The organism is Xanthobacter tagetidis (assembly GCF_003667445.1).
GTDB classification, from domain to species: Bacteria; Pseudomonadota; Alphaproteobacteria; order Rhizobiales; family Xanthobacteraceae; genus Xanthobacter; species Xanthobacter tagetidis.
The window spans coordinates 1-56,778 of sequence record NZ_RCTF01000003.1; the positions used below are offsets into that span (position 1 = coordinate 1).

Annotated in this window: 49 protein-coding genes, 3 tRNA genes, 1 pseudogene and 1 riboswitch (1 of these 54 only partly in view); of the genes and pseudogenes, 15 read left to right on the top strand and 38 right to left on the bottom strand. The window is 69.8% G+C overall.

Translation table 11 applies throughout. From position 1 onward, the window contains the following. Positions 1–199, top strand: a pseudogene (locus D9R14_RS04420) (IS110 family transposase); the annotation flags it as partial. A gap of 125 nt (positions 200–324) precedes the next feature. Here D9R14_RS04420 and eutC read toward each other — a convergent pair. Next, complete coding sequence (eutC, locus tag D9R14_RS04425) at positions 325–1,101, bottom strand: ethanolamine ammonia-lyase subunit EutC (RefSeq protein WP_121622120.1); 777 nt, start codon at positions 1,099–1,101, stop codon at positions 325–327. Beyond that, positions 1,098–2,486 carry an ethanolamine ammonia-lyase subunit EutB gene (locus D9R14_RS04430; RefSeq protein WP_121622121.1) on the bottom strand — a complete coding sequence of 463 codons (1,389 nt, stop codon included), beginning with the start codon at positions 2,484–2,486 and terminating at the stop codon, positions 1,098–1,100. Before D9R14_RS04430 ends, eutC begins: the two co-directional genes overlap by 4 nt. Before the next feature lie 446 nt (positions 2,487–2,932). Between D9R14_RS04430 and D9R14_RS04435 the strand changes: the two genes are divergently transcribed. After that, on the top strand, positions 2,933–3,463 hold the full coding sequence (locus D9R14_RS04435) for a c-type cytochrome (protein ID WP_210210810.1): 531 nt from the start codon (positions 2,933–2,935) through the stop codon (positions 3,461–3,463). A gap of 203 nt (positions 3,464–3,666) precedes the next feature. On the opposite strand, the gene D9R14_RS04440 is transcribed toward D9R14_RS04435, so the two are convergent. Together D9R14_RS04440 and D9R14_RS04445 are read right to left on the bottom strand one after the other, a co-directional pair. Then, positions 3,667–4,845 carry an NAD(P)/FAD-dependent oxidoreductase gene (locus D9R14_RS04440; protein ID WP_121622122.1) on the bottom strand — a complete coding sequence of 393 codons (1,179 nt, stop codon included), beginning with the start codon at positions 4,843–4,845 and terminating at the stop codon, positions 3,667–3,669. A gap of 14 nt (positions 4,846–4,859) precedes the next feature. Beyond that, positions 4,860–6,035 carry a CaiB/BaiF CoA transferase family protein gene (locus D9R14_RS04445; RefSeq protein WP_121622123.1) on the bottom strand — a complete coding sequence of 392 codons (1,176 nt, stop codon included), beginning with the start codon at positions 6,033–6,035 and terminating at the stop codon, positions 4,860–4,862. Between the two features lie 183 nt (positions 6,036–6,218). On the opposite strand from D9R14_RS04445, the gene D9R14_RS04450 reads away from it, so the two are divergent. The 4 genes from D9R14_RS04450 (at position 6,219) to accC (ending at position 9,483) form a co-directional block, all read left to right on the top strand. Next, on the top strand, positions 6,219–6,995 hold the full coding sequence (locus D9R14_RS04450) for an SDR family NAD(P)-dependent oxidoreductase (RefSeq protein ID WP_121622124.1): 777 nt from the start codon (positions 6,219–6,221) through the stop codon (positions 6,993–6,995). A gap of 129 nt (positions 6,996–7,124) precedes the next feature. Beyond that, positions 7,125–7,565, top strand: coding sequence for a type II 3-dehydroquinate dehydratase (gene aroQ, locus D9R14_RS04455; protein ID WP_121622125.1), 441 nt, complete (start codon positions 7,125–7,127; stop codon positions 7,563–7,565). 60 nt (positions 7,566–7,625) lie between these two features. Then, on the top strand, positions 7,626–8,096 hold the full coding sequence (gene accB, locus D9R14_RS04460) for an acetyl-CoA carboxylase biotin carboxyl carrier protein (protein ID WP_394010513.1): 471 nt from the start codon (positions 7,626–7,628) through the stop codon (positions 8,094–8,096). A gap of 25 nt (positions 8,097–8,121) precedes the next feature. Then, positions 8,122–9,483, top strand: a complete 1,362-nt coding sequence (gene accC / locus D9R14_RS04465) for an acetyl-CoA carboxylase biotin carboxylase subunit (protein WP_121622127.1) — start codon at positions 8,122–8,124, stop codon at positions 9,481–9,483. A gap of 71 nt (positions 9,484–9,554) precedes the next feature. Here accC and D9R14_RS04470 read toward each other — a convergent pair whose 3' ends face one another. The 8 genes from D9R14_RS04470 to D9R14_RS04505 form a co-directional block, all read right to left on the bottom strand. Further along, positions 9,555–9,794 (bottom strand): hypothetical protein, encoded by a 240-nt coding sequence (locus D9R14_RS04470; protein ID WP_121622128.1) that lies wholly within the window; start codon positions 9,792–9,794, stop codon positions 9,555–9,557. 118 nt (positions 9,795–9,912) lie between these two features. Further along, a tRNA-Asn gene (locus D9R14_RS04475) sits at positions 9,913–9,988 on the bottom strand. 223 nt (positions 9,989–10,211) lie between these two features. After that, positions 10,212–12,059 (bottom strand): ABC transporter ATP-binding protein, encoded by a 1,848-nt coding sequence (locus tag D9R14_RS04480; protein WP_121622129.1) that lies wholly within the window; start codon positions 12,057–12,059, stop codon positions 10,212–10,214. A 241-nt stretch (positions 12,060–12,300) separates the two neighbouring features. Further along, positions 12,301–12,374, bottom strand: a tRNA-Cys gene (locus tag D9R14_RS04485). Between the two features lie 71 nt (positions 12,375–12,445). Further along, positions 12,446–13,414, bottom strand: coding sequence for a glycosyltransferase family 2 protein (locus D9R14_RS04490; RefSeq protein WP_170168490.1), 969 nt, complete (start codon positions 13,412–13,414; stop codon positions 12,446–12,448). Positions 13,415–13,622: 208 nt separating this feature from the next. Next, positions 13,623–14,534, bottom strand: coding sequence for a protein-methionine-sulfoxide reductase heme-binding subunit MsrQ (gene msrQ, locus D9R14_RS04495; protein ID WP_121622131.1), 912 nt, complete (start codon positions 14,532–14,534; stop codon positions 13,623–13,625). Positions 14,535–14,613: 79 nt separating this feature from the next. Beyond that, on the bottom strand, positions 14,614–15,732 hold the full coding sequence (locus D9R14_RS23475) for a tellurite resistance TerB family protein (protein ID WP_147452943.1): 1,119 nt from the start codon (positions 15,730–15,732) through the stop codon (positions 14,614–14,616). A gap of 128 nt (positions 15,733–15,860) precedes the next feature. Then, entirely contained in the window at positions 15,861–16,655 is a 795-nt protein-coding gene (locus D9R14_RS04505; RefSeq protein WP_121622133.1) for a thymidylate synthase, read from the bottom strand. Positions 16,656–16,835: 180 nt separating this feature from the next. Beyond that, a riboswitch (TPP riboswitch) is annotated at positions 16,836–16,966 on the top strand. An 84-nt stretch (positions 16,967–17,050) separates the two neighbouring features. On the opposite strand from D9R14_RS04505, the gene thiC reads away from it, so the two are divergent. Then, a complete protein-coding gene (gene thiC / locus D9R14_RS04510; protein WP_121622134.1) occupies positions 17,051–18,919 on the top strand; it encodes a phosphomethylpyrimidine synthase ThiC in 1,869 nt (622 codons plus the stop codon). Positions 18,920–18,999: 80 nt separating this feature from the next. On the opposite strand, the gene D9R14_RS04515 is transcribed toward thiC, so the two are convergent. Beyond that, positions 19,000–19,485: a cupin domain-containing protein gene (locus tag D9R14_RS04515; RefSeq protein ID WP_121622135.1), complete on the bottom strand. Its 486-nt coding sequence runs from the start codon at positions 19,483–19,485 to the stop codon at positions 19,000–19,002. A 274-nt stretch (positions 19,486–19,759) separates the two neighbouring features. Here D9R14_RS04515 and D9R14_RS04520 point away from each other — a divergent pair. Continuing rightward, positions 19,760–19,836 (top strand) — tRNA-His (locus D9R14_RS04520). Positions 19,837–19,995: 159 nt separating this feature from the next. Here D9R14_RS04520 and D9R14_RS04525 read toward each other — a convergent pair. The 9 genes from D9R14_RS04525 to D9R14_RS04565 form a co-directional block, all read right to left on the bottom strand. After that, positions 19,996–21,180, bottom strand: a complete 1,185-nt coding sequence (locus D9R14_RS04525; RefSeq protein ID WP_121622136.1) for an EAL domain-containing response regulator — start codon at positions 21,178–21,180, stop codon at positions 19,996–19,998. A 9-nt stretch (positions 21,181–21,189) separates the two neighbouring features. Then, entirely contained in the window at positions 21,190–23,751 is a 2,562-nt protein-coding gene (locus D9R14_RS04530) for a response regulator (RefSeq protein ID WP_121622137.1), read from the bottom strand. Beyond that, positions 23,748–24,779, bottom strand: coding sequence for a chemotaxis protein CheB (locus D9R14_RS04535; RefSeq protein ID WP_147452944.1), 1,032 nt, complete (start codon positions 24,777–24,779; stop codon positions 23,748–23,750). The genes D9R14_RS04530 and D9R14_RS04535 overlap by 4 nt, the downstream gene beginning before the upstream one ends. A 20-nt stretch (positions 24,780–24,799) precedes the next feature. After that, the gene (locus D9R14_RS04540; RefSeq protein ID WP_121622139.1) at positions 24,800–26,977 is read right to left on the bottom strand and encodes a hybrid sensor histidine kinase/response regulator; all 2,178 of its coding nucleotides are present in this window, start codon (positions 26,975–26,977) and stop codon (positions 24,800–24,802) included. Beyond that, complete coding sequence (locus tag D9R14_RS04545; protein WP_170168491.1) at positions 26,974–29,106, bottom strand: methyl-accepting chemotaxis protein; 2,133 nt, start codon at positions 29,104–29,106, stop codon at positions 26,974–26,976. The genes D9R14_RS04540 and D9R14_RS04545 overlap by 4 nt, the downstream gene beginning before the upstream one ends. 13 nt (positions 29,107–29,119) lie before the next feature. Next, complete coding sequence (locus D9R14_RS04550) at positions 29,120–29,734, bottom strand: chemotaxis protein CheW (RefSeq protein ID WP_170168492.1); 615 nt, start codon at positions 29,732–29,734, stop codon at positions 29,120–29,122. Further along, positions 29,718–31,124: a CheR family methyltransferase gene (locus D9R14_RS04555; protein WP_170168493.1), complete on the bottom strand. Its 1,407-nt coding sequence runs from the start codon at positions 31,122–31,124 to the stop codon at positions 29,718–29,720. Before D9R14_RS04555 ends, D9R14_RS04550 begins: the two co-directional genes overlap by 17 nt. Before the next feature lie 8 nt (positions 31,125–31,132). Then, positions 31,133–31,618 carry a chemotaxis protein CheW gene (locus D9R14_RS04560; RefSeq protein ID WP_121622143.1) on the bottom strand — a complete coding sequence of 162 codons (486 nt, stop codon included), beginning with the start codon at positions 31,616–31,618 and terminating at the stop codon, positions 31,133–31,135. A 355-nt stretch (positions 31,619–31,973) separates the two neighbouring features. Further along, positions 31,974–32,912: a hydrogen peroxide-inducible genes activator gene (locus D9R14_RS04565; protein ID WP_245420556.1), complete on the bottom strand. Its 939-nt coding sequence runs from the start codon at positions 32,910–32,912 to the stop codon at positions 31,974–31,976. A gap of 77 nt (positions 32,913–32,989) precedes the next feature. Here D9R14_RS04565 and D9R14_RS04570 point away from each other — a divergent pair, with 77 nt between their 5' ends. The 3 genes from D9R14_RS04570 (at position 32,990) to D9R14_RS04580 (ending at position 35,521) form a co-directional block, all read left to right on the top strand. Then, positions 32,990–33,226: a hypothetical protein gene (locus D9R14_RS04570; protein WP_121622145.1), complete on the top strand. Its 237-nt coding sequence runs from the start codon at positions 32,990–32,992 to the stop codon at positions 33,224–33,226. 184 nt (positions 33,227–33,410) lie between these two features. Then, entirely contained in the window at positions 33,411–34,397 is a 987-nt protein-coding gene (locus D9R14_RS04575) for a TerC family protein (RefSeq protein WP_121622146.1), read from the top strand. 152 nt (positions 34,398–34,549) lie between these two features. Beyond that, positions 34,550–35,521 carry a sodium-dependent bicarbonate transport family permease gene (locus tag D9R14_RS04580; RefSeq protein ID WP_121622147.1) on the top strand — a complete coding sequence of 324 codons (972 nt, stop codon included), beginning with the start codon at positions 34,550–34,552 and terminating at the stop codon, positions 35,519–35,521. A 27-nt stretch (positions 35,522–35,548) separates the two neighbouring features. On the opposite strand, the gene D9R14_RS04585 is transcribed toward D9R14_RS04580, so the two are convergent. From D9R14_RS04585 to D9R14_RS04645, 13 genes are all read right to left on the bottom strand, one after another. Next, the gene (locus tag D9R14_RS04585) at positions 35,549–36,391 is read right to left on the bottom strand and encodes an ABC transporter ATP-binding protein (RefSeq protein WP_121622148.1); all 843 of its coding nucleotides are present in this window, start codon (positions 36,389–36,391) and stop codon (positions 35,549–35,551) included. A 3-nt stretch (positions 36,392–36,394) separates the two neighbouring features. Further along, positions 36,395–37,357, bottom strand: coding sequence for an ABC transporter substrate-binding protein (locus D9R14_RS04590; protein ID WP_121622149.1), 963 nt, complete (start codon positions 37,355–37,357; stop codon positions 36,395–36,397). A 101-nt stretch (positions 37,358–37,458) separates the two neighbouring features. Then, positions 37,459–38,250 carry an ABC transporter permease gene (locus D9R14_RS04595; RefSeq protein ID WP_121622150.1) on the bottom strand — a complete coding sequence of 264 codons (792 nt, stop codon included), beginning with the start codon at positions 38,248–38,250 and terminating at the stop codon, positions 37,459–37,461. 40 nt (positions 38,251–38,290) lie between these two features. After that, positions 38,291–41,935 (bottom strand): hydantoinase B/oxoprolinase family protein, encoded by a 3,645-nt coding sequence (locus D9R14_RS04600; protein ID WP_121622151.1) that lies wholly within the window; start codon positions 41,933–41,935, stop codon positions 38,291–38,293. 94 nt (positions 41,936–42,029) lie between these two features. After that, the gene (locus D9R14_RS04605; RefSeq protein ID WP_210210811.1) at positions 42,030–42,938 is read right to left on the bottom strand and encodes an ABC transporter substrate-binding protein; all 909 of its coding nucleotides are present in this window, start codon (positions 42,936–42,938) and stop codon (positions 42,030–42,032) included. Between the two features lie 22 nt (positions 42,939–42,960). Then, a complete protein-coding gene (locus D9R14_RS04610) occupies positions 42,961–43,458 on the bottom strand; it encodes a (2Fe-2S)-binding protein (RefSeq protein WP_121622152.1) in 498 nt (165 codons plus the stop codon). After that, the gene (locus tag D9R14_RS04615; RefSeq protein WP_121622153.1) at positions 43,455–44,327 is read right to left on the bottom strand and encodes an FAD binding domain-containing protein; all 873 of its coding nucleotides are present in this window, start codon (positions 44,325–44,327) and stop codon (positions 43,455–43,457) included. The genes D9R14_RS04610 and D9R14_RS04615 overlap by 4 nt, the downstream gene beginning before the upstream one ends. After that, positions 44,324–46,687: a xanthine dehydrogenase family protein molybdopterin-binding subunit gene (locus tag D9R14_RS04620; protein ID WP_121622154.1), complete on the bottom strand. Its 2,364-nt coding sequence runs from the start codon at positions 46,685–46,687 to the stop codon at positions 44,324–44,326. Before D9R14_RS04620 ends, D9R14_RS04615 begins: the two co-directional genes overlap by 4 nt. A gap of 7 nt (positions 46,688–46,694) precedes the next feature. After that, complete coding sequence (locus D9R14_RS04625) at positions 46,695–47,069, bottom strand: 2Fe-2S iron-sulfur cluster-binding protein (protein ID WP_121622155.1); 375 nt, start codon at positions 47,067–47,069, stop codon at positions 46,695–46,697. After that, positions 47,069–48,757 (bottom strand): FAD-binding protein, encoded by a 1,689-nt coding sequence (locus D9R14_RS04630; protein WP_210210812.1) that lies wholly within the window; start codon positions 48,755–48,757, stop codon positions 47,069–47,071. The genes D9R14_RS04625 and D9R14_RS04630 overlap by 1 nt, the downstream gene beginning before the upstream one ends. 50 nt (positions 48,758–48,807) lie before the next feature. Next, on the bottom strand, positions 48,808–49,347 hold the full coding sequence (locus D9R14_RS04635) for a winged helix DNA-binding protein (RefSeq protein ID WP_121622408.1): 540 nt from the start codon (positions 49,345–49,347) through the stop codon (positions 48,808–48,810). Between the two features lie 234 nt (positions 49,348–49,581). After that, entirely contained in the window at positions 49,582–50,355 is a 774-nt protein-coding gene (locus tag D9R14_RS04640; RefSeq protein ID WP_121622157.1) for a ferredoxin--NADP reductase, read from the bottom strand. 81 nt (positions 50,356–50,436) lie between these two features. Then, positions 50,437–50,955, bottom strand: coding sequence for a cysteine dioxygenase (locus D9R14_RS04645; protein ID WP_121622158.1), 519 nt, complete (start codon positions 50,953–50,955; stop codon positions 50,437–50,439). 158 nt (positions 50,956–51,113) lie between these two features. On the opposite strand from D9R14_RS04645, the gene D9R14_RS04650 reads away from it, so the two are divergent. Continuing rightward, positions 51,114–51,602: an Lrp/AsnC family transcriptional regulator gene (locus D9R14_RS04650; RefSeq protein WP_210313898.1), complete on the top strand. Its 489-nt coding sequence runs from the start codon at positions 51,114–51,116 to the stop codon at positions 51,600–51,602. A 4-nt stretch (positions 51,603–51,606) separates the two neighbouring features. Here the strand turns inward: D9R14_RS04650 and D9R14_RS04655 are convergent, their stop codons facing one another. Further along, positions 51,607–53,082, bottom strand: coding sequence for a DHA2 family efflux MFS transporter permease subunit (locus D9R14_RS04655; RefSeq protein ID WP_170168494.1), 1,476 nt, complete (start codon positions 53,080–53,082; stop codon positions 51,607–51,609). A 409-nt stretch (positions 53,083–53,491) separates the two neighbouring features. On the opposite strand from D9R14_RS04655, the gene D9R14_RS23030 reads away from it, so the two are divergent. Further along, complete coding sequence (locus D9R14_RS23030; protein ID WP_170168495.1) at positions 53,492–53,776, top strand: hypothetical protein; 285 nt, start codon at positions 53,492–53,494, stop codon at positions 53,774–53,776. Between the two features lie 4 nt (positions 53,777–53,780). Here the strand turns inward: D9R14_RS23030 and miaA are convergent, their stop codons facing one another. Next, the gene (gene miaA, locus D9R14_RS04665; protein ID WP_121622161.1) at positions 53,781–54,743 is read right to left on the bottom strand and encodes a tRNA (adenosine(37)-N6)-dimethylallyltransferase MiaA; all 963 of its coding nucleotides are present in this window, start codon (positions 54,741–54,743) and stop codon (positions 53,781–53,783) included. On the opposite strand from miaA, the gene serB reads away from it, so the two are divergent. Further along, positions 54,742–55,641, top strand: coding sequence for a phosphoserine phosphatase SerB (serB, locus tag D9R14_RS04670; RefSeq protein ID WP_121622162.1), 900 nt, complete (start codon positions 54,742–54,744; stop codon positions 55,639–55,641). The two genes, miaA and serB, sit on opposite strands and share 2 nt — an antisense overlap. Positions 55,642–55,644: 3 nt before the next feature. Here the strand turns inward: serB and erpA are convergent, their stop codons facing one another. After that, entirely contained in the window at positions 55,645–55,995 is a 351-nt protein-coding gene (gene erpA, locus D9R14_RS04675) for an iron-sulfur cluster insertion protein ErpA (RefSeq protein WP_121622163.1), read from the bottom strand. 78 nt (positions 55,996–56,073) lie between these two features. On the opposite strand from erpA, the gene D9R14_RS04680 reads away from it, so the two are divergent. After that, positions 56,074–56,778 carry the 5' portion of a deoxyguanosinetriphosphate triphosphohydrolase gene (locus D9R14_RS04680; RefSeq protein WP_121622164.1) on the top strand. The gene runs 501 nt beyond the window's last position, so the window shows 705 of its 1,206 coding nt (coding positions 1–705); it begins with the start codon at positions 56,074–56,076; the stop codon falls past the right edge of the window.

Sequence of the window (56,778 nt, forward strand, 5' to 3'; positions counted from 1 at the left end):
CGGGCGACGGCAGGTGCGCAACGTCCTCTACATGGGCGTCCTCGCCGCCATCCGCGCCCGAAAGAGCCCCTTCCAAACCACCTATGCCCGCCTCGTCGCCGCCGGAAAGCCACCCAAGCTCGCAATCGCCGCCGTCATGCGGAAGATGATCGTCATCCTCAACGCCATGGTCCGAGACGACGCGCCATTCAACGCCTGAAACACAGTTGCTTGACCGGAGGGCCCTTGGAGCGGCTGCATCTCCAGCGGCGGGAATGTTGCTCCGGCCAAGCCGGAGCATGACGAGGCGGTGGGCATGGCGAAGCGGAACGGAGTCCGCGCCTCTCAGCCGGGCAGCGCCGCTGCCGGCGGCCGGCCGTCCACCAGGAGCAGGTCGCTCTCGTCCTTCAGCTCGACCCCCGTCAGCGAGCGGGCCAGCGCCTCCTTCAGGTGCCAGGCGAGCTTGAAGGCGGCGAGGTCGTAGGACAGCCCCTCGGGCCGCACGTTGGAGATGCAGTTCCGCTCGGCGTCCGAGCGGCCCGTCTTGGGCGCGAAGGTGAGGTAGAGGCCGAGGCTGTCGGGCGAGGACAGGCCGGGCCGCTCGCCCACCAGCAGCAGGCAGGCGCGCGCATGGAGCAGCTCGCCCACCGCGTCGCCCAGCGCGACGCGCGCCTGCGCGGCGATGGCGACCGGCGCAAGGCTCCAGCCCTGCCGCGCGATCCAGGGTTTCAGCGCGGAAAGGAACGGCACGGCGTGGGCATGGATCGCGGCGGAGGAGAGTCCGTCCGCCACCACGATGGCGAGGTCGCTCGCCGGCGCCTTTAGGGCGCCAAGGCGCGCCCGGCTTTCGGCCGAGAGCGTGCGGCCGAGGTCCGGCCGCCGCAGATAGGCGTCGCGGCCTGGGGCGGCGCTTTCAACCCGCACCGTGCCGAAGCCGAGCTCGCGCACGTCGCGCTCCACGGTGTCCCCATCGAAGGGCGTGTGCACGGCATCGCGCGCCTGCGCGTGGGCGAGCGCGAAGCGCAGCACCTCGGCGGTGGGCAGGCTCGCGCCGGTGCGGCCGAGCGCGATGCGCGCCGGGGTGTGGCGGGCAAAGCTGAGCCAGGGGTCGCGCGCGGTCATGCCGCCTGGTCCGCAACGAAGCCGAGCAGCGGGTGGTGCGCGTCGGCCGGAAGGAGGCGCCCGTCCGCCCCGGCGATGCCCATCTTCTCCAGCCACGCCTCGAACTCGGGCGCGCGCTTGAGGCCGAGAACCTCGCGCACATAAAGCGCGTCGTGGAACGAGGTGGACTGGTAGTTCAGCATCACGTCGTCGGAGCCGGGAATGCCCATCACATAGGTCACGCCCGCCGCGCCCAGCAGGGTCAAGAGGGTGTCCATGTCGTCCTGGTCGGCCTCCGCGTGGTTGGTGTAGCAGACGTCCACCCCGAGCGGCACGCCGAGCAGCTTGCCGCAGAAGTGGTCCTCCAGCCCGGCGCGGATGATCTGCTTGCCGTCATAGAGATATTCCGGGCCGATGAAGCCCACCACCGTGTTCACCAGGAGCGGCTCGAACACCCGCGCCACCCCATAGGCCCGCGCCTCCAGGGTCTGCTGGTCGACCCCGTGATGGGCGCCGGCGGAAAGCGCCGAGCCCTGGCCGGTCTCGAAATACATGGCGTTCTGGCCCACCGTGCCGCGCTTGAGCGCCCGCGCCGCGTCGGTGCCTTCCTTCAGCACCGAAAGGTCGACGCCGAACGAGCGATTGGCGCCCTCCGTGCCGGCGATGGACTGGAACACGAGGTCCACCGGCGCGCCGCGGTTCATCAGCGCGATGGAGCTGGTCACATGGGTGAGCACGCAGCTCTGGGTGGGGATGTCGAAGCGCCGGATCACCTCGTCCATGAGCTTCAGCAGCCGGTCGATCACCGGCAGGCTGTCGGAGGCGGGGTTGATGCCGATCACCGCGTCGCCGCAGCCATAGAGCAGGCCGTCGAGGATCACGGCGGAGACGCCGGCCGCGTCGTCGGTGGGATGGTTCGGCTGGAGCCGCACCGCCATGGTGCCCGGCAGGCCGATCGTGTTGCGAAAGCGCGTGACCACCCGGCACTTGCGGGCGGCGAGGATCAGGTCCTGGTTGCGCATGATCTTCGAGACCGCCGCCGCCATCTCGGGCGTCAGCCCCGGCGCGAGGGCGGCGAGCGCCTGCGGGGTTGCCGCATCGGACAGCAGGAAGTCGCGAAAATCGCCTACCGTAAGGGCACTTACGGGAGCGAAGGCGGCGCGGTCGTGGCCGTCGAGGATGAGCCGGGTCACCTCGTCCGCCTCGTACGGCACCAGAGCCTCGGAGAGGAAAGCCTTCAGCGGCACCTCGGCGAGGCACATCTTGGCGGCGACGTTCTCCTCCGCGCTGGCGGCGGCGATGCCGGCCAGCATGTCGCCCGAGCGTGGCGGCGTCGCCTTGGCCATCAGCTCCTTCAAATCGGCGAACGCATAGGACTTCGCGCCGACCCGGTGGATGAAGGCCATGACACATCTCCTCTCGCCTGGAATGCGATCGCCTGGGCGGCGGCCACATTGATCCTGCGCCACGATCCGGCGATCCGCGCCCCGATGCAACAAGCGTGCCCCGACTGGCGCGCTCAGGCCAGCGGCGGTTTGGACGCAGGACGGCGGCGGGCGGCTCGGGAAGCGGCCGGCGCACCGTTCATTTCCGGTTCAGGCGCGGGCCCCTAACCACCCGCGCCACGGTGCAGACCCTCCTGTCCGCGCGGGGCGTCACGGCCCGCGGCGGACGGGAGCGACGGCGCAGCCGGCCACGCGGGGTGGCCGCGCGCCCGCAGGCCGCGCCGTGCCGGACCTTGCGCAGGATGCGCAGGCCGGGTCCCGATCGCGACCGGTCTTCCTCCCCTGGCCCGGCGGGCGCATGCTCGGCGGCGGATCGGCGCGCCTCGTCTCAACGGAGTGACTTCGACATGGCCCTCAAGCCTGAACGCCGCCGGTCCCGCGCCGGCCTCCTGCCTTGCGCCTTCGCCGGCGCCGTCGCGCTCGCGGCGCTGTCGGCCGCGCCGGCGGCGGCCGAAACCCAGCTGGAGCGCGGCAAGTATCTCGTGACCATCATGGACTGCACCGGCTGCCACACGCCCGGCGCGCTCATCGGCAAGCCAGACATGGCGCGCTATCTCGGCGGCGCGGACGTGGGCTTCCAGATCCCCACCGTCGGCATCTTCTATCCGCCGAATCTGACCCCGGACCGCGAAACCGGCCTCGGCGCCTGGAGCGCGGCGGAGATCGTCGATGCGGTGCGCAAGGGCGTGCGGCCGGACGGGCGCATGCTCGTCCCGGTGATGCCTTTTCCCTCCTACAGCGCCCTGTCGGACGCCGATGCGATGGCGCTCGCGGTCTATCTGAAGAGCCTGCCGCCGGTGAAGCACACGGTGCTCGGACCCATCGGCCCGGCCGAGAAGGCGCCCGCGCCCTACCTCACGGTGGTGATGCCGAAGTGAGCCGAGGGGGCCGCGTTCGCGCGCCCCGGCCGGAAGGTCGCTCCCGCGCCCCCGGCGATGCTCCCGCCGTCGCCCTCCGGCTTGACCGGAGGGCCCATATTGCGGCCGGGCGCGCGGCGGGGAGGGCGCGTGGATGCTCCGGTCAAGCCGGAGCATGACGGCGGCGAGAGTATGCCATGGCGGCTTGGGGCGGCCGCCGCGCCTCACACCACCTTCAGTTCGCGCAGCGGCGCATTGCGGGCGAGGCGGTCGAAGCCGAGGGGGGAGAGATCGAGCTTCGCGTAGCGCCCGTGGACGATCAGCTCGGCCAGCCCGCGGCCGATGGCCGGCGACTGCTGCAGGCCGTGGCCCGAGAATCCGTTGGCGAGAAGAAAGCCGTCCAGCCCCGCCACCGGACCGACGAAGGCGTTCTGGTCGAAGGCGTTCATGTCGTAGTGCCCGGCCCAGGCGCGGCCCTGTCGGATGCGCTCGAAGGCCGGGATGCGGGCGGCGAGACGCGGCCAGACCACGTCCTCGAAGAAGGCGTGGTCGACCTCGAAATCGTCGCTTTCGGGATCGTCCTGCGGCGCCGGTGCCGAGCCGCCGAGGAAGCCGCGCCCCTCCGGGCGCACATAGACGCCGCTTGGGTCGATCACGAGAGGCAGGCCCTCCGGCGGGTCTTCCGCGGTGAAGGTGAAGATCATCCGCTTCTTCATATGGACCGGAATGTCGATGCCCGCCGAGGCCGCGAGCGCCCGCCCGCCCGCGCCGGCCGCATTTACGACGATGCCGGTAGCGATACGCGTCCCGTCCTCCAGGCGCACGCCGGTGACCCTGCCGCCGGAGGTCTCGACCGCCGCGGCCCGCGCGGCGCGGTAGTCGACACCCAGGCTGCGGGCCTTGCGGCGCAGCGCCATGAACAGGCTCCAGCCGTCGAACCAGCCTTCCCCGGAGAGCCCCAGGCAGCCGGCGGCAATGCCCGTGCCGTCGAGCCAGGGGAACCGCGCCGCGAGCGCATCCCGTTCCAGGAGGGCGATGTCGGCGCCGTGCGCCTGCTGCACAAGGTGTCCCGCTGCGAGCGCCGCGCGGCCCTCGGCGCTGGCGAGGAAGAGGTAGCCGCCCTCATGGAGCGAGAGCGCCGGCCGGTCGCCATCCACCTCCAGCACGTCCGGTGCGGCGCGCAGGAACGCGATGCCGAACAACGAGATCTGGACATTGATGGCGGTCGAGTATTGCTGGCGGATGGAGGCCGCCGACAGCGCCGAGGGGGCGCGGGCATAGGTCGGGTCCTGCTCCAGCACCAGCACGCGGCCGGTGAAGGCGGGATCGGCGGCGAGATGATAGGCGACCGAGGAGCCGGTCGCCGCCCCGCCGACGATCACCACGTCATATGACGGCTCCATGGGGCCTCCCTGCGTCAGTCGGTGGCCAGCGTCTTCAGCAGCGCCAGCACGGTGTCGGTATCGCCGCCGAGGCGGGGGCTCGCGCGTCCCGCCACCTGCCGCACGCCGTCGATGACGATCGGGCTTGCCAGCGAGGGCAGGGTGCCGCCGCCCGCCTCGGGCAGCGCCACATTGAGGCCGCGGTGGATCACCTGCGGGTCCGCGAACACCTGGGGGATGGTGTTGATAGGACCGGCCGGCACGCCTTCCTTCTCCAGCGCCGCAAGCAGCGGGTCGCGCTCGCGGCGGATCACGAGGCCGGCGAGCAGCGGCACCAACTCGGCCCGGTTGGCGACACGCCCGGCATTGCCGGAGAAGCGCGCATCCTGCGCCAGGTCCGGCACGCCGAGCACGGCGCAGAAGCGCGCGAACTGCCCGTCATTGCCCACCGCGACGATGAGGTGGCCGTCGGCGCAGGCGAACACCTGGTAGGGTACGATGTTGGGATGGGCGTTGCCCATGCGCGTCGGCGCCTTGCCGGAGGCGAGATAGTTCATGGCCTGGTTGGCCAGCACGCTCACCTGGGTGTCCAGCAGCGCCATGTCCACATGGCCGCCGGCGCCGGTCTCCTCGCGCCGGCGCAGGGCGGCGAGGATGCCGACGGTGGCATAGAGGCCGGTGAAGATGTCGGCGAAGGCGACGCCCACCTTTTCCGGCTCGCCGTCGGGCTCCCCGGTCAGCTCCATGATGCCGCCCATGCCCTGCACCAGGAAGTCGTAGCCCGCGCGCGGCGCGTAGGGACCGTCCTGGCCGAAGCCGGTGACGGAGCAATAGACGAGGCGGGGATTCTCGGCCTTCAGGCTCTCATAATCGAGCCCGTACTTCTTCAGGCCGCCGACCTTGAAGTTCTCGATCAGGACGTCGCATTCCCGCGCCAGAGCGCGGATGGTGGCCTGGCCCTCGGCGGTCTCGAAATCCACCGCCACCGACTTCTTGCCCCGGTTGGTGGCGTGGAAATAGGCCGCGCCCAAAGGCGCGCCATCGGCGCCGGTGAAGAAAGGCGGCCCCCAGGTGCGGGTGTCGTCGCCGCCCGCCGGCCGCTCGACCTTGATGACCTCCGCCCCGAGATCGGCCAGCAATTGTCCGGACCACGGCCCGGCGAGGATGCGCGCGAGTTCGAGGACCCGAAGGCCGGCCAGGGGAGGGGACATGAGCGGGTCCTTGCGGCGCGCCGGCGGCGCGGGTGAAGGGGGGCAGGCAGACCTAAGCAATTGTGCGGCCGGACGGAAGGCAAAAATCATCGCATGCCGCCAGGCACGCGGCCGCGCGGCGCCGCCCTTTCCTGTTCCGGCGGGCGGCCTTATGGAAAGCCGTCGCCGCCAGGAGCCCCGCTGATGACCTCATCTGCCACCGACCTCGACTTCTCGCAGTCGCGCGTGCTGGTCACCGGCGCGGCAGGCGGCATCGGCCTCGCCATCGCCGCGGCCTTCGCGGCGCAAGGCGCGCATGTGATCCTTGCCGACCTCTCGGCCGAGGCCGCCGCTGGAGCGCTCGCCGCCCTCGCATTGCCGCCCGGCCGCGCCACGCCGCTCGCCCTCGACGTGACCGACGAGGCCGCGGTGGCGGCGGGCTTCTCCGGTCTTGCCGCCGAGGGGCGGGCGCCGGACGTGCTGGTGAACAATGCCGGCCTATCGATCCGCAAGGGGGTGGAGGACCTCAGTCTCGGGGAATGGGAGAAGGTGTTCGCGGTAAACGTCACCGGCGCCTTCCTGTGCGCCCGCGCGGCGGTGCCGCACATGCGCGCGCAGGGCGGCGGGGCGATCGTCAACATCGCCTCCATCATGGGCCTGTCCGGCGGCGGGCCCTATCCCAACCCGGCCTACCAGGCGAGCAAGGGGGCGCTGGTCAATTTCACCCGCGCCTTGGCGGTGGAACTGGCGCCGGCCGGCATCCGGGTGAATGCGGTGGCGCCCACCTGGGTGCGCACGCCCTTCATCGCCGCTCTGCTGGCCGACGACGCCACGCGGTCAAAGCTCGAAGGGCTGATGCCCATGGGCCGGCTCGCCGAGCCGGAGGACGTGGCGGCCGCCACCCTGTTCCTGGCGAGCGGCATGGCCGGCATGATAACGGGCCACACCTTGCCCGTGGACGGCGGCTTCCTCGCCCAATAAGGCGCAGGCCGCCGCGCCTCCTCCACGCCTCGCCGTCCGTCACGGAAACAGGCACTCTTTCCACGGGGCGCGTGCACCCCTATAACGCGCCAGCCGGCCACTCGGAGCCGGCGCCAGAACCTTGCGCGGATGTCCAGCACAGTCCACGTCCTCAACGGGCCCAATCTGAACCTCCTCGGCACGCGGGAGCCGGGCATCTATGGCGCAGCGACGCTCGCGGACATAGAAGCCTTGTGCCTGGAGGAGGGCCGCCGCCACGGCTTCGACATCGTCTTCCGCCAGACCAATTCGGAAGGCGGCCTCGTGGACCTCATTCAGGCCGCCAGAGGCGCGCGCGGCATCGTCCTGAATGCCGCGGCGTATACACATACCTCCGTTGCGCTGCGAGACGCGGTCGCGGCGGTGGGTGTACCCATGATCGAGGTGCACCTGTCGAACGTGTTCGCCCGCGAGGACTTCCGCCACCACTCGTTCCTGTCGCCGGTGGCGCGGGGCGTGATCTGCGGCTTCGGCCCGCAGAGCTACGCGCTCGCCATCGCGGCGTTCGCCCGGTTGCCCGCTGCCCCTTGAGGGGCGCCAACTCCAACAGCCCTCGTGCGGCCCGACGCGGCCGGCCAGAGCAGGACCATGATGAAACCCTCGAAGACCACCATCGACACCGCGCTCATCAAGGAACTCGCCGAGCTCCTGTCCGAGACCGACCTCACCGAGATCGAGGTCCAGCACGACCATCTGCGCATTCGTGTCGCCCGCACGCCGGCGGCGGTGAACATCTCCCAAGGACCCGCGGTCGCTCCCGCGGCCCTGGCGCCGGCCGTGGCCGTCGCCGCCCCGGCCGCCGCCGAGGGCGCGGACCTCTCGAAGCACCCTGGCGTCGTCGCCTCGCCGATGGTGGGCACCGCCTACCTCGCGGCAGAGCCCGGCGCCACGCCCTTCGTGGACGTGGGCTCGGTCGTCAAGGAAGGCCAGACGGTGCTCATCGTCGAGGCCATGAAGACCATGAACGCCATTCCGGCCCCGCGTTCCGGCACCGTGACGCGCGTGCTGGTGGGCAATGGCCAGCCGGTCGAGTACGGCGAGCCGCTGCTCATCATCGAATGATCGCGCCGGAAGGCGGGGAGAGCTGATGTTCAAGAAGATCCTGATCGCCAACCGGGGCGAGATCGCGCTGCGCATCCTGCGCGCCTGCAAGGAGCTGGGCATCGCGACGGTGGCGGTCCATTCCACGGCGGACGCGGATGCCATGCACGTTCGCCTCGCGGACGAGAGCGTGTGCATCGGCCCGCCCCCGGCGCGCGAGAGCTACCTCAACATCCCCTCGCTGCTCGCCGCCTGCGAGATCACCGGGGCGGACGCGGTGCATCCCGGCTACGGCTTCCTGGCGGAGAATGCCCGCTTCGCCGAGATCCTGGCCGACCACAACATCCACTTCATCGGCCCAAAGGCGGAGCACATCCGCATCATGGGCGACAAGATCGAGGCGAAGAAGACCGCCCAGTCCCTGGGCATCCCGGTGGTGCCCGGCTCGGACGGCGGCATCACCTCCGACGACGAGGCCCATCGCGTGGCCGAAGAGATCGGCTTCCCGGTGCTGGTGAAGGCTGCGGCCGGCGGTGGCGGGCGCGGCATGAAGGTGGCGATGACGCGGGAGGACCTCTCCCATGCGCTCTCCACCGCCCGTACCGAGGCGCTGGCGGCCTTTGGCGACGACGCGGTCTATCTGGAGAAGTATCTCAGCACGCCGCGCCACATCGAGGTGCAGGTGCTGGGCGACGGGCGCGGCCACGCGATCCATCTCGGCGAGCGCGACTGCTCGCTGCAGCGCCGCCACCAGAAGGTGTGGGAGGAGGCGCCGTCGCCCGTCATCACCCCCGAGCAGCGCACGCAGATCGGCGAGACCTGCGCCAAGGCCATGCAGGACCTCCAGTATCTCGGCGTCGGGACGATCGAGTTTCTGTACGAGAACGGCCGCTTCTACTTCATCGAGATGAACACCCGCATCCAGGTGGAGCATCCGGTGACGGAAATGGTCACCGGCATCGACCTCATCAACGAGCAGATCCGGGTAGCGGCGGGCGAGGCGCTGACGCTCCAGCAGTCCGACGTGGTGATCGAAGGCCACGCCATCGAGTGCCGCGTGAACGCCGAGCACCCGGCCACCTTCCGGCCCTCGCCTGGCAGGATCACCCACTATCACGTGCCTGGCGGCCTCGGCATCCGGGTCGATTCCAATGCCTATCAGGGCTACGTCATCCCGCCCACCTATGACAGCCTGGTGGGCAAGCTGATCGTCCACGGCAAGACCCGCGACGAGTGCCTGCGCCGCCTGCGCCGGGCGCTGGACGAATTCGTGGTGGACGGCATCGACACCACGCTGCCTTTGTTCCGCACGCTGGTGCGCACCCGCGACATCGCCGAGGGGCGCTACGACATCCACTGGCTGGAGCACTTCCTCAACGAGGGCGAGGGCAAGGGCAAGGTGGGCTGAACCTCCGCCCGGTCCGGCAGGCGCCAAGAAGGCGTATCAAGGCGCCGCCCGCCAGCTCCATGACGTGTCGATCAGCTCGCGCCGCAAGCTGATCGGCGCGTGATCGCTGCCAATTTCGTGCTGATTCCGAAAGCAAGACGGCGCGTCTCGCGGTCGACGGTCGCGATCAACGCGTCCAGCTCCACGGCGATGGACGGCGTCAGGCCGGATGTGACGGGCGTCTGGGCGACGATATCGCGCGGGCATTGATCGGCGCCTGCCGTCATCGGCTGGACGCGCGCCTGCAGGTTCGCCGGCACCGGAATGGGCATCCCTCTCCGCCGCGCTCCCGCCGCTCCGCCAGGAACGCACGCGCCGCCGCGCGTCAGGCCGCGCGCACGGCAAATCCGAGCGCACCAGCGCGCCTCAAGATCGGGATGGCAGTGAAAGTGGCTCCCCGAGCAGGACTCGAACCTGCGACCATTCGATTAACAGTCGAACGCTCTACCAACTGAGCTATCGGGGATCAGGCCGCTACGGGCCGAGGCGCGCCATATAGCAACGGCGCGGGAGAAAGTGAAGCGCCAAGACGATCTTTTTCCCGTCAGCGACACGGCGCCGGTGGACAAGCTTGCGCCGGAACGCGATGGCGCAACGCTTGCGCCGGGGTCGCTGCGGCCGGCTGCCTCATGCGCCGGCCCTTTCGTGTCGGCGCTGGCGCGGGGGTTCCAGGCGCTGGCGCGGGGGTTCTAGGCGCTGGCGCGGGCCTGCGTCGCGTCGGCCGCCGCCTCTCCCGTCTCTGCGGCCTGCGCGTCCAGCTCGTGCGCGAACTGGGCGTAATAGAGCCCGTAATAGCGGCCGCGCTTCTCCAGCAGTTCCTCGTGTCGGCCGCTCTCCACCACGCGGCCCGCCTCCACCACGCAGATCCGGTCGGCACGGACCACGGTCTGGAGCCGGTGGGCGATGACGATGGTGGTGCGCGCGTGCTGCAATTCTTGCAGCGCCTTCTGCACCTCCGCCTCCGATTCGCTGTCGAGCGCGGCGGTGGCCTCGTCGAGCAGCAGGATGGGGGCGTTCTTCAGGAACGCGCGGGCGATGGCGACGCGCTGGCGCTGCCCGCCGGAGAGCTGGGCGCCGTGCTCGCCCACCGCGGTGTCGTACCCGTGCTCGAACGACATGATGAAGCTGTGGGCGTGGGCGGCCTTGGCGGCGGCGACGATCTCCTCCTCGCTCGCGCCCGGGCGGCCGAAGCCGATATTGTCGCGGATCGTGCCGGAGAACAGGTACACGTCCTGGCTCACCAGCGCGCTCGACGCGCGCACCGAGGTGCGCGTCACCGCCTTGAGGTCGATGCCGTCGAGGGTGATGACGCCCTCGTGCGGATCGTAGAAGCGCTCGATGAGGTTGATGATGGTGCTCTTGCCACCCCCGGACTGGCCCACCAGCGCCGTGGTCTGGCCCGGCTCGGCGACGAGCGACAGGCCGCGCAGCACCGGCTCGCCCTTGCGATAGCCGAACACGACGTCCTTGAACTCGACGCGGCCGCGCGGGCGCTCCAGCGCCGGGGTGCCGGGCGCGTCGAGGTCCACGGCCGGGGTGTCGAGCAACTCGAACAGCATGCGCGCGCCCATGATGTGAGGCACGATGTCCACGTGCAGCCGGGCGAGGCGCTTGGCCGGCTCGTAGGCCAGAAGCAGGGCGGTCAGCACCGAGAAGAACTGGCCCGGCGAGCGGTCTGCCACGATCACGTTGTAGCCCGCATAGAGGATCACGCCGCCGATCGCGAGGCCGCCCAGCGTCTCCATCAGCGGGCTGGACTTCGCCTGGGTGCGGACCAGCCGGTTGCTGGCCTGCTCCACCTGGTCGATGAAGGCGTGGGTGCGATCGCGCATCTGGTCTTCGAGGGTGTAGGCCTTCACCGTGCGGATGCCCTGGAACACCTCGAGCGCGATGGACGACAGCTTCACGCCGGAGGTGAAGCCGGTGGCGAAGATATGCTTCGACTTGCGGATCAGAACGCGGGTGCCGAGCACCGCCACCGGCATCACCACCAGGGCGACCACGGCCAGGAACGGGTCCTGGGCGATGGCGACGCCCGCCAGCATCACCAGGGAGAGCGCATCGCGCCCCATGGAGGAGATGACCATCTCCAGGCTGCCGCGCGCGCCGTTGGCGCCGGCATTGAAGCGCATGCTGGTCTCGGCCGTGTGGCGCTGGGCGTAGTAGGAGACGTCCTGGTGCAGGAGCTGCTCGAAGGCGCGCTTCTGGTTGTCGGCGACGATGCGGTTGCCGACGCGCGCCATGGTGATGACCTGGCCGTAGGCGGACGCGCCCTTGACGATGGACAGCGCCATGACCGCCAGCGCCACGCCCCACACCGCCTCCGGGGTGGGTGTGACGAAGATCGCGTCCACCGCGTCCTTCATGATATAGGCGAGACCGGCGGTGCACGCGCCCATGGTGCCCATCATGAGGAAGGCGAGCGCATAGCCCTTCCAGTGGCGGCGCCCGTCCTGCAGCAGCAGGCGGCGGAGCACCGTCACGGTCTCATCACGATCAAGCTTGGGCTTTTGCCCGGCGGGCTGTTTCGGGTTCATTCCCATCTCCGGCGGCGCGCGCACGCGGGCCGCTCCGCGGCCGTTTGAAGACCTCCGCACGCGCCAAGTCAATGTCGGCCGCGGGTGCCGGCCTGCGCGCGCCGGCCCGCGCAAGGCAAAAGCGCTGGCGCCGAAACGGGTTGGCGTCGGCGGCGAGGGTGCGTTGCAGCAATCGCCGCAAGGCGCCGCGGGCGGGGGCGTCACGCGCGATGCGGTGCTCTTGCTGGGGAAGGTGAAGGGGTGGAGGCCACGCCCGGAATCGAACCGGGGTGCACGGATTTGCAGTCCGCTGCGTAACCACTCCGCCACGTGGCCTCACGGAAAGGCGTTCTTAAGGGGTTCGCCACACCGGCGCAAGCGCCTGCTCGCGCTTGTCCCTGGCCGGGTCAGCGGCAGGCGCGGCGCACCAGCGTCCGGGCGATGCCTGTCAGCGGACGGCGGCAGGTCGCCTCGATCAGGGGCCCCAACAGCCACAACCGGGCCCGCGCCTTCCAGCGCAGGACTTGGGCGAACTTCCGCATGTCCCGCCAGTTCTGGCGCATGAGGGTCGTGTTGCCGATCTTCGCGTTACGCAGGAAATCGCTCCGCCCCAGCGCCATGAAGCGCGGCCCGATCACGTGCCGTGCCCAGTGCAGATCGAGCGAAAGATCGTCGGGAAACATCTCGACGAGCTTGTCGAAATAGATCATCCGCGACTTCGCCATGCGATGGCTGAAGGAGGTGGAGCCGCCATAGACGCGCCAGCGCGTCACCGATACCGGCAGGTACACGCTGCCGAACCCGGCGCAGAACAGGCGCAGGAACAGGTCGTCGTCCTCGTAGCCGGAGAGGCGCTCGTCGAACAGCCCGACATCGATCATCGCCTGGCGCGCTACCAGCGACGCGCCGGGCAGGATGAACATGTCGTGCCGCAGGCAGTCGGTCAGGGAACGCTTGGGGTGCGGCGAGGGACCGCGCTCGATGCATCCCAAACTCATCTGCCGTCCGCTGCGGTCGACCTGATCGAGATCGCCATAGACCAGAGCGAGCCGGCGCACTTTGCCATCGAGGAACGGGCGGCGCAGGCGCTCCAAATGGTCCTCGTACCAGGCGTCGTCCTGGTCCAGGAGCGCGACATGGGTGCAGGTGGTGTGCCGGATCGCCATGTTGCGCGCCGAAGACTGCCCGCCATTGGGCTTGCGCAGCATCGTGATGGGATGGAGCTTGGCCATCTCGGCGACGATCGCCGGCCCGTCGTCGGTGGATCCGTCGTCGACCACGATGATCTCATCTGCGGGGACGGTCTGGGCAATCACGCTTTCGAGCGCCTCCCGGATGAAGGGCGCTCCGTTGTAGAGCGGGATTACGGCCGCCACCGAAATGTTAGGCAATATAATACCTCCGACTGAGCGGTCCGCTGTAGCGGAGAAACGCGTGCCTTCTCTCCTCGGCCCGCCGGAGGTATAAACGAGGGCGGGGAGATTGGAAACTGCCGACGTGCAGCGCGCGGCCTCGCCGAGGGTCGGGCCGGCAACAGGATCGGTGCGGGGATGTTCTATCCGGGCAATTCCGGGAGCGGCGCCGTCAGCGGGCGCGGCTGCCGCTCGGATCGGCGCGACCGGTGCTGCAGTTGCGGGGGCGTCGGCGCTGCTCCGCGGCCGTCAGAGCGGCCACCGCAAGCCCGCCGGCCAGAACCCACCAGAGCGGGCGCGGGCCGAGGTCGAAGGAGAAATTCACCTCCAGGACGAGCCAGGGATCGACCCGGGTCGCAACGCCGTACCACGCCGCTTCCATCCCAGCCGTAGCGAGGGCGCTCAGCACTGCGAGCAGCGCCAGGCGGGCGAGCGTCGCCGCATCGCCGCCACGCACCAGCAGGCGGAAGCCGAAGAGATAGGCGAGGGCGCCCGCCATCAGCGCCGGCTCGGTCACGTCCAGCTTCGACTGGAAGAAGAAATGCACCGTGCCGAGCACTGCCGCGCCATAGGCGAGCCGGTGCAGGCGCTGCCAGTTCTGCGCGCCCATGCGGCGGATCACGGCGTTGGTGGAGGTGAGGCCGAGCGCCAGCAGGATCGCGAGCGCCACTGCGCCGATCACGAGATAGACCCGCAGAACGATCTCCTGCACCGCCCGCGCCGCGCCCTGGTCCACGAAGAACAGGCAGATATGCAGCAGCGCGTAGCCGAGCGCCGCGAGGCCGAGCGTGCGGCGGGCGAGGATCAGCTTGTTCCAGGAGAAGGCCCGGCGCAGCGGCGTCACCGCGAGGCTGATGACGAGGAAGCGCAGCGCCCAGAGCCCGGTGAAGTGGATCGCGGCCGAAACCGGACGCGCGCCCAGGCCCCCGGACGCCGCGATCCAGGAGAGATAGGCGAGCGGCGCGAAGGCGAGCGCCAGCGCGACCGCCTTCTCGGTGCTCAGGGCGCCGGAGCGCTCGAACAGGAGGGGGCGCACGAGGCGCGCGAACGCAGACGGGGCAGGGGAGGGAGAGGCGGCAGGCATTGCGCCTTCTACGGCGCCGGAGGGGACAGCGTTACGGCGCGCCCGCGCACGATGGCGTGAGCGCGCCGTTCCCTTGGGTTCAGGCCGTCAGGTCGCGGTCGAGCTGGGCCTTGAGCGCCGGATCGATGGCGAGCGCCTGCGCGAGGTTCGCGAGGTAGCGCTGCTCGGCCGCGCTGTCGGGCCGGATGGCCATGACGGAGGCGGCATAGATCTGCATCGCCGCTTCCGGCGAAGTGGCGGCGTTCACGAGGTCCTGCGGATTGACGGGGGTTGAGAGGATCTCCACCAGCACCGCCTGGTCCGGCGCATTGCCGCCCATGCGCGTCACGCCCGCGCCGATGCGGTTGAGCTCGTCCGGGTCGAGGCTGCCGTCCGCCTGGGCGGCGGCGGCCATGGCGGCCACCAGCACCTGCGAGAAGTGCTCCGGCCCGCCGGGCGCCTCGGCCGGGCTGAATGCCTGCGCGTTGTCCGCCATCAGGCGCGAACCGCCCGACTGCGCCTGCCACTTGCGAAAGGCGTTGAAGGCCAGCATGCCGATGACGGCGAGTCCGCCATATTTCACGAGGTCGCTGCCGCCGCTCGGCTGGGTGCCGCCCCTGGGGGCAGGAGCCGGGGCGGGAGAGGGCGCGGGCATGGGCGCGCTCTGGCCGCCGCCGAGCGCATCCTGCGCCAGATCGCCGAGCCCGCCGGTGCCGATGCCGCCACCGGCGCGGCCGGCCGCGCCACCCGCGGCGCCGCCGCCGAGCACCTGGCCGAGAATGTCGCCGAGCCCGCCCGGCAGGCCGCCGGCGCCGCCGGGCCGTCCACCCGCGCCGCCGCCGAGCACCTGTCCGAGGATGTCGCCGAGGCCGCCGGGCAGGGCGCTTCCGCCTCCGCTTCCGCCGTCACGCTGCCCGGCTCCGCCGCCGAGCACCTGGCCCAATATGTCGCCGAGGCCGCCGCCGGCCTGTCCTCCGCGGCCCTGGCCACCGGCCGCACCGCCGCCGAGCACCTGGCCGAGGATGTCGCCGAGCCCGCCCGGCAGGCCGCCGGACTGGCCGCCCTGCTGGCCGCCGCCGCCCAGCGCGCTCTGGAGGATCTGCTCCAGGGGGCTCCCGCCCGCGCCGCCGGCTTGGCCCGCGCCGGCCCCGCGCACGCTGCCGCCGCCGAGCGCGGCGCCCAAGAGCTGACCCAAGAGGCTTCCCGCATCCGATGCCATGGCACCCTCCCTGAAAATCACCGGGCTTCATCGCCCGCACGCCCGCCAGCGGCACAACATGCGCCGGCTCGGCCCGGCTGACATAGCACGTTCCACGGGCGGTCCGTATGGCCGCGTCGGCCGCCGGCTCAGACCGCCACGGCGGCCTTGATGTGGGGATGGGGGTCGTAGCCCTCGAACGCCACATCCTGGTAGCGGAAGGCGAACAGGTCGGTGACCTCGGGGTTCAGCACCAGCCGCGGCAAGGCGCGCGGCGTGCGCGAAAGCTGCTCGCGCGCCTGGTCGAGATGGTTGAGATAAAGGTGCGCGTCGCCCAGCGTGTGGACGAAGTCGCCCGGCTTCAGGCCGGTCACCTGCGCCACCATGTGGGTCAGCAGGGCATAGGAGGCGATGTTGAAGGGCACGCCCAGGAACACGTCCGCCGAGCGCTGGTAGAGCTGGCAGGAGAGCTTGCCGTCGAGAACCGCGAACTGGAACAGGCAGTGGCACGGCGGCAGCGCCATCTTCGGCACGTCCGCCGGGTTCCAGGCGGTGACGATGAGGCGCCGGCTGTCGGGATTGCGGCGGATGTCGGAAACCACCTGGGCGATCTGGTCGATCACCCCGCCCTCCGGGGTGGGCCAGGAGCGCCACTGGTGGCCGTAGACCGGCCCCAGCTCGCCGTTCGCGTCCGCCCAGTCGTCCCAGATGGAGACGCCGTTGTCCTTGAGGTAGCGGATGTTGGTGTCGCCGGCGAGGAACCACAGCAACTCGTGGACGATGGATTTCAGATGCAGCTTCTTGGTGGTCACGAGGGGGAAGCCCTCGGCAAGGTCGAAGCGCGACTGATGCCCGAACACCGACAGCGTGCCGGTGCCGGTCCGGTCGTCCTTGCGCACGCCATCATGGAGGATGCGCTTCAGCAGGTCGTGATATTGGCGCACGCTGTCAGGTCCGCAGAATCGCTGGTCGGGAGATAAGTCTAGGCGCGGCGCGCGCAAGGGGCCACGGCTGGCCCTCTCTTATGCCCGCTTTCCCGACGGGCCGCCGTCCCGCCTGCGCGAAGGTGAGCCGGCATTGTGCGGCGCAGCGTTGACATTGGCCTTTGGTATACCTCACACTCGATCTGTTCCAAGGGGGGTCCCGGAAGGGGCTGAGATTTCGCAAGACCGCCGCCGACCGGCGACGGGCACCGCGTCGACCCTTCGAACCTGATCCGGGTCATACCGGCGAAGGGATCGGAACTCCGTGCCTGCGGACAAGCCATGTCCGCCGCGCGCCGTCTCCTGAAGCTCAACCCCCGGGTCTCGCTGGAAGCGCAAGCTTGAAGGAGATCCGTATGCTCGACGAAAGCTCGACCTCGTCCCTGAAGGTCACCACCGGCCCGCACGCGGCCTCCCGCAAGGTCTATGTGGGCGCCGCGCGGCCCGACGTGCGCGTCGCGATGCGCGAGATCGCCATTTCGGACCCGAGCGAGAAGCCGCTGAAGGTCTACGACACATCCGGTCCCTATACCGACCCTGAGGCGGTGATCGACCTCACCAAGGGCCTGCCGCAGCTGCGCGCGCAGTGGATCCGCGAGCGCGGCGACGTGGAGGAGGTGGCGGGCCGGCAGGTGAAGCCGGAGGACAATGGCCTCAAGGAGGGCCAGTCCTCCTCCTTGCCGCAGTTTGACCTCACCGGCCGCAGCCCGCTGCGCGCCAAGGCGGGCAAGCGCCCGACCCAGATGGCCTATGCGCGCGCCGGCATCATCACGGCCGAGATGGAATATGTCGCCGCCCGCGAGAACCTCGCGCGCGCCAATGGCGGCGCCCATCCGCACCACCAGGCCATGGGCCTCGGCGCGACCATCCCGGCCGACATCACGCCGGAATTCGTGCGCCAGGAGGTGGCCCGCGGGCGCGCCATCATCCCCAACAACATCAACCACCCCGAGACCGAGCCGATGGCCATCGGCCGGAACTTCCTGGTGAAGATCAACGCGAATATCGGCAATTCCGCGGTCACCTCGGGCGTCGCCGAGGAGGTGGACAAATTGGTGTGGGCGACCCGCTGGGGCGCCGACACGGTGATGGACCTCTCCACCGGCAAGAACATCCACACCATCCGCGAATGGATCATGCGCAATTCGCCGGTGCCGATCGGCACCGTGCCGATCTACCAGGCGCTGGAGAAGGTGAACGGCGTCGCCGAGGACCTGACCTGGGAGGTCTTCCGCGACACGGTGATCGAGCAGGCCGAGCAGGGCGTCGACTATATGACCGTCCATGCCGGCGTGCGGCTGCCTTATGTGCCGCTGACCGCGAACCGCGTGACCGGCATCGTCTCGCGCGGCGGCTCGATCATGGCCAAGTGGTGCCTCGCGCACCACAAGGAGAGCTTCCTTTACGAGAACTTCGAGGAATTGTGCGAGATTCTCGCCCAGTATGACGTCGCCTTCTCGCTCGGCGACGGCCTGCGCCCGGGCTCCATCGCCGACGCCAACGACGCGGCCCAGTTCGCCGAGCTGGAGACGCTGGGCGAGCTGACCGAGATCGCCTGGAAATACGACTGCCAGGTGATGATCGAGGGCCCCGGCCACGTGCCGCTGCACCTGATCCGCGAGAATGTGGAGAAGCAGCTCAAGATCTGCCACGAGGCGCCGTTCTACACGCTCGGCCCGCTGGTGACGGACATCTCCCCCGGCTACGACCACATCTCCTCCGCCATCGGCGCGGCGATGATCGGCTGGTTCGGCACGGCGATGCTCTGCTACGTCACGCCGAAGGAGCATCTCGGCCTGCCCGACCGCGACGACGTCAAGGCCGGCGTGATCTCCTACAAGATCGCCGCCCACGCGGCCGACCTCGCCAAGGGCCATCCTGCCGCACGCATCCGCGACGACGCGCTCTCCCGGGCGCGCTTCACCTTCCGCTGGCGCGACCAGTTCGCGCTCTCGCTCGACCCGGAGACGGCCGAGCGCTTCCATGACGAGACGCTCCCCGCCGAGGGGGCCAAGGTGGCGCATTTCTGCTCCATGTGCGGGCCGAAATTCTGTTCCATGAAGATCTCGCAGGAGCTGAAGATCGAGGCCGGCGACATCGCCCGCGCGGAGGCCGACAACCTCGCCTCGGCCGGCATGGCCGAGATGGCGCAGAAGTTCCGCGACGGCGGCGGCCAGATCTATGCCCCCGCGCCGGACGTGGCCCCGCCGCCCGCGGCGGAATGAGCATCAAGCCCCCGCGCACGGGCCTCGCGCCCCTGCGCGGGGGCTTGGACGCGCCTTTCATGGGGCCTTAAGCAGGTGGCCTAATAGGGGCGGCCATCCTTGTGGGTGAACATCCATCTGCCGTCGGGGCCGAGCACCGCCTTGATGTCGTCGACGGGGTATTCGCCCTCGTCGCCCGCGGTTCGGTCGCCGATCTCCAGATAGACCACGTCCTTTTCCGAGCGGTTCACCAATTGGTGCGCCGTGCCCCGCGCAGGGAAGCCAGCGCACATGCCGGCGGACAACACCATCTCCCCCTCGTCGGTCACCAGCGTCGGCTCCCCTTCGAGGATGTAGACGAACTCGTCCTGCCTTGTGTGCCGATGCAACAGCGCCGATTCGCCGCCGGGCGCGAGGGTGGTGAGGTTCACGCCGAAATTGCTCAGGCCGAACAGGTCTCCCAGCGGGCGCTTTTCCCGTCCGCTCATGCGGGAGAAGAAGGGTTCGGGATAGCTGGAGGGCTTGGTCCTTGCCGGCGCCGAACTGGCGACGATGGCCCGCACCGGTTCCCGCTGCGTATCGCTCATGTCACCGGCCCTTTCCCTGTTCCGGCCATCACGGTGCCGGACTGGCACTGGACGCTCAAGCACGCGCCGATCAGCCTGCGTTGCAAGCTGATCGGATAACGCGTTCTCTGTCATTAAGTTAGAGGGCGATTCACCGATCAAACTGAGTCAATTTGATCGGATCGCGCCCTAAGCCGAAATTCCCCGGCTGCAAGCGCCGAAAAATCCTTGAAATGGGTCCTTGCGCCGCGTAGGTTCCGCGCTCTCCGCCGCCCCGCAGGGCGCGGAACGCTGTGCAGGTGTAGCTCAGTTGGTTAGAGCGCCGGTCTGTGGAACCGGAGGTCGGTGGTTCGAGCCCACCCACCTGTACCATCATAAATATATGATAATACACATGTTTCCCTTCTTGGCGTGGGTCGCCTGAGGGCTTTTGCTGATTGCCACCGGCATCGCGGCCTGATCGGCTCGGAAACTTCTTGGATCAGGCGAGATTTGGCAGGGCGGCGGCTCGATCCGTCTTCCGCGCCGCTCTCAGGGGTGCGCGCTGCCATGCTTCTCGTGCCACCATTTCTCGGCGAGATCGGGTGGCAGCGGTTGGGCGAGGAGATATCCCTGGACGTGATCGCAGGACCAGTTGCTCAGCAGTTCCAGCGTCTCCTGGTCCTCCACCCCCTCGGCCACGACGGCGAGGCCGAGATTGTGTCCAAGGTCGATGATCGCCTTGACGATGATGCGCGTGTGCTCGGAGGACATGCAGTCGGCGGTGAGGGACCGGTCGATCTTGAGCTCGGCGAACGGCAGGCGCTGGAGCTGGACGAGCGAGGAATAGCCCGTTCCGAAGTCGTCAAGCGAGAGGGAAAAGCCCCGCAGCCGCAAGCGCGTGAGCACGTCGAGCGCCCTTTCCGGATGCTCCATGGCGGCCGATTCCGTGATCTCGATCGTGATGCGCTGATGATCCACCCCGCTGCCGAGGCACCGGCTCCACAGCCGGTCGGCGAGCGTGATGTCCTCCACGTCCGAGGCGGACATGTTGATGGCGAGCGATGCCGTGATCGCCGATGGACCCCAGCGCTTCAGCGTCGCCAGAGCGAGATCGAATACGAGGTCGGAAAACTGCGGGCTGAGGCCCGAGGCGATGATCTGGGGAATGAAGACGTCGGGCACGCTGAGGCCGCGGGTGGGGCTGTTCCAGCGCGCGAGGCCCTCGAAGCCCAGCGGTGTGTACCGGCTATGGCCTCCCGGCTCGTTGCGGATGCGCGCCTTGGGCTGGAGGTAGAGCACGAACTCGCCGCGCTCCATGGCCTCGATGAGGTCGGCCTTGCTCGGCGGGAGGTGGCTGCTGGACTTGAGGCGCCCGAAGATGCGGTTCATCTCCTCCACGCGCACCGGCTTGCTGATGATGTCGCTCACCGCGAGCCTGTGCGCCTTGGCAAAGTGGCGCGCTGATTCCAGGACCTTCAGGTCCATGCCGCTCATGATCAGGATCGGGCGGTGAAACTGCATGGCGGAGAGGCGCCGCATCACTTCGATGCCGTCCAGTATGGGCATCTGCAGGTCGATCGCCACGCAGGCTGTGGGGGAGGCGGCAAGAGCTGCGAAGAATTCATTTGGATTAGAGAAATAATGGCTTTCAAAGCCATTCATCTTTGCCACGGTGCAGACGTATTCACCGATGTCCCGCTCGTCATCCAATACGAAAATGTTCTGCTCGGGCATGTTTGTCTCCTAAAACAATGCCGAAACCGCTTGCGTCAGGTCATCGATGCGGAAAGGCTTGTTGAGGATCCGGAACGAGCGGCGGGCCTCGTCCTCCAGTTGCAGGTCGATCGCCCCGGACATGAGCAGCACCTGGCAGCCGGGTCGACGCCGCGCGATCAGGTCCGCGAGCCTCAGCCCGTCGAGGTCGCCGGGCAGGCTGATTTCCGAAAGGAGGACGTCGACGTGCCCGCCGGCGTCGATATGCGCCAGCGCCTCCATCGCATCGCGGACGTCGCTCACGAGGTGGCCCGACCGTTCGAGGGCGGCCCGGATGGTGCGCCGGAGCTCCTCGTTGCCGTCCACCAGCAGCACGAACATGGCCGCCGATTCCGGCCCGGACGCGGCCCGCGCATGCGGCGCCGGGGTCTCGCCGGCGTTGTCCTCCATGGCGGGCAGGGTCACACGGAACGTGGTCCCCGCGCCCACCGCGCTTTCGACCGCAACCGACCCGCCGGACTGCCGCACGAAGCCGTAGACCATGGCGAGGCCGAGCCCGGTCCCCTTGCCGGCCTCCTTGGTGGTGAAGAAGGGCTCGAAGATGCGCTCCAGCCTGTCGGGCGCGATGCCGGTGCCAGTGTCCGAGACAACGAAGACGATGCTGCGCCGTGCGCCGGGGGCCGCCGGCCCAGGGGGGGTGACCTCCGCCGTGATGGACAGGCGGCCGCCGTCGGGCATGGCATCGCGCGCATTGATCGCGAGGTTCATCAGCGCCGATTCCAGGTGGGTCGGGTCGGCATAGACCTTCGGCAGTCCGGATGGCACGCTGATCGACAGAGACACTCGGTGGCCAAAGGTGGCGCCCAGCAGGCTCTGCAGCTCGGCCAACATCTCGGCCACGTCCAGGAGCTGTGGTTCCAGCGGTTGCTTGCGGGCGAAGGTGAGCATCTTGCGTGTCAGCTCGGCCCCGCGCAGGCTCGATCGCAATGCCACGTCGACGAGCGGGCGCGCCTCGTGGCCGTCGAGCTTGATGGTGGCGAGATCCAGATTGCCGATGATCGTGGTGAGCAGATTATTGAAGTCGTGAGCCACGCCCCCGGTGAGCGTGCCCACCGCCTCCATCTTCTGCACCTGATGCAGTTGCTCCATCACCTGCCGCCGCTCGGTGATGTCGTCGACGGCGAGCACCGAGCCGCGGAACGCTCCATCCGCGTCGATCAGCGGCTCGCCGGCAAGGTGAAAGGTCCGCAGCGTGCCGTCGGAGATGGCGGCCTTCACCTCGATGCTGTGCACCTTCCGGCCGAGCGCCAGTTCGCCTATCGCCTCTTCGAGGCCGATCGGGATGGTGGCGAAGAGGGCGCGCCAGCTCCGACCCAGCACGTCGTCGCTGGAAATCCGGAAGGTATCGCGCGCGGAATCGTTGAACATCGCCACGTTGAGCTGCGCGTCGAGCGAGATGAGGGAGACCGGCGAGGCGTCGAAGATGGCGGTGATGGTCTCGATCGCCTGGCGCCGCTCGGCCACCTCCTCCAGCAGGCGCACGGTGCGCTTGCGCACCTCCTCCTCCAGCTGGGTGTGGAGCAAGGCGCGCTCCAGCGCTATGGCGATCTGGCTCGCGATGCCTTCCAACGTCCGCAGCGCGACCTCGCCCGATACGGAGGCTTCTAAGCCCGCGAGCTGAAGGCACCCGACGGTCTGCGCGCCCGCCGTCAGGCGCATGCTCGCATGGTGCTTGAGCGCGCCCGTTCCCCTGGCCTGAAACTGGCGGATCTGCGGAAGACCGGCGCCGCGCGCGTCGTCGTCCATGGATGCGTGCGCGGCCGTCAGGGGCTCGGGTGGAAAGGGGTCGGGCAGGGCGCCGTGCCCGGAATGGCGATCGGCGGCGAGCACCAGCGCGTCCCCCTCGCGCAGATAGAGCCAGGCGTCGTGAACGCCAGGAACGCCGAGGCTGCGGGAGACCGCGACGGCGGCCACATCCGCCGGAGCACGGCAGCGGTTGAGCCCCTCGGTCATGTCATAGAGCGCGTGCAGCACCTCGTAGGACTGGGAGAGTTCCTGCCGGCCCTGGTCGAGGGCCGTGAACAGGTGCACCGCCTGGGCATAGGTGGAGATGAGCAGATCCAGGATCTGCTGCTTGCGCGCGGTGACGCGGTGGCGCTCGCCGCCGAACTCGATCTCCAGCGCGTCGCTCTCGCTCTCGCTGGAACGCAGGCTGCGGTTGCGCAGCAGATAGGTGATGCGGGAACTGAGAATCTGCTCGTTGTAGGGCTTGATGATGAAGCTGTCGGCTCCGGCCTCCAGCCCCGCCAGGACATCTTTCGGCTGCGACAGGGAGGTCACGAGGATTACGGGAACCTGATCAAGGCCGATCGTGCCCTTCAGGCGTCGGCACAGGTCATAGCCGCTCATGCCCGGCATGATGATGTCGCTGAGGACGATGTCCGGCCGCTGCTCGACCGCCATGTCGTAGGCCTCGGCGCCGCTGCGCGCCGCCTTGACAGTATATCCAAGTTTTTCCAGGAACTGGACGAGTTGTGCCTGCTGAGTCGGGCTGTCCTCGGCGATGAGTATGCTTGAGGCATGGGACGTCATGTCGACAGGCTCTTTCTGGCCATTTGCGTCTGGATGAACTGTGCCATGTCGGCAGGTGCGAGCAGGCGCTGTGCCGCACCGAGCTTGAGGGCTGCCGCGGGCATGCCGAACACGACTGACGTCTCCCTGTCCTGGGCGACAGTAATACCACCATATCTTGCCACGTCAGCCAATCCCTCGGCGCCGTCATCGCCCATTCCGGTCAGCAGCACCGCGAGGGCGCACGGGCCGAAGGCCTCCGCGACGGCGTGGAACAGGTGGGAGACGGAGGGGCGGAATCCATTCTTCGGAGGATCGTCGCTCAAGGTCAGGCGGCCTTGGCGGTTGATCCCGAGGTGGCAGCCTTCCGGCCCCACATAGACGTGGCCCGGCAAAGCCAGGGTGGCGTCGCTTGCTATCTCCACCGGCAGGCCGCTGCCGCGGGCGAGCCAGCTTGCGAAGCCGCGGGTGAAGCCGTTTGCCATGTGCTGGACGACCAGCACCGGCGCCGAGAAATTGGAGCCAAGGCCGCGCAGGATCTCGAGGATCACCGGTGGCCCGCCAGTGGAGGCTCCGAGCGCCACGATCCGGATGCGCCCGGAGACCTCGGTTCGCGCGCCCACCTCGCGGCGCGCACGCGGCGGCAGCCGTCGTACCACCTTGACCTCGGACATCAGGCGCAGCGTGAGGAAGAGCTCGCGGGCGACGGCATCGAAGTTCGCGCTGCTCACGCCGGGCAGCTTCGGCACGATGGCCAGCGCGCCCTCGCGCACGGCTTCCAGGCCCGGATGCACGTCCGTCGGCGCAAAGCTCGCGCTCGCGACCAGGATCGGCACCGGGCAGCGGCGCATGATCTCGCGGGTGGCCCCGATCCCGTCCAGGACCGGCATGTGGCAGTCCATGAGCACGATATCGGGCCGAAGCGCGGCGGTCATTTCCACCGCTTCCACGCCATTCACGGCACAGCCCACCACCTCGAACTCGCCGGAATCGGCCAGCGCCCAAGCCATCAATTCGCGCTGGGATGGGGAGTCCTCGGCGAGGAGCACGCGAATCTTCGCATCGCCACTCACAGTACGCTCCTCACGAGATCAATGAGCATAGACTGGTCAAACGCGGACTTCATCATGTAGGCGTTGGCCCCCAACTTCAATCCGAGATCGTGATCCTTGCGCTCCTCCAGTGCCGTGACGAGGACGATGGGAAGTTGCTTCAGCCGCGGATCGGCGCGAATGCGCTCCGTCAACTCGAATCCGTTCATGTGGGGCATGTCGACGTCCGAGATGACGGCGTCGAAGGAGCGGAGCTGGAGCGCGGACCACGCTTCCATGCCGTCGGCGACGGCCTCCACCTCGTAGCCCGCGGCCTGCAGAAGCCCCGTCTCCATGGCGCGGGTGGTCAGGGAATCGTCCACGATCAGCAGCCGATGCTTGCGCGCGGGCCGCGACGGCTGATCGACCGGCAGGCGCGATGGGCCGAGCGCGATGGCATCGAGCAGGTCGGCGGTCCGCAGGATGAGGCCGAGGCGCCCGCTGCCGAGCATGCCGGCGGCCATCACATGACGCACACGCAGCAAAGGCGGGCGCAGCTCCTTCACCATCACCTCGCACTCGCCGACGATCTCGTCCACAGCGACGATGCAGCGCCGCAGGCCGTGGCGGATGACGAGCGCGCTGCCGAGGCTCGCCGCCTCGCGCCGTGCGCCCCGCGGATCGCCGAGCAGCCGCGACAGGTGCGCGAACGGCACGGCGCCCCCCTCGAACTGCACCACGCCCCGCTCGAACGCCTCCACGCGGGCCGCCGCGGGCAGCAGGAAGGTGCGCTCCACCGCGTCGCGCGACAGGATGACGTCGGCGTCCCCGACCTTCACGGCGATGCCGCGGAAATTGGCCAGAGCGGCCGGCACCTCCAGCCGCAGCACCGTTCCAATTCCCGGGGTCGAGTGGAGGCGAACGCTGCCGCCCAGCCGCTCAACCCGCTCGCGCACGATGGCGAGCCCGAGGCCGCGGCCGGACACGGCGGTGATCACGCCGCGCGTGGAGAGGTTCGACTGGAACACCAGATCGAGGACATCGATCTCCGGCAGATCGCGGGCCTCCTCGGCGGTGAGCATGCGGCTGCGCACCGCCACCGCGCGCACCGCTGCGACGTCGATGCCGGCGCCGTCGTCGGAGACTTCTATGGCGACGCGTCCGCCGTCGGCCGGGGCCATCGCGATCGCCACGGTGCCCACCGCCGGCTTGCCCGCCCGGGCGCGCGCATCGGCGGGCTCAATGCCATGGTCGATGGCATTGCGGACCGCGTGGATGAGCGGGTCCTTGATCCGCTCGGCCACCTCGCGGTCGATCAGCAGGTCCGCACCCGAGGTGCGCCAGGAGATGGCCTTGCCCATCTCCCGCGCCAGATCGGCGACCATGTCCGGGAAGACCGCGAGCAGATCGCCGGCCGGCATCAGCCGCGCGCGACGCAGCTCCATCATGAGCGCGTCGGCGGTGACGCGCAGCGACCGGCTGTCCTCCGCCAGCGCCGTGGCAAGCCGGCGCGCCGACTGGTCGATGGCCTTGAACTCGTCCGCCGGAAGCTCCGCGGCGCCGGCCTCCCCCTGGGCGCGGCCGGCGCCGCGCAGGTGCCGGCGGAACTCGGCCACGTGGTGCGCCAGCCTTCGCGCTTCCTCACTGCGCGCCTGACCGGCGAGGCGGGGTCCGAGCAGCTCTTCCGCCATCAGCCCGAGGCGCTGGATCTGCCCGGTCTCGATCCGCACGAAGCTGGGCGCGGCGGCCTTGCGCGCGGCAGCGGAGGCGGACGGCGCGGCAGCTGCCGGCATGGCGGCCGCCGGCGGCTCCCATGCGATCCCGGAGGCGGCCCGCTCCACCTGCTCCGGCGCCGGCTGCGCGGTGCTGGGGGCCAGCGCGTTGCGGGTGACCGTTTCGAGGCGCTGGGTCAGCTCCCGCAGGTTGCCGTGCGCCGTGGTGTCGAAGGCGGTGTGCCCCTCAACCAGCTCGCCGCACAGGTCCTCGATCTCATGGCAGAGCTGCTCCACAGCGTGGATCGACAGCGAGCGCGCGGCGCCCTTGAAGGTGTGCACGATGCGGAACAGGCTCTGAAAGGATACGCTCGCCGCAGCGGCGTCCCGCGCACGCGCCAGTTCTTCCATCTCCCGGGCGATGCCGCGCAGATGGTCCGCCGCCTCTTCCTGGAAGATCACGAGCAGCCGCGTGCGCAGTTCGTCCTGAGCTTTGCGTGTCATGTGGGGATGCGCGCGCCTCCCTGGCCCAACGAGACCCGGTTGACGATGCTTTCCAGCGTCACCGCGAGGTCGTGCAGGCTGCGCGCCGACTGCTCCACCTGGGCGGTTGCGGAGACGGTCTGCGCGGACGAGACTTCGATATTGTCCACCGCCAGCGCGATCTGCTCGATGCCAGCCTGCTGCTGCTCGGCGGCCACGAGGTTCTGGCGGGCGGCCTGGGAGGCGTCGGTGATGCGGCCGGCAAGGCTGGAAATGGCCGCGCCCGACTGGCGCGAGGTGGTCACCGTGGCATCCGATGCCTTGGCGAACTGCTCCGCAGCGATCACCGCCGCCTGGGCGGAGCGCTGGATATCGGCGATGATGCGCCGGACCTGGGCGGTCGCCGCCTTGGATTGCTCGGCGAGCTCCTTGACCTCGCTCGCCACCACCGCGAAGCCGCGCCCAGCCTCGCCGGCCTTGGCCGCCTCGATGCTGGCATTGACCGCAAGCAGGTTGGACTTCTCGGCGATCTCGCCCACCGTCGCGTTGATCTCCGCGATCTCGTGCGTGCGCTCGCTGAAGCCCATGATGCGCTCGGCGAGGCCCCCGAGGCGCTGGCGGCCGTCCTCGGTGGAGCGGACGGCCTCCTCCACCGATAGCAGCCCAGCATCGGCGATGGCTTCGGTCTTCTGGGCCGTGTCGAGGACGGTCTGCGTGCGCCGCGCCACCGATTCTCCGGCCTGCCGCAGTTCGTGGACCGAGGCCGCCATCTGGCGTACCGCGGCGGCCTCCTCCGCGGTGGCGGCGGCCTGCTGGCTGGTGGCCGCCAGGATCTCGGCGGTGGCCGAGCCGAGCTGCGCCGTCGCCGACTTGATCTCGCCGACGAGCAGCCCGAGCGAGCGCGACATCGAATTGAGCCCGTGGCCGAGACGCTCCAGGTCGCCGACATTGTCGACGGCGACCTCGGCCGAGAAGTCGCCGGCGGCGACCTGCTCGGCGAAGCGTCCATAGTCCGTCACCGTGCGCTCCAGCACGGATCGGGCCGTGCGCTCGTCATCGATGCGCGTCTGCAGGGTCTGCGCCATGCCGTTGAGCGCCGTGGCAAGGCCGGCGAGCTCGCTCGGTCCCCCCTCCGGCGCACGCAGGTCGAGATGGCCGGCGGCGATCTCCTCTGCGGTGCTGTGCAGACGCTGGATGGGACGGGCGATCATGCGTGCGAGGAGGAAGGTCAGAAGCCCGCCCACCAGCACCGCGGCCAGCGGCCAGACGCTGCTGGAGGCGAGCAGCGCATAGAATTCCTCATTCAGCTCGGTATGTTCCTGGCTGAGCCACAGCTTCCATCCGGTGGACGGGACGGTGGCGAACGCGGCGAAGCGGTCGACCTTGCTCTCGTCCGGATAGAGTTCGATGCGCCCCTCCGTCGCGCCGCGAATATGCTGCCAGATGGCCTGCGCCGAGAAGTTGAAGCGCTGCTTCACATACATGGGGTTGGAATGGGCCACGGTGTTGCCGTCGCGGGTGGCGACGACCGCACGGCCCGTGCGGCCCAAATGGATGCGGCTGACAAGCTGGGTGAGCGAATCGAGGTCGATGGTCCCCACGAGGACGCCGGCGATGCCCTGGTCGCGGATCAGAATCGGCGCGGCCATGATCATCAGCGGCGCGCCTGAAGCGCGGCCGATCAGGACCTCGGGGTCGATATAGGGCTTGCCGGTGCGCATCACCGTCTGGAAGTAGCCGCGATCAGCGATGTCGAGGCCGGCGAGCCTCTGGCCGGTTTCGGCGTTCTCGGGATCGGAATAGCGCACGATCCCGTCGGTGGAGGCGACGAGGATCCGGTCGAACAGGGGAAAGCTGCGGCGCATCCGCGTGAGCGTGGGCAGCGTCTGCCCGGGCTGAAGCGCATCGGCGCCCAGGTCCTCGCCCACGAACCCCAGGAGCTTCTGGTGGTCGGTGAGCACGCGGTCCACATAGAGCGCGGCTTCCGAGGCGAAAAGCTGGTTCTGGCTGAGCGTGGTGTCGAGCACCAGCGCACGGGTCTTCAGCGTGTAGCCGATGGCGAGCAGGGCCACCGGCACCAGCGAGGCCAGGATGCCGCCGATAATGACCAGACGACTGATGCCCATGGTGACCGCGGGTTTGTGCTGCATGACCGTTTTTCTTCTATGGGGTGGAAGAGGGGCGCAGGCGGTGGTCGACGACGAGACGCGCGCTGAGTGACAAGGCCTCGGCATCGAGCACGCCGGTGCCGTCCGGCAGCAGCGCGCAGAGCAGGCCGGCGCCGGCGGCGCCGCGCTGGGGCGTGGCCTCCCGCGCCAGGCCGAACAGCGCGTCGGCGGCGAGCCCGATGGCGCAGCCGGGATCGCCGAGCAGGATGGCGAAGGCCGGCGTCGTGGGCGCGGCCACCGGCCGATCCAGCAAGGCGTTGACGTCGACGACGGCGTACAGCAGGCCGCGGTGCATCAAAAGGCCGAGATGCGCCGCGCCGACCCCGGGAAGCGGAACCAGCTGATCGATAGGCACCACGGCCTCCGCCGCGGGGATATCGATGGCATAGCGCTGGCCGGCGAGCCCGAACACCACCAGGTCGTCGCCGGGCGCGGGGCCGGCGCGCTCCTCGGGAGCGGTCAGCGCCTGAGCGCGCTTTGCCATGTGCGCGGCCTGCGCCTCCGGCGAGGCGCCATCCGCCAGTCGGACGGAGATCGCATCGAGGCGCTCGTGGATGCGCCCCCAGTCGATGCCCTGCGCGGACGGGCGCGGCTCAGACCGGTCGGGCACGGTTGCCTCCTTCGGCCGGAACGGCGCCGAGACGCCGCGCGGCCTGCCGGATGTGGCCGGCCTCGATGCCCAGCTGGCGACCCACCAGATTGCCGCCGCCATCCATGTCGAGCAGCCGCACCGCCTCGCTCAAGGCGCGCCGTGCCCGCTCGGTATCGCCCTTGCGCAGCTGGACGATGGCATCGACATAGTGGGCTGCGGCCGCGCCTGGGGCCGACGCGAGGCTGTGCCGGGCCGCGGCTTCCGCGGCCGGGATGTCGGCGAGCGCCTGGCAGACCAGCGCCATGAGCAGGCGGGCCTCGGGACGCGTCGCCAGCATCTGGCCGCACAGGTGCCGGGCCTCCTGCAGGAGGCCGAGATCTGCGAGCAGGCGTGCCCGCTGGAGCGGATCCGCATCCTGATGCGGCACAGGCGGCACGTGCGCCGCCGCCGTCTTGCGTGGCTCTGCCGCAGGCGCCGTTCCTTCTCCCGGATGCGCGCGCGTCGTCCCGGCCGGGCTCTTCGCTGCGGCGCTCCGGAGGGCGGTTCGGGCTGCGGTCGCGGACGTAGTCTTCGGCCCCTCCTTGGCGAACAGAATGGCCTGGCCGACGTTCAGAATCCGCAGCGGCGCAAACCAGGATGCGGTCGCCTCCACCGGGGAGACCGCTAGCATGCCGCCCTCTCCCACCAGCGCGCACAGCGCCCGAGCGAACGCCGGCTGGAGCGACGGCTCCATGTGGATCAGCATGTTCCGGCAGATGACGAAATCCGCCGGTCCTGGGAGCGCGCCCGTGGCGCCGGCCGCCACCGCGTCCGCGAGATTGAACAGCCGGAAGTCCACCTTGCCGCGCAGCCGCGCGTCGAGGGCGACCTGCCCGCGGCCGGCGGGCCGAAACCAGCGCGCGCCTTCTTCCGCGCTGACCTCGCGGATCGCGCGCAGGTCGTAGACGCCCGCCCGCGCCTCCTCCAGCGCCGCAGCGCACAAATCGAGGCCGACGATCTCCACGGTCCAGCCGGCCTCCAGGCCGATCAAGCCTTCCAGGATGATGGCGAGCGAATAGGGCTCCTCGCCGGAGGCGCAACCCACGCTGAGGCAGCGCAGCCGCCGGCTGCCGTCGCTCCGCCGGGCGGCGACGAGGGGGTGCAGCGCCGCCTCGATCAGCGAGTCCCACCAGGCCCGCTGGCGGAAGAACGAGGTCTCCCGGATTGTGACGAGCTTGATGACCTCCTGCCAAATCGGCGCGGACCAGGGCTGCGCCTCGAACTGCACCCATGCGGGGGGGCCGCCGGGGCTTTCGAGCAGATCGCGGGCGCGGTCGAGCGCCGGCTTGAGACGCCTATCGAAGTGACTGGGCAGAGCCAGGCCCAGCCGCTGTGAGATCAGGTCCCGGAAGGCCGTGAGGTCACCCATCGGCGGGCTCATGACGCGAGGCCGGATTGATGCCGGTCGACGGCCACCCTGAGGTCCTCGACATCGCTGGCGGACAGCCATGTGCCCGGATCGCGCAGCACGATCAATTGCTCCTCGCCCGCGGCGCTGGCGGCGAGATAGCCTATTCCGGGAACGATCTCATCGAGAGCGAGCCAGTCTTGGGCGCCGATCACGCGGACGCCTTCCACGGTTTCGCACAGCAGGCCGAACTGTTGCGATGGCGTCTCGACCACGACGATGCGGCTGGCGAGCGTGATGGCGTCCCGCGCGCCGCCACCGCGCCGCGCGAGATCGACGACGACAAGCGGTTCACCATGCAGGTTCAGCAAGCCGGCGACGATCGCCGGCGCTTCCGGAAGCGGGGAGGGGAGGGGCGCCGCAATAACCTTCCGGACGGTGTCCACGGGGATTCCCACGCGCATGTCGCCGCAACGGGCGACCACAATTGTGCGCCGCTCCTCCAACGTCGACATCACAGGACGCCTCCCCAATATTATCTCTAAAATATAGCAAAATCACGCGCACGGACAAGTCGAATCGGCGGCAAAGTGCCGGGCGCCGGGCCATCTTGATCGTGTTTTATTTAGCTCGAGTCTTGTCAATTTGAGCGGAACTGTGATTCTCATGATCGCGCGCAGAGGCAGGCCGTCCGAACGTGAAGGCGGCGTGTAACCCAGACCGACCGAAATCGCCATCTCCTGCGCGCGCCTTTTGGGGCGCCTGAACCGAAGATCGGTGGTTCGAGCCCGCCAGCCTCAACATCGCGAATTCTGAAAATCTCGAATGCGAGAAGGATCGCGGCGCTGACGTGCGTCGGCCGGTGCCGTCTCAACGCGCCGGCAGGCCGAGGGCGGTGCAGGTGGCTTCGCTTTCGCCTGCCAATTGCTCGAACTGGCGTGCGCGCCCGTTGCCGGCGCGCCAGAAATAGCCCATGTCGCGGCTGGCCGGCCAGCCGTCCAGCGTGAGCAGCGCGATGTCGTCCTCCACCCGGAATTCGGAGCGGGCGTAGAGTTCGGGGAACAGCGACAGGCCCATGCCCATGAGCACCATCTGGCGCAGCGCGTCGAGGCTGGTGCCCTCATAGTCCTCGCGCATGTCGGCACCGCACGCGGCCGCGAGCTCGCGCGCCCGCTCGAACAGGTGGTGGCCGCGCCCGAGCGTGAGCAGCCGCTCGCCGCGCAGCGCGCTCGGGTCCACATGGCCCGCGGCGGCCAGAGGGTGATCCTTCGGCACGCCGAGGAAGATGGTTTCCCGGCACAGATGGCGGAACGTGACGGCGTGCCCGGAATCCGGCGCCGGGCCGAGCCCGCAGTCGAGCGTGCCGGCGATGACGTCGCGCAGGATCACCGCCGGGCGCTCCTCCTTGATGTAGATCTGCAGCGCGGGGTACTTCGCGTGCAGCGCCGGCAGCAGGTTGGGCAGGAAATAGGGACCGAAGGTCGGTGCGACGCCGAGCCGGATCAGCCCACCCAGATTGCGCGTGCCGCTCGCCGCCGTGGCCACGATGTCGTCGAGGGTGAGCAGCACCGCGCGCGCCGCCTCCACCACCTGCGCGCCCACCGGCGTCGGCACCACCCGGCCGGGCGTGCGGTCGAACAGGGTTGCGCCGAGCTGCGCTTCGAGCTGGGCGATCTGCACCGAGAGCGTCGGCTGCGAGACATGGCAGCGCCGCGCCGCCGCGCCGAAATGGCCGGCCTCGGCCAGAGCGACGGCATATTCCAACTGCCGGTGAGTGGGGCGGAACACCATGGCGATAGTTTCACTCAATCAGGAATATTGAAACTATGCATTGGAACTATGGGGCCGTCCACGCCATCCTTCGGGGGTAGCGAAAGGAGGAAGATGTGGACCCGTTCCTGAAGTCCCTGAGCGCCCGCCGGACCATCGTCGATGCCGAGCTGGAGGCGGAGCGCAACCGCGCCGCGCCCGACGGCGAGCGGCTGGTGGCCCTGCGGCGCATGCGGCAACAGCTCGGCGTCCAGATCGCGTACATCCGCCGCGAAGGGCGCCAGATCGCCGAGGTGATGGTGGTGCGCAAGCCGCGCCGCCTCACCGGCCTGACGCTGAAGCCGGTCCGCTGACCGGCCGTCCGCTGCGGCTGCTATCCCGCGCGTATCCGAGGTCCGGGCCCCTCTGACGGCACGCGCCGCCATGTCGGTCCTCTCACCGCCACCCCCTGGCAGACGAGCGCCTTTCAAGGTCCGCGGCACCGCCCGTGCCGCGGATGGACGTGCGCGCCCGTCCGAGACTTGACTGGAGGACCTCATGGACTTTCTCGCCGGCCTCATCACCGCAGACCTTGTGGGCAAGCCCGCCTGGCTCTGGCTGAGCTTTCTCGCCATCGTGTTCGTCCTGCTGGCGTTCGACCTCGGCGTGCTGAACAAGGGCAACAAGGAGCTCGGCATCGCGGAAAGCCTGAAGCTCTCGGCCTTCTACATCGCAGTTGCCGTCGCCTTCGGCGGCTGGGTCTGGTACTCCATGGGGCCGGTCGCCAGCATGCAGTACTTCACCGGCTATGCGATCGAAAAGGCGCTGTCGATCGACAACGTCTTCGTCATCTCGCTGATCTTCAGCTATTTCGCTATTCCCCGTATCTACCAGTACCGGGCCTTGGTCTGGGGCATCATCGCGGTGCTGGTCCTGCGCGGCATCATGATCGGCGTCGGCGCGGCGCTGGTGCAGGAATATGACTGGGTGCTGCTGCTGTTCGGCGCTTTCCTTGTCGCCACCGGCATCAAGATGCTGCTGGTGAAGGAAGGCGAGGCCGACGTGTCCCGGAACCCCGTGGTGCGCCTCCTGTCACGCCACCTGCGCGTGACACCGCAGCTGCATGGCGAGCGCTTCTTCGTGCGCCAGCCGCATCCCGCGCATGGTGGGCTGGTGCTCTGGGTGACGCCGCTGTTCCTGGCGCTGGTGGTCATCAACATCGCCGACCTCGTATTCGCGGTCGACTCGGTGCCGGCCATCTTCGCCATCACCACGGACACCTACATCGTGTTCACCGCCAACATCATGGCGATCCTCGGCCTGCGTGCCCTCTACTTCGCGCTGGCGGCCATGGTGCATCGGTTCGAATACCTGAAATATGCGCTGGCTCTGGTTCTGGTCTTCATCGGCGGCAAGATCTTCTGGAACCACTTCTACGGGAAGCTCGACCCCGCCATCTCGCTCGGCGTGACGCTCGCCATGATCGCCGGCGGCATCGCCTACTCGCTGTGGAAGACGCGGCGGTCCGCCGCCGGCGCCCACTGACGGGCCGGCGGCCGATGGCGCCGCCTGTCCCACCCTGAACTCCCGTGACGGCCGGCCTTCGCGCCGGCCGTCGCATGACCGGCAGCCGCCTCCGCCCGCCGAGAGGATGGCGTGCGCCGCCGCCCTTCGCCCCCGCCGCCCGGAGATGCCCCATGTCGCTCGCCAGCGCCGCCCTCCTGTCGCCTCCGGTCCTGTGCTTCGGCCTGGGCGCGCTCGCCTGCGCGCTGCGCAGCAATCTGCGCGTGCCGGCGCCGGTGTTCGAGGCCGTGTCCATCTACCTGCTGCTGGCGATCGGGCTGAAGGGCGGGGCGGAGCTCGCGGAGACGCGCTGGTCGGACTTTGCCGCGCCCGCCGCCGCCGGGCTGGCGCTCGGCGTGCTGATCCCGCTCTGGTGCTTTGTCGCGCTCAGGCGGCTCGCCGGCTTCGGCGTCGCCGATGCCGCAGCGCTGGCCGCGCATTACGGCTCCGTGTCCGCGGTCACCTTCATCGCGGTGGTGAGCTATCTGGAGCGCGCCGGCACGCCGCATGAGGGCTTCATGACCGCGATCCTGGCGCTGATGGAGGCGCCGGCCATCCTCGTCGCGCTGCTCCTCGCCCGCATGGCCGGCCCGAAGGCGGAAAGCGGACCCGGGGACGGCCTCGCCGCCGCGCTGCACGAAGTCATCTCCGCCAAGAGCTTCCTGCTGCTCGTGGGCGGGCTCGTCATCGGCGGCCTCATCGGCAAGACGGGCCTCGCCCCGGTGCGGCCCTTCTTCGGCGACCTGTTCCTCGGCTTCCTCTGCCTGTTCCTGCTGGAGCTCGGCATCGTCGCCGCGCAGAAGGCGGACGCGGCGTGGCAGGCGGGCGGTCGCCTCCTCGCCTTCGCGCTTGCGGCGCCGCTGGTGAACGGCGCGCTCGGGCTCCTCGCGGGCCACCTGGCGGGGCTGTCGGAGGGCGGGGCGGTGGTGCTCGCGACTCTTGCGGCGAGCGCCTCCTACATCGCGGCCCCGGCGGCGGTGCGGCTCGCCTTGCCGGAAGCCAACGCCGCCTATTCTCTGGCGGCGAGCCTCGCCATCACCTTCCCGTTCAACGTCGTGCTCGGCATCCCGCTTTATGCCGCGCTCGCCGCATGGCTCTATGGCTGAGCCGGCGTCCCGGGCCCGGCGCGCCGCCTATTCCGCCTCGGAATGGCGGCCGATGTCGCCCCAGATGCGCTCGCACAGATCGCGGAACTCCGGCAGGAGGCGCACGGCGCGGAAGTCGCGCGGGCGCGGCAAGTCGATGCGATACTCGCTCTTGATCCGGCCGGGCGGCCCCTCCATCACGATCACCCGGTCGGACAGGCCGACCGCCTCCTCGATGTCGTGGGTGACGAACACCACCGACTTCGCATCCTGGCTCCAGATGCGGAGCAGCTCGCGGCCGAGGATCATCTTGGTCATGGCGTCGAGCGCGCCGAACGGCTCGTCCATGAGATAGAGCTCGGGCCCGTAGGCGAGCAGGCGGCCGAGCGCCGCGCGCTGGCGCATGCCGCCGGAGATGGCGCTGGGGCGGTAGTCGGCATAGCGCTCCAGGCCGAGCAGCTTCAGCAGCTCGGCGATGCGCGCGGGGCGGGCGGCCGGCGGGGTGCCGTTCAGCTCCAGCGCGATGGAGATGTTTTCGGACACGGTTGCCCAGGGCAGCAGCGTGTCGCGCTGGAACATGAAGCCGACGCCCGGCGGCGGCTCCGTGACCTCGCGGCCGGCGACCACGATGCGGCCCTCGCTCACCGGCGTCAGGCCGGAGATGAGGCGCAGCATGGTGGACTTGCCGCAGCCGGACGGCCCGACGATGGACAGGAACTCCCCCTCGGCGAGGGTGAGGTCCACGTTCTCGATCACCCGGGCGACGCCGCCGTCCGGGGTGGGGAAGGTCTTCGACACCCCGACCACCTTCACCCGCGGCGGGGCGCAGGCCGCCGGGCTTTCACCCGGCGTCTGCGGTGCGCTCGTGGCGCGCTCCATGAGGCTCGCCATGCTCTACTTCGCGCCCAGCTTGGGGTCGAACACCTCCTCCACCGTCACCGGCTTCAGCGTGTCGTCGGAGACCAGGACGATCTCGTTCAGGTTCTTGATCGAATCCGGGCTCACCACGCCGCCGGCCGGGGTGCGGGCCACGGCGGTCTTCGCCACCGCCGCGATCAGGCTGGGCGAGAAGTTCGGATACATGGTGGCGAGCACCGTCTCGGCGAGCTTCGGATCGGCTTTGAGGTCGGCGATCGCCTTCACCACGGCGCCGGTGAACGCCTTCGCCGCGGCCGGGTTCTTCTCCACCCACGACTTCAGCACGAGCGCGCCGAACGAGGCATAGGGCATCTCGCGATAGTCGATCACCACCCGGTAGGCGCCCGCCTTCTCCAGCATGGCGGCGACGTCGGTGGTGATGAGCAGGCCAGCATCCACCTGGCCGCTGTCGATGGCCGCCATCATCGGCACGCCGCCGCCGGTTCCGACGATCTGCACCTCGCGCTCCGGGCTGATGCCCGCCTTGGTGAGCGAGTAGCGCAGCGTGTTGTCGGTGAGGCTGCCGGGGGAGGTGATGCCGATCTTCTTGCCCTTGAGGTCGGCATAGTCCTTGCCGGGGAAGGAGGCCTTGGCCATCAGCGCGTAGGAGTGGAATTCGTCGAGCGCGACCAGGATCTGCGCCGGCTGGCGGCGGGCCTTCAGGCGCACCACGTGGTCGGCGGCGCACAGGCACATGTCGATGGAGCCGCTCACCAACGCCTGCACGGCCGGGCCGCCGCCCTTGAACGCGGTGATCTCCAGCTCGATGCCGGCGTCCTTGAAGTAGCCTTTCTCCTTGGCGGTGTAGATCGGCAGCAGCGCCTCGTTGAAGGCGGCGGTTCCGGCGGTGATCTTGGTCTGCGCCGCGGCCGGCAGGCCGAGGCCGGCCAGCGCCGCCGCCGCGAGGGCGAGGGTCTTGAGGCGGAAAGTCGGTGACATCTCTGGCTCCCCTGGAAGGTTGGGACGGGTGTCACTCCGTGTGCGTTTCCTCAGCTTTTCTTGGCTTTGCGTGCCGCGTTCCGGGTCACGGATTGTTCGGTCTATTTGGCCGGCGTGAGCCAGCGCTCCAGCAGGTTGACGGCCTGGTTCATGAGCACGGCGATGATCATCAGCGCCGTGAGGCCGGCGAACACGCCGGTGGTGTCGAGGCGGCCGGAGGCGTGCTCCACGTACCAGCCGAGTCCGCGATTGGCGCCCAGCAGCTCGCCCAGCACCGAGCCGATGAGCGCGAGGCCGACGCTGATCCGCGCCGCCGCGAACAGCCACGGCAGCATGGCGGGCAGTTGCACCCGCCGCGCGATGAAGGCCGGCGAGGCGCGCATGGAGCGCATGAGGTCGATGTGGTCGCGGTCCACTTCCTTGAGCCCCTGCATGGTGTTGAGCAGGAAGATGAACACCACGAACGAGAACGCCATCATGACCTTCGAGAGCAGGCCGATGCCGAACCACAGGATGAACAGCGGCGCGAGCGCGATGCGCGGCAGGCTGTAGAGCCCCATGATGTAGGGATCGAGCGCCTCCGCGAGCCGCGGATAGCGCGCCAGCAGCAGGCCGAAGCCGAAGCCCACCACGAGGCCAAGCGCGAGGCCCAGCAGCGCCTGCCAGACCGTGGCGCTGGAATGCCACCACAAATCCCCGTTGAGGGTGATGCGCCACAGCCGCTCGGCGACCAGTTCGGGGCTGGAGATCCAGAACGGGTCGAGGATCGTGTTCGCCACCACGTACCAGGCCCCCACCGACAGCACGAAGACGAGCAGGCGGTCGAACCACAGCCGCACCTTGGCGGGCGACAGGAAGGGCCTCGCCGGGCGGACGTCGGTCTCTGCGCTCATCGGCGGTCTGCCTTTCCGGGTAGGGGAGGGGGAAGCGGCGTCACGACACCGCCTCGTGCTCGGCTTCGGCGGTGGCGCGCGGCCGCTCGGAAGCCGGCCCGTAGCCGCCGCCGGTGGGGGTCTCGACGATCACCGCGTCGCCGGCATCGAGCGTCGCCTGGCCGCAGCCGCCCAGGTCCTCGACGGTGCCGTCGGCGCGGCGCACGCTGTTGCGTCCGAGCGCGCCGACCTCCCCGCCGCCGACGCCGAAGGGCGGCACGCGGCGGTGCGAGGTGAGCACCGCGCATTCCATGCGCTCCAGGAAGCGGATGGTGCGGCGCGTGCCGTCGCCGGCATTCCAGCGCCCTTTGCCGCCGGAGCCGGGGCGCAGATGGAAGTCCTCCAGCACCACGGGATAGCGGAACTCCAGCACCTCCGGGTCGGTGAGGCGGGAATTGGTCATGTGGGTATGCACCCCGCCGACGCCGTCGAAGCCGGGACCGGCCGGCGCGCCGGAGCAGATGGTCTCGTAATACTGGTAGATCTCGTTGCCGAAGGTGAGGTTGTTCATGGTGCCCTGGGCCGAGCCGAGCGCCCCAAGTGCGCCGAACAGGCAGTCGGTGACGTTCTGGCTCACCTCCACGTTCCCGGCCACCACGGCGGCGGGATAGACCGGGGCGAGCATGGAGCCTTCCGGCACGACGATGCGGATCGGCCGGAGGCAGCCCGCGTTCAGCGGGATCTTGCCCTCCACCATGACGCGGAACACGTAGAGCACGGCGGCCTGCGTCACCGGGCCGGGGGCGTTGAAATTGTCCGGCCGCTGCGGCGAGGTGCCGGTGAAGTCCACCACCGCCTCGCGCTTCTGCTTGTCGATGGTCACCTTCACCTTGATGACCGAGCCCTGGTCCAGCTCCACCTCGAAGGCGCAGTCGTCCAGCGTGTCGAGCACCCGGCGCACGCTCTCGGCGGCATTGTCCTGGACGTGGCCCATATAGGCCGCGACCACGTCGAGCCCGAAATGGGCGATCATCTTGCGCAGCTCGGACGCGCCGCGCTCGGAGGCGGCGATCTGCGCCTTCAGGTCGTTGACGTTCTGCACCACGTTGCGCACCGGGTAGCGCGCCGAGGTGAGCAGCTCCACCAGCTCCTTTTCGCGGAAGCGGCCTTCCTCCACGAGCTTGAAGTTGTCGATATAGACCCCTTCCTCCTCGATGTTGGTGGCGCGCGGCGACATGGAGCCGGGCGCGACGCCGCCCACGTCCGCATGGTGGCCGCGGGCCGCGACGTAGAACAGCGTCTTCTTGCCCGCGTCGTCGAACACCGGCGTCACCACCGTGATGTCCGGCAGGTGGGTGCCGCCGTTATAGGGGGCGTTGATGGCGTAGACGTCGCCCGGCTTCATGCGCCCGCCATTGGCGCGGATGATGCTCTCCACCGACTTGTCCATGGAGCCGAGATGCACCGGGATGTGCGGGGCGTTGGCCACCAGCCGCCCGTCTGCGTCGAACACCGCGCAGGAGAAGTCGAGCCGCTCCTTGATGTTCACCGAATAGGCGGTGTTCTGCAGCGTCACGCCCATCTGCTCGGCGACCGACATGAAGAGATTGTTGAAGACCTCCAGTAGCACCGGGTCGGCCTCGGTCCCCAGCGCCGCGGCATGGCGGGCGGCGACGCGGCGGGTCAGAACGAGGTGGTTGCGCGCCGTGATCTCGCCCGCCCAGCCGGGCTCGATGACGATGGTCTGGTGCGGCTCGATCAGCAGCGCCGGGCCGGTGATGGTCTCGCCGCGCTTCACCTGGTCGCGCAGGAACACCCCGGCCTCGTGCCATTCGCCCTGGGAGAAGAAGCGCGTGAGTGCCGCCGGGGCGGCGTCGCCCGCCGTGACGGGTTCTTCCGCCTCGTCGATCTTCGAGCCGCCGCCGATGGCCTCGGCGGAGATGGCCTCGATCACCAGCGCCTTGGTGGCGTCGATGAAGCCGAAGCGGGCACGGTGGGCGGCCTCGAAGGCGGCCTTCATTTCGGCGACCGGGCCGAACGGCACCAGCAGCGAGGTGTCGGTGCCGGCATAGCGCACATGGGCGCGGCGCATCACGGCGATCTCGGCGGCGGGGATGCCCTGGCCATCCAGCTCGGCGCGCACCACCGCGGCCTCGCCGTCGAGCGCGGCGCGGGCGATCTCGGCGCCCTTGTCGTCGAGCGGCGCCTCCACGGTGCGCTGGCGGGTCGCGCGGATGTCCGCGAGCCCCATGCCATAGGCCGAGAGCAATCCCGAGAAGGGATGGATCAGCACCGTGCGCATGCCGAGCACGTCCGCCACCAGGCAGGCGTGCTGCCCGCCGGCGCCGCCAAAGCATTGCAGCGCGTACTCGGTCACGTCATAGCCGCGCTGCACCGAGATCTTCTTGATGGCGTTGGCCATGTTCTCGACCGCGATGCGGATGAAGCCGTCCGCCACCGCCTCGGGGGCGCGGTCATCGCCGATGCGGGCGGCGAGCGCGGCGAAGGCGGCGCGCACGGTCTCGGTGTCGAGCGGCTGGTCGCGGCCGGGGCCGAAGATCTTCGGGAAGAAGGCGGGATCGAGCTTGCCCACCATAACGTTGGCGTCGGTGACGGCGAGCGGGCCGCCGCGCCGGTAGCAGGCGGGACCGGGATTGGCGCCGGCGGAGTCCGGGCCGACGGTCAGGCGCGCGCCGTCAAAATGCAGGATCGAGCCGCCGCCCGCCGCCACGGTGTGGATGGCCATCATGGGCGCGCGCATGCGCACGCCGGCCACCTCGGTCTCGAACGCGCGCTCATACTCGCCGTCGAAGTGCGACACGTCGGTGGAGGTGCCGCCCATGTCGAAGCCGATCACCTGGCCGAAGCCGGCGATCTTCGCGGTCTCGACGCAGCCCACCACGCCGCCGGCCGGTCCGGAGAGGATGGCGTCGCGGCCCTGGAACAGGGTGGCGTCGGTGAGCCCGCCGGACGACATCATGAACATCAGGCGGGTTGCCGCGTCGTCGCTGTTCAGCTCGCCCGCCACCTGGTCCACGTAGCGGCGCAGGATGGGGGAGAGATAGGCGTCCACCACCGTGGTGTCGCCGCGCCCCACCAGCTTCATGAGCGGCGAGACCTCGTGGCTCACGGACACTTGCGGGAAGCCGACCGCGCGGGCGATCTCGGCTACCTTCTGCTCGTGAGCCGGATAGCGGTAGGCGTGCATGAAGACGATGGCGCAGGCCTCCGCGCCGCGGGCGCGGGCGGCTTCCAGGTCGGCGCGCACCTGGTCGAGGTCGGGCGCCAGCTCGATGGTCCCGTCGGCGCGCACGCGCTCGGCCACTTCCACCACGTCGCGGTAGAGCTGCTCGGGCTTGATGATGCGCTTGGCGAAGATGTCCTGCCGGTCCTGGTAGCCGATGCGCAGCGCGTCGCGGAAGCCGCGCGTGGTGACGAGCACGGTGGGCGCGCCCTTGCGTTCCAGCAGTGCGTTGGTGGCCACCGTGGTGCCCATCTTCACCGCGGCAATCTTCTCGGCCGGGATCGGCGCGCCGGGAGCAAGGCCCATCAGCTCGCGGATGCCGTGGATGGCGGCGTCGCGATAGGCTTCCGGGTTCTCAGACAGCACCTTGTGCGCCACGAGGCTGCCGTCCGGCCGCCGCGCGACGATGTCGGTGAAGGTGCCGCCGCGATCGATCCAGAAATCCCACCGAGAACCGTTCATCGTCCGCTCTGTCCCGTCTGCCCGGCTTCGCCGGATGTTATATACGTTACAATTATGTGTATTATATAATTACACAATCATACTCGTCTGCCGCTCACGCCGCCACCACCTGGTGGTAGGCGAGGTCGCGGTCGATCAGGCCCATGTCGCGGCTGAAGGCGAGGAGGCTCGCCACCGTCTGCGGCCGGATAGCCGTGTCGTAATAGGGAAAGTCGCGCCGGATCAGGCCGGCGATCAGCTCCGCTTCGGCGGGTGGGAACAGGCGCCGGCCGATGGCGGTGGCGCGCTCCGGGTCCTCGATCAGCGCGAGCTGGGCGCGCCGGATCGCGCGCGTGACCTTGGCGGGCATCTCGTGGTCGGCGGCGATCAGCCGGTCCGGCAGCGCCACCGAGGCGAAAGTGTAGCCGAAGCAGCCCTCGGGGCCGTCGCCGCGGCGGATGTCGAGCACCACGTCGCCGAGCCCCTCGCGCACCGCCACCTCGGCGGCCATGCCGTTGGCCCAGAAGCCGTCCACCACCCCGTCGGCCAGCGCCTGAACGGCGGAGAGGCCGAAATTCGGCCCCTTCACGGGCGATTTCGGCACCGGGCCGATGCGGATGTCGTCGCGCGCCTCGTCGAGGCCCGCGGCCTTCAGGAGGCGCTTCAGCCCCAGCTCCACCCACGGCGCAGCGCCGATCCGGCAGCCCTTCACCGCCGCGACGTCGCCGCGCTTGGCGCCGATCTGGCGCTTCAGCACCAGGAACCAGTACATGCCCTGCGCCTGGGCGCAGACCAGCTTCACGCCCTCGAAATTGGGATAGGCGGCGAGCGCCGGATGGGCCGAGGCGGCGACGATGTCGATCGCTCCGTCGCGCATGGCCTCATAGGATTTGTTGGGCGGGAAGATCAGCTCCAGCGACACGTCGAGCCCCTCGTCCGCGAAGCAGCCGAGCTCGATGGCGGCGATGGCGGGGAAGTAGGAGTTCGAGACCTTGTCCGGGATCGCGAGCTTCATCTTCTGCATGGGGCCTCCTCCGGGATTTTTATCATTGGGCGGCCGCGCGGGGCGCGGCGTTGAGCACCGAGAGCGCGGCATCCACCATGCCCTGGTAGCCGGTGCAGCGGCAGAGATTGCCGGCCAGCGCGCGGCGCACGCTGGCCTCGTCCGCCGGACCGCCGTCGAGGTCGCGCTGCAATTCGATCAGCGTCATCACCACGCCGGGGGTGCAGTAGCCGCATTGCAGGCCATGATGGGCGCTGAGCGCCTCCTGGATCGGATGCAGCGTGCCGTCGGGGAGAGCGACGCCCTCGATGGTGGTGACGGCGCGCCCGCGCGCCTGCACCGCCAAGGTGAGGCAGGAGCGCACGCTCTCGCCGTCAAGCAGCACCGTGCAGGCGCCGCACACGCCGTGCTCGCAGCCCATGTGGGTGCCGGTGAGATGGAGGGAATGGCGCAGGAAGTCGCACAGATGCGCGCGCGGCTCCACCTCGCCTTCGCGCGGCGTGCCGTTGACGGTGAGGGCGATGCGCACCCGCTCGCTCATGCCGCCGCCCTCCGCGCCCGGCCGGCGGCGCGCGCCAGTGCGCGCTCCGTGAGCACGCCGGCGAGATGGCGCTTGTAGGCGGGCGGCGCGAACGGCGCTTCGTCGGCCGCAAGTGCGCCGGCCGCCGCCCCGGCGGCGCGGAACGCGTCCTGATCGGCGCGGGCGCCGACGAGGTCCGCTTCGATGCCGGACAGCCGCACCGGCGCCTCGGCGAGGCCGCCGATGGCGATGGCGAGGCGGGAGAACGCGCCGGACGCGTCCAGCGTGGCGAGGGCGGCGACGCACACCACGCAGAAGCTCTCGCCGCGCCGCGTCACCTCCTCGAAGGCATGGCCGTGGCCCTTGGGCCAGAGCCGAAGCGCGACCCGCGTCAGCATCTCGTCGGGCGCGATCTGGGTCATGAGATAGCCTTCGGCGAGTTCGCCGATGGGAAACTGCCGCGCGCCGGCCGCGCTCTCCACCGTCAGCATCGCGTCGAGGGCGCTTGCGGCCACGGGGATCTCGGCGGTGGGGTCCATGTGGGCGATGCTGCCGCCCACCGTGCCGCGGTTGCGGGTCTGCTGGAAGCCCACATGCTCCATCGCCTCCGCCAGCAGGGGACAGGCCTCGTGCACCAGAGCGGCGCGCTCGGCGGCGCGCTGGCGCGTCATGGTGCCGATCACCAGCGCGTCGCCCGCGCGGCTGATGCCGGCCAGTTCCGGCACGCCGTTGAGGTCGATGAGGTGGGTCGGGCCGGCGAGGCGCAAATTCATCATCGGCAGCAGCGACTGCCCGCCGGCGAGCACCCGCGCATCGTCCAGCCCCGCGAGCATGTCCAGCGCTTCCGCCTTGGTGGCCGGCGCGTGATAAGCGAAGGGCGCGGCCTTCATAAGCGCGCCTCCGGTGTCGCCAAATCCGGATGCATCAGCGCGAACAGGCGCGACGGCGTCGCCGGCAGGTCGCGGACGGCGACGCCGAACGGCTTGAGCGCGTCCTCCACCGCCGAGGCGATCACCGCCAGCGCGGCGATCGTGCCGCTCTCGCCCGCGCCCTTCACGCCGAGCGGATTGAGCGGGGAGGGCGATTCCATGTGGTGCACCTCGATCCGCGGCGAGGTGTCGGCGGTGGCGAGCAGATAGTCGGCATAGGTGCAGGTGAGCGGCTGTCCGTCGTCGCCATAGGCCATCAGTTCGTAGAGCGCGGTGCCGAGCCCGTGCACCACGCCGCCGATGATTTGCCCGTCCACCATCATCGGATTGATGAGGCGCCCGCAGTCATGCACCACCACGTAGCGCGTCACGCTGACGATGCAGGTGGCCGGGTCCACCTCCACCTCGCACACATGCGTTCCGTTGCAATAGGTCATGCCCTTCGGCTGGTAGTCCACAGCCGCCGAAAGGCCCGGCGGCGTGCCGGGGGGGAGGGCGAAGCCGGGCAGGCCGGCGAGCGCGGAAGCGACCTCGCCGAGCGAGCGCCCGCGCCCGGGCACGCCCTTCACATGCACCCGGCCGGCGGACAGCTCCAGGTCCTCCGGGTCCGCCTCCAGCCACTGGGAGGCGACCTTGAGGACTTTGGCGCGCACTTCGCCGGCCGCCTGGTGCGCGGCATTGCCGGCGGTCACCGCCTGGCGGCTCGCGAACGCGCCGAGGCCGAGCGGGCTCGCGGCGGTGTCGCCGGCGATCACGCTCACCGCGTCGGGGCGCACGCCGAGGCCGTCGGCCACCACTTGGGCGAGCATGGTCACGGTGCCCTGGCCCTGCGCCGCCGCGCCGGTCGTCACCACCACCTTGCCGGACGGCCCGATGCGCACCGAGGCGCTCTCGAACGGCCCGCGCCCGGAGCCCTCCACGTAGTTCGATAGGCCGATGCCGATGACGCGCCCCTCGGCGCGGGCCTTGGCGCGGCGCGCCTCGAACCCGTCCCAGCCGGCATGCGCCAGCGCGCGCGCCATGCATTGAGGATAGTCGCCGCTGTCATAGATCATGGAGCCGCCGTCGCGGGTCTTCAGGCCGCTGTCGTAGGGCATCTGCGCGGGCTGGATCAGGTTGCGGCGGCGAATCTCGGCGCGGTCGAGGCCGAGCCTCTCCGCAAGCCGGTCCAGCAGCCGCTCCATCACGAACGTGCCCTGCGGCCGGCCGGCGCCGCGTGTGGGTGTGGACGGGATGAGATTGGTGAGGCTCAGCGCGATGTCGAGCCGGTAGCTCGGCAGGACATAGGGGCCGATGAGGTTGGTGGCGGAATTGTAGGGCAAGGCGACGCCATAGGGCGTGTAGGCGCCGTGGTCGTGCACCAGCGTCCCGCGGATGCCCATGAGCCGCCCCTCGGCGTCGCAGGCCGCCTCCACGGACCAGTACTGGTCGCGCTCCTGCACCGTGGACATGAAGTTCTCGAACCGGTCCTCGATCCACTTCACCGGCGCGCCGGTGAGCACCGCCGCCGCCGCGACCGCCAGTTCCTCCGGATGGAACACGAATTTCGGGCCGAAGCCGCCGCCCACGTCCGGCGCCACCACCCGAACTTGGTGCTCGGCAAGGCCCAGCGTGCGCACCAGCACGCGCTTGGCCTGGTGCGGCATCTGGGTGGAATCCCACACCGTGAGCAAGTCCTCGCCGGCATCAAAGCGGGCGACGAGGCCGCGCGGCTCGATGGAATGGCCGCCCCCCTTGTGGATGTGGAAGTCCTCGGCGATCACGTGCGCCGCGCCGGCGAAAGCGCCGTCCACGTCGCCATAGGCGGCGCTCATCTGCGCCACCAGATTGTCCGGGCAGTCGAGCCGCGCCTGCGGCGCGCCGTCCTTCAGCCCTTCGCGCGGATCGACGATGGCGGGCAGGGGATCGAATGTGACGCCGATCAGCCCGAGCGCATCCTCCGCCACGTGGCGGCTCTCGGCGATGACGAGGGCGATGGGCTCGCCCACATGGCACACCTCGTCGCGCGCCAGCACGAACGGGTCCACGTCGAAGCGGATGGCGCCGGAGGGCATGGCGAGCGGGATGCGGTCGCAGGTCAAAAGCGGCCGCAGGTCCTGATAGGTCAGCACCCGCACGACGCCGGGCAGCGCCTGCGCCGCCGCGGTGTCGATGGCGCCAAGGCGGGCATGGGCGTAGGGGCTGCGCAGGAACGCCGCGTGCAGCATGCCCGGCAGGTGGATGTCGTCGACGAAGCGGCCCTTGCCGCGCAGAAGCGCGTCGTCCTCCAGGCGGCGCACCGCCTGGCCGAACCACGTCTCCTTCTGCTGCGCGGCGTTCATGTCCGCCTCAGGCTCCCGCCGCGACCTTGCCGACGCCGGTCTTCAGCGCGTGCTCCAAGCGCTCGTCGGGCGGGGTGATCTCGGTGACGAGGTCCCTCAGGTGCGCCTTGTTGCCGAGCGGCTCCAGCACCATGTCGCGCGGTTCGAGGCGCGCGGTGCAGGCGTATTCGACCTTGCCGTCGATGACGATCATGCACTCCTTGCAGGTGTTGGCGTTGATGCAGGCATGCCGCACCGACAGCGTCTCGTCGAGATTGGCCCGCACGAAGCGCAGCCCGTCCAGCACCGACTGGCCGGGCGTGTAGGGCACCTCGTAGGACGAGGTCGTGGCCGCATCGCCGGCATTGCCGCGGCGGACGATCAAGGTGGCGGTCTCACGCATCAGGCGACCTCGCGGATGGTTCGGCCCTCGACGGGCGTGCGGCCGAGGACGATGGCGTCGCCGTCCAGCGTCACCGTGTGGTGCAGCACGAAGGCGTCGTCCATGGCGGGGAAGTCGTCGCGCTGGTGCGCGCCGCGGCTCTCCTTGCGGGCGATGGCGCAGAGCGTCACCACCTCGGCCACCAGCAGCATGGTGCGCAGGTCGAACCAGTCGAGCCGCGCCATGTTGTAGGGACCGGGCGCGCCGGGCGGCACCGCGCCGAGGCGGGCCTTGAGGCCGGCAATGGCGCCGAGCGCCCGGGTGAGGCTCTCCTCGGTGCGGAACGGGCCCACGTCGGCCGCCATGACGGCCTGGAGTTCGGCGATCAGGCCGGCGAAGTTCTCACCCTCCTTCGGCCCGCCGGCGGCGGCGAGGTCGAGCGCGCCGGCAGGAACCGGGGCATCCGCATTGCCGGCCGCCTTGGCGAAGCGCGCGGCGGAATGGCCGGCGGTGCGGCCGAACACGAACGCCTCGGTGATGGCGTTGCCGGAGAGCCGGTTGGCGCCGTTCGAGCCGCCGTTCGCCTCGCCGCAGGAGAACAGGCCGGGCACGCCGGTGCGCATGGCCGCGTCCACCTTCACGCCGCCCATGTGGTAGTGCGCGATGGGCGCCACCTCGATGGGCATCTGCGTCAGGTCGATGCCGTTGGCGGCGAGCTTGTCGATCACCGGCCCGAACGAGGCGCGCAGCTCCGCCTCGGGAATGTGCTGGAAGGAGAGATAGGCCCCGCCCGCCGGCGAGCCGCGCCCGGCCTTCACCTCCGAGAGGATGGCGAAGGTGGCGCGGTCGCGCGTCACGTTGTAGGTGCCGGCCTCCTCGTTGCCATAGTCGTTCACGAACTCGCGCATCTCGGCGTTCAGCAGCCGGCCGCCGAGCTTGTAGCGGAACGGGTCCCACATGATCGGGTCCATGCCCACGAGGCGCGGGGCGAGATGGCCGATGGGGAAGAACTGCACGAACTCCATGTCGGTCAGCGTCGCGCCGGCCCGCAGCGCCAGCGCGTAGCCGTCGCCGCCCATGTTGGCGGAGGCGCTGTTGCGCTGGTAGAGGCGGGTGAGGCCGCCGGTGGCGATCACCACCGCCTTCGCCGAAATGGCCACCGGCCGTCCGTCCGCGAGCGAGAAGCCCACCGCGCCGGTGGCGGCGCCGTCGGTCACCACGATGTCGGTAATGTAGAGGTCGCCGACCCGCGTCACCTCCTTCTGCCGCACCACGCGGGTGCGCAGGGTCTTGGCCACCGCGGGGCCGGTGGAGAGGAAGTCCACATAGACGCAGCGCGGCCGGTCGTGGCCCGGCGCATGGGCCTGGCGGATCGAGCCGTTGGCATTGCGCGCCCAGCCCACCTTCCACTCGTCGAGCTGGAGAATGTCGCGCGGACCCTCCTCGCACACCAGTTGCGCGAGCGAGACGTCGCACAGGTCGCGGCCCGCCGCGAGCGTGTCGGCGAGGTGGAATTCCGGGCTGTCCGGCGTCTGCGAGCCGAGCGCCACCGCCACCGTCATCTGCGCCATGATGGTGGCGCCGGAGCGGCTGATGAGGCTGCGGTCGGCGAGGATGACGCTGACGCCTCCGTTCGCCGCCTCCAGCGCCGCCATCATGCCGGCGGCACCGGAGCCGATCACCAGCACATCGGTTTTCAGTTCAACCACGTCCATTGCCACTGTCGCGCCTTTCTCACTGGGTCGGCCGGGTGGAACCGTCAGACCGTGGCCGCCGAGCGGGCCGCCTGGTTGTAGTATCCGGACACCGCGCGCAGCACCTCGCCCACCTCGGAGAGGATCTCCTCGGACGGGCCGGAGGACCGCAGCGGCTTCACCAGCAATTGCTCGCGGATGGCGGCGTAGCGGGTGCAGGCGTCGAGCCCGGCCTGCGTTGCCTCCACCACCTTTTCCTTGCCCACGCGGCGGGTCTTCACGAGGCCCGCGCCTTCCAGCTTGCGCAGCGCGTAGGTTGCGACGTGGGTCTCCTCGATGTCGAGGATGAGGGCCACGTCCGCCACCGACTTCGGCCGGTCGCGGTGGCGCACGATGTGGAGGATCAGCACCTCCAGCGGCGAGAGGTTCGGCACGCCTGCCGCCGCCATGCAGCGCACGATCCAGCGCTCGAAGGCATGTACCGCCAGGATCAGCCCGAACTCGGTCTCCGACAACGCCGGAGAGCCGCCCGCGGCGAGGTGCGCCGAGGAGACGATTGGCTCGTAGATGGCCGCGTCCGCCGGCCGGCGCCTCGAACCTCTCATGAGCCAGTCTCCTGCCGCATCGGGTGCGCGGTCCGGCTCCGCTTCCTGGTCGATCAATTTCGCAGCCTTCTGCCTAATTACGGAGCCGTGCCGTAATTACCGTTTATTTTTAATAACTTAAAGGTGCGGATTTGCGGATGGCAAGGGCAAACTGCCAAATTCCCATCCATTTTACCGACTTTTTGCCTGCAAATTATCAGTGTCAGGCAGGACTATGCAGGCTGCGTGCCAGCTTCAGCGCTCCACGAACGCCTTCTCGATCACATAGTGGCCCGGATTGGCGTTGCTGCCTTCCGCGAGGCCCTGGGCCTTCAGCCACACCGTCATGTCGGCCAGCATGGCCGGGCTGCCGCACAGCATGAAGCGGTCGCCCTCGGCCGCGATCGCGGGCAAGCCGAGGTCGCCCGGCAGGCGGCCGGCCGTGAAGGCGTCGGTGATGCGGCCGGTGTTCTCGAACGGCTCGCGCGTGACCATGGGGTGGTAGACCAATTGGTCGCGGATCATCTCGCCCAGCAGCTCGTCGGCGGGCAGGTGGTTCAGGATCAGGTCCTGGTAGGCCAGTTCCGCCTTGAAGCGGCAACCGTGGACCAGAACGACCTTCTCGAACCGCTCATAGGTGGACGGGTCACGGATCACGCTCAGGAACGGGGCCAGCCCCGTCCCGGTGCCGAGCAGATAGAGCCGGGCGCCGGGCAGCAGCGCGTCGTGCACCAGCGTGCCGGTCGGCTTGCGCCCCACCAGGATGGCGTCGCCCTCCTTCAGGTGCTGCAGACGCGAGGTGAGGGGGCCGTCCGGCACCTTGATGGAGAAGAATTCCAGCCGGTCGTCATAGGTCGGGCTTGCGATGGAATAGGCGCGCAGCAAAGGGCGCCCCTCCAGCGACAGGCCGATCATGGTGAACTGCCCGCTGGCGAAGCGGAACGCGGGATCGCGGGTGGTCGCGAAGCTGAACAGCGTGTCGGTCCAATGGCGGACGGACAGCACCGTCTCGGTGTTGAAGTTGCTCATGGGCCTCGGTCTGGACGGTTTTGTTGTTTGGTTTTTCAGGAACGCGGACCGGCGGCGATCGCGGCGCCGGGCCGATTTCGTTCAGAGCGCGGCCAGCTCGTATTCCCGGTCGATGGAATTGGCATGCTGGCGGTGGTCGAAGCCGTAGATGTGCAGCGAGATCGCCTCCTCGGCGCCGAGATTGGCCATCTGGTGCAGGTTCGGGCCGGTGGGCAGCATGCAGGCCACATAGCCGGGACCGCGCGTGGCGGTGGACTTCAGCACCGCCCGCCGCGCATCGATGGCCGCAAACCGGCTCTCGCCCACGGTGCCCTTCAGCACCGCGAAGCAGCAGGAGCAGTGGTGGTCGTGGATCGAGGTGCGCGCGCCGACGTCCCACACCATGGCCCAGACGCTGATGTCGTCGTCGCCATAGACGAGGTTGCGGGCATAGCCGCCGGGATTGCGCTTGAGCGCGATGCCGTCGAGCAGGCCGGGCCGCGCGGCAAGGGCGTCGAGGGTCAGATGGGCGGCCTTCAGATAATCGTCCGCCGTGGCGCGGCTGGCGCTGCCGAGGCGGGAGAGCAAAGCGGTGTCGTACTGGTCGTTCAGAGCGTTCATGACTCACCCATTCGCGCGGGAATGAGCAAGGCTAGAGTGTGCAGTGCGAAAGCGGCTTGCGAACTTGGCGCGAAAATGCCTTGGAAGGGGAATGATTTTCTAATATTTCTAGAATTTCTGGATGATGTATCCCTTCCAACCCTCAAGTGGAGGATGGCTTGGCGCGCAACCCCCATGTGAGTCTCGATCCGATCGATCTGCGCCTGCTGCGGCTGCTCCAGCAGGATGCGGAACTGCCCTTGGCGGACCTCGCCGAGCGGGTCGGCCTGTCGCCGACGCCGTGCTGGCGGCGCATCCAGAAGCTGGAGAAAGCGGGCATCATCCGCCGGCGGGTGGCGCTGCTCGACCGCAAGCTGCTGAATGCCGGCGTCACCGTCTTCATCGCCGTGCGCACGGCCAAGCATTCCGCCGAATGGCTGGGGGAGTTCGCCGTGGCGGTGCGCGACATTCCCGAGATCGTGGATTTCTACCGCATGAGCGGGGAGATCGACTATCTGCTGAAGGCGCTGGTGCCGGATATCGCCGCCTATGACGCGCTCTACAAGAAGCTGATCTCGCGCATCGAGCTGTCGGACGTGACCTCCATGTTTGCCATGGAGGAGCTGAAGTCCACCACCGAGATCCCGCTCGACTTTGCGCGGCCCTGACGGCTCAGGCGCGCGGCCGCAGGGCGCAGGCGAGGGCGGCGGCGATCACCATGGCGCCGAGCAGCATCAGTCCCATCTCCACCGCCGGCCGCATCACGTGGCCGGCGAACTGGAGCCAGCTTCCCTCTACGCCGGTCATGGCCGCGATGCCGAACGAGAGCGTCGAGGTTGCGGTGGCGACGCCGAAGCTGGTGCCCAGCACCCGCATCAGGTTCAGCATCGCCCCCGCCTGCCCGGAGAGTTCCGCCGGCGCCGCCTTGAGCGTCGCGTGGTTGTTGGGGGCGATGAACAGGCCGAGGCCGGCGCCGATGAGGGCAAAGGCTATGGGGTAGGCCGCGTGACCGCCGGCGAGGTGGGCCACCGCGAAGCCCAGAAGCAGGAGACCGGCAAGGCACACCGCCATTCCGGCGGTTCCCATCACCCGCGCGCCGAAACGCTCGGCAAGCCCGCCGGTGAACGAGGCGACGAGGCCGAGCGCCACCGGCACCGCGGCGAGTTTCAAGCCCGCTTCCAGCGGCCGGTCGGCATAGCCATGCTCCAGCAGGAACGACATCAGGAAGAACAGGCCGTAGAGCATGGCATAGCCCAGCAGCACCGCCAGCGCACCGACCGAGAACGCCCCGCGCGCGAACAGCCGCAGGTCCACCAGCGGATGGGCACAGGCGCGCTCGTGGCGCACCAGCAGCACCGCCAGGAGCGCCGCGCCGACAAGGCAGCCGAGCGTCGCGGGCGCCAGCGGCCCCCAGGCGGCGAGCTGGTTCAGCGCCAGCATCAGGAGCGCGATCGCCGGGCCGATCAGGAGCGCCCCGCGCCAGTCGAACCGCGCGTTCCGGTCGATGTCGGCCGTGCGCGGCAGGGCAAGCCAGCCCAGCACCACGGCGACAAGCCCGAACGGGATCGACAGCCAGAACACCCAGCGCCAGCCGAACGCGCCCAGCATCAGCCCGCCGAGCGCCGGCCCGGCGCTCATGCCGATGGCCTGCGCCGCCGCGAAGAAGCCGAGCGCCCGCGCGCGCTTCTCGCCGTCCACCGCCTTGACCAGGATGGCGATGCTGTTGGCGCCCAGCATGGCGCCGCCCGCCCCCTGGAGCACCCGGAAGGCGATCAGCTGCTCCATGCTCTGGGCGGCGCCGCACAAGGCGGTGGCCACCATGAAGACGAGATAGCCCAGCAGATAGAGCGACTTGCGTCCGAACATCTGGCACAGCCGGCCGAAGATTGGCAGAAAGGCGGCGAAGGCGACGAGATAGCCGAGCGCCACCCAGCTCACCGTCTCCAGCGGCACCGCGAAGGTGCGCCCGAGGGTCGGCAGCGCGAGCTGGACGATGGTGGCGTCGAGCTGCCCGACGAAGGCGCCGATGCACACGAGGCCGACGATCAGCCACGGGTGCCAGGGCTGGTGCAGCAGCACGGCCGACGGCTCCGGCTCGCCGCTCCAGGATCGCCGCCGCGCGCCGGTCTCCCCTACATCCAGGTTCAAGGTCCGCGTCCCCCCATCCAGCCCGCGACCCATCGTCCGCTCCGCTTGCGCTGACCGCAGAGTGTTAGTGCGGTGCGGCCTGGCACGCCAGGGGGGCAGCGGGTGTGGGGGCAGAGGTGGGGGTGCGCGCCTGTCCGGGTGACGGCGCAAGGCCGCCAAAAAAGGCGCCGCCGGAGCGGGGAGCGGCCGGCGGCGCTGGAGGTGGAGGGTCACGCCATCCGCATCGATGATGGGCATCCGGCCGCGCCCGCGCATCCCCCAAACGCGGGACGCCGCCCAGCCTGCGCGTGGGGGCGCGCCGCCGGCGCCCAACGCTGCGCGAGAGGCGCGCCGGCGCGCGCCGCGGCCGGGGACAGCCGAAGGTTGACGGCGGACCGCGGCGCGACATGCTTACCAGATCGTCAACGCCTTGATTCGCCTGGAGCTTGTCCCGGTGCAGCCGCCCGTCCATCGCGCCCGCGCCCGCCCGCTGGTGCCCGCCCAGCGGGCACTGCCGGCACCGACGCTGGCGCGGCCTCTCGTGGCGGTGCCGGCCGGCCACCGGCACCCGGTGGCCTGGACCTCCCATGAGCAGTCATCGGCGGGGAAGTTCGCTGCCGCCTGGGGCACGATCGGCGGCCTGACGGTGGTGGCCTTCCTTGCCCATTGCACGCATCCCTTGATGGCGCTCTGGCTGTGGCTGGTCGGTCCCTGATCGCTCAGGCGTCCAGCGCCGCCGTCAGCACGCCCAGTGCGCCTTCCGGCGTGGCGCGCGGCCAGTCCGCCATCTGGTGGCGGAAGAAGGTGTCCTGGCGCTTGGCATAGCGGCGCGTGTCCGCCTGGCCCTCCGCCGCCGCCGCGTCGAGCCCGATCTCGCCCGCCAGATGCCGCATCAGCGCGGGTACGCCATGGGCCTTCAGCACCGGCCGCGCCGCATCGAGCCCGCGCGCGGCGAGCGCCGCCACCTCGGCGAGCGCGCCCTGGTCCAGCATCGCGAGGAAGCGCGCGTCGATGCGCCGGCGCAGTTCCTCGCGCTCCGCCACCAGCACCAGGCGCACGCAATCCTCCGGCGCCAGGACCGGCGGCTGGGCGTCCGCCTGCCATTGGGCAAGCGGACGGCCGGTGGCCTCCAGCACCTCCAGGGCGCGCAGCACGCGCTGGCGGTCGTTCACGTTGAGGCGGGCGCCGGTGGCCGGATCGCGGGCGAGAAGCCGGGCATGGAGGGCGGCGTTGGCCTCGCCCTCGGCCCGGCCCCGCACGCCCTCGCGCACCTCGGGCGGGATGGGAGGCACCGCGGCGAGGCCTTGCGTCAGCGCGCGGAAATAGAGTCCGGTGCCGCCCACCAGGATCGGCGTGCGCCCCTCGGCGCGCAGGGCGGCGATGGCGTCCCTTGCGTCATCGGTCCAGCGGCCCACCGAATAGTCGGTGTCGGCGTCCACATGGCCGTAGAGCAGGTGCGGCGCGCGGCCGAGGTCGGCGACCGATGGACGCGCTGTGATGACCGAGAGATCGCCGTAGACCTGCATGGAATCGGCGTTGAGCACCACGCCCCGAGCGTCCGCGCCGAGGCGCTCGGCAAGCGCGAGCGCGAGCGCCGACTTGCCGCTGGCCGTCGGACCTGCGATGAGCACCACCTTCGGCGCCTTCTGCCGCCTCACCTTTTGACGCTCCGGTTGTTCCATGGCCCTGGTCGCGACGCTCATCTCCAATCCTGCCGCCCCCGCGCTCACCGCGGAGGCCGAGCAGATCGCCCGCTCCGTTCTGCCCGAGGCGGAGGAGGCCGTCACCCTCTGGCCGGAGGTGGCGGCCGACATTCCCTTCCTCCCGCCGCTCGGCGCCGACCCCGGCCCGTTCGAGGAGACGCTGCGCGCGGCGCTCGCGGGCCATGCCCTCGACGTGGCGGTGCAGGGCCGCACCGGCCGGCGCAAGCGTCTGTTCCTCGCCGACATGGATTCCACCATGATCGGCCAGGAATGCATCGACGAACTGGCCGATTTCGTCGGCCTCAAGGCGCATGTGGCCGCCATCACCGAGCGCGCCATGCGCGGTGAGATCGCCTTCGAGCCGGCGCTGCGCGAGCGCGTGGCGCTGCTGCGCGGGCTGGAAGCGAAGGTGGTGGACGAGGTGCTGGCCGAGCGCATCCGCCTCACCCCCGGCGGGTCGGAACTGGTCGCCACCATGAAGGCGAACGGCGCCTATGCCGCCCTCGTGTCAGGCGGCTTCACCCTGTTCACCAGCGAGATCGCCGCGCGCATCGGCTTCGACACGCACCGGGCGAACGAACTGCTGCTGGAGGACGGCCGCCTCGTCGGCGCCGTGGCCGAGCCCATCCTCGGCCGCGAGGCGAAGCTCGCGACGCTGATCGAGCTGCGCGACCGGCTGCACCTTGCCCCCTCGGAGACCATGGCGGTGGGCGACGGGGCGAACGACCTCGCCATGCTCGGCGAGGCGGGGCTCGGCGTCGCCTTCCACGCCAAGCCGGCGGTGGCGGCGGCGGCGCGGGCGCGCGTCGACCACGGTGACCTCACCGCGCTGCTGTTCATGCAGGGCTACCACCGCGACGAGATCGCCGGGGCGTGAGGCTCAGAGCGAGAAGCTGGTGCCGCAGCCGCAGGACGAAGAGGCCTGCGGGTTCTCCACCCGGAACGAGGCGCCGATGAGGTCGTCGACGAAATCGAGCCGGGAGCCGGCGAGATAGTCGAGCGAGACCTTGTCCACCAGCACGGTGGCGCCGTCCTTCTCGATCACCAGATCGTCGGCGGCCTTCTCGCAGGTGACGTCGAAGCGGTACTGGAAGCCCGAGCAGCCGCCGCCCTCCACGCTCACGCGCAGCACGCTGCCCGGCGCCTCGCCCGCGAGAATCTCGGCGATGCGGTGCGCCGCGCTCTCGGTGACGGCGAAGGGAATGGTCTCGGGGTGCGTCTGGGTGTCCATGGCATCGACTTTACGGGTTGAAGCTGGCATTGCGCCATAGGTAAGAGCGCATGGCGCCGAATTCAAAGGGGGAGGACCATGGCGGTTTCCGGCGCGCGGCCCATGGCGGCCTATGCGAGCGACGCCGCGGGATCGCGCGGGCGCCTTTTTCCCGAGGCGGACATGCCGCCGCGCAGCGCCTTCCGCCGCGACTGCGACCGCATCATCCATTCCACCGCCTTCCGCCGGCTGAAGCACAAGACGCAGGTGTTCGTCTTCAACGAGGGCGACCATTTCCGTACCCGCCTCACCCACACTCTGGAGGTGGTGCAGGTGGCGCGCTCCATCGCCCGGGCGCTGGGGCTGGACGAGGACCTCGCCGAGGCGCTGGCGCTGGCGCACGATCTCGGCCACCCGCCATTTGCCCATGCGGGCGAGCGGGCGCTCGACGCGTGCCTCAAGGACCATGGCGGCTTCGACCACAACGCCCAGTCGCTGCGCGTCGTCACCCGCATCGAGCGGCGCTATGCGGACTTCGACGGGCTGAACCTCACCTGGGAGACGCTAGAGGGCATCGCCAAGCACAACGGCCCGCTGACCGGCCGGGAGGGCCGCGGCATCGGCCGCTATGCCGGCGGCCTGCCACACGCGATCCGCGCCCATTCCGGGCTCCAGGACCTCGAACTGTGGAGCCATGCCGGCCCCGAGGCGCAGGTGGCGGCGCTCGCCGACGACATCGCCTATGACGTGCACGACCTCGACGACGGCCTGCGCGCGCGCCTGTTCACCGTCGACGATCTCGCC

Coding starts and splice junctions, on each gene's coding strand:
- eutC (WP_121622120.1), bottom strand. CDS start 1,101: ATGACCGCGCGCGACCCCTGGCTCAGCTTTGCCCGCCACACCCCGGCG.
- D9R14_RS04430 (WP_121622121.1), bottom strand. CDS start 2,486: ATGGCCTTCATCCACCGGGTCGGCGCGAAGTCCTATGCGTTCGCCGAT.
- D9R14_RS04435 (WP_210210810.1), top strand. CDS start 2,933: ATGGCCCTCAAGCCTGAACGCCGCCGGTCCCGCGCCGGCCTCCTGCCT.
- D9R14_RS04440 (WP_121622122.1), bottom strand. CDS start 4,845: ATGGAGCCGTCATATGACGTGGTGATCGTCGGCGGGGCGGCGACCGGC.
- D9R14_RS04445 (WP_121622123.1), bottom strand. CDS start 6,035: ATGTCCCCTCCCCTGGCCGGCCTTCGGGTCCTCGAACTCGCGCGCATC.
- D9R14_RS04450 (WP_121622124.1), top strand. CDS start 6,219: ATGACCTCATCTGCCACCGACCTCGACTTCTCGCAGTCGCGCGTGCTG.
- aroQ (WP_121622125.1), top strand. CDS start 7,125: ATGTCCAGCACAGTCCACGTCCTCAACGGGCCCAATCTGAACCTCCTC.
- accB (WP_394010513.1), top strand. CDS start 7,626: ATGAAACCCTCGAAGACCACCATCGACACCGCGCTCATCAAGGAACTC.
- accC (WP_121622127.1), top strand. CDS start 8,122: ATGTTCAAGAAGATCCTGATCGCCAACCGGGGCGAGATCGCGCTGCGC.
- D9R14_RS04470 (WP_121622128.1), bottom strand. CDS start 9,794: ATGCCCATTCCGGTGCCGGCGAACCTGCAGGCGCGCGTCCAGCCGATG.
- D9R14_RS04480 (WP_121622129.1), bottom strand. CDS start 12,059: ATGAACCCGAAACAGCCCGCCGGGCAAAAGCCCAAGCTTGATCGTGAT.
- msrQ (WP_121622131.1), bottom strand. CDS start 14,534: ATGCCTGCCGCCTCTCCCTCCCCTGCCCCGTCTGCGTTCGCGCGCCTC.
- D9R14_RS23475 (WP_147452943.1), bottom strand. CDS start 15,732: ATGGCATCGGATGCGGGAAGCCTCTTGGGTCAGCTCTTGGGCGCCGCG.
- thiC (WP_121622134.1), top strand. CDS start 17,051: ATGCTCGACGAAAGCTCGACCTCGTCCCTGAAGGTCACCACCGGCCCG.
- D9R14_RS04515 (WP_121622135.1), bottom strand. CDS start 19,485: ATGAGCGATACGCAGCGGGAACCGGTGCGGGCCATCGTCGCCAGTTCG.
- D9R14_RS04525 (WP_121622136.1), bottom strand. CDS start 21,180: ATGCCCGAGCAGAACATTTTCGTATTGGATGACGAGCGGGACATCGGT.
- D9R14_RS04530 (WP_121622137.1), bottom strand. CDS start 23,751: ATGACGTCCCATGCCTCAAGCATACTCATCGCCGAGGACAGCCCGACT.
- D9R14_RS04540 (WP_121622139.1), bottom strand. CDS start 26,977: ATGACACGCAAAGCTCAGGACGAACTGCGCACGCGGCTGCTCGTGATC.
- D9R14_RS04545 (WP_170168491.1), bottom strand. CDS start 29,106: ATGCAGCACAAACCCGCGGTCACCATGGGCATCAGTCGTCTGGTCATT.
- D9R14_RS04555 (WP_170168493.1), bottom strand. CDS start 31,124: ATGGGTGACCTCACGGCCTTCCGGGACCTGATCTCACAGCGGCTGGGC.
- D9R14_RS04560 (WP_121622143.1), bottom strand. CDS start 31,618: ATGTCGACGTTGGAGGAGCGGCGCACAATTGTGGTCGCCCGTTGCGGC.
- D9R14_RS04575 (WP_121622146.1), top strand. CDS start 33,411: ATGGACTTTCTCGCCGGCCTCATCACCGCAGACCTTGTGGGCAAGCCC.
- D9R14_RS04580 (WP_121622147.1), top strand. CDS start 34,550: ATGTCGCTCGCCAGCGCCGCCCTCCTGTCGCCTCCGGTCCTGTGCTTC.
- D9R14_RS04585 (WP_121622148.1), bottom strand. CDS start 36,391: ATGGCGAGCCTCATGGAGCGCGCCACGAGCGCACCGCAGACGCCGGGT.
- D9R14_RS04590 (WP_121622149.1), bottom strand. CDS start 37,357: ATGTCACCGACTTTCCGCCTCAAGACCCTCGCCCTCGCGGCGGCGGCG.
- D9R14_RS04595 (WP_121622150.1), bottom strand. CDS start 38,250: ATGAGCGCAGAGACCGACGTCCGCCCGGCGAGGCCCTTCCTGTCGCCC.
- D9R14_RS04600 (WP_121622151.1), bottom strand. CDS start 41,935: ATGAACGGTTCTCGGTGGGATTTCTGGATCGATCGCGGCGGCACCTTC.
- D9R14_RS04605 (WP_210210811.1), bottom strand. CDS start 42,938: ATGCAGAAGATGAAGCTCGCGATCCCGGACAAGGTCTCGAACTCCTAC.
- D9R14_RS04610 (WP_121622152.1), bottom strand. CDS start 43,458: ATGAGCGAGCGGGTGCGCATCGCCCTCACCGTCAACGGCACGCCGCGC.
- D9R14_RS04615 (WP_121622153.1), bottom strand. CDS start 44,327: ATGAAGGCCGCGCCCTTCGCTTATCACGCGCCGGCCACCAAGGCGGAA.
- D9R14_RS04620 (WP_121622154.1), bottom strand. CDS start 46,687: ATGAACGCCGCGCAGCAGAAGGAGACGTGGTTCGGCCAGGCGGTGCGC.
- D9R14_RS04625 (WP_121622155.1), bottom strand. CDS start 47,069: ATGCGTGAGACCGCCACCTTGATCGTCCGCCGCGGCAATGCCGGCGAT.
- D9R14_RS04635 (WP_121622408.1), bottom strand. CDS start 49,347: ATGAGAGGTTCGAGGCGCCGGCCGGCGGACGCGGCCATCTACGAGCCA.
- D9R14_RS04640 (WP_121622157.1), bottom strand. CDS start 50,355: ATGAGCAACTTCAACACCGAGACGGTGCTGTCCGTCCGCCATTGGACC.
- D9R14_RS04645 (WP_121622158.1), bottom strand. CDS start 50,955: ATGAACGCTCTGAACGACCAGTACGACACCGCTTTGCTCTCCCGCCTC.
- serB (WP_121622162.1), top strand. CDS start 54,742: ATGGCCCTGGTCGCGACGCTCATCTCCAATCCTGCCGCCCCCGCGCTC.
- miaA (WP_121622161.1), bottom strand. CDS start 54,743: ATGGAACAACCGGAGCGTCAAAAGGTGAGGCGGCAGAAGGCGCCGAAG.
- erpA (WP_121622163.1), bottom strand. CDS start 55,995: ATGGACACCCAGACGCACCCCGAGACCATTCCCTTCGCCGTCACCGAG.